General features: G+C 63.7%; 50 protein-coding genes and 1 pseudogene (2 of these 51 running past the window's edge). 30 read left to right on the top strand and 21 right to left on the bottom strand.

Features of this window, described 5'->3' with window-relative positions:
* The 7 genes and pseudogenes from fadD1 to BLV15_RS12310 form a co-directional block, all read left to right on the top strand.
* Positions 1–954 carry the 3' portion of a long-chain-fatty-acid--CoA ligase FadD1 gene (gene fadD1 / locus BLV15_RS12335; protein WP_090228548.1) on the top strand. The gene continues 735 nt to the left of window position 1, outside the view, so only the last 954 of its 1,689 coding nucleotides appear in the window; the start codon falls outside the window, past its left edge; the stop codon is at positions 952–954.
* Between the two features lie 29 nt (positions 955–983).
* Positions 984–1,964: pseudogene (locus BLV15_RS22525) on the top strand (cache domain-containing protein); the annotation flags it as partial.
* Positions 1,965–2,018: 54 nt separating this feature from the next.
* The gene (locus BLV15_RS22520) at positions 2,019–2,822 is read left to right on the top strand and encodes a methyl-accepting chemotaxis protein (protein ID WP_407072474.1); all 804 of its coding nucleotides are present in this window, start codon (positions 2,019–2,021) and stop codon (positions 2,820–2,822) included.
* Positions 2,823–3,061: 239 nt separating this feature from the next.
* Positions 3,062–3,841, top strand: a complete 780-nt coding sequence (locus BLV15_RS12325) for an SGNH/GDSL hydrolase family protein (protein WP_090228541.1) — start codon at positions 3,062–3,064, stop codon at positions 3,839–3,841.
* 99 nt (positions 3,842–3,940) lie between these two features.
* A complete protein-coding gene (hrpA, locus tag BLV15_RS12320; RefSeq protein WP_090229091.1) occupies positions 3,941–8,044 on the top strand; it encodes an ATP-dependent RNA helicase HrpA in 4,104 nt (1,367 codons plus the stop codon).
* Positions 8,045–8,917: 873 nt separating this feature from the next.
* On the top strand, positions 8,918–9,826 hold the full coding sequence (locus BLV15_RS12315; protein WP_245728178.1) for an AAA family ATPase: 909 nt from the start codon (positions 8,918–8,920) through the stop codon (positions 9,824–9,826).
* Positions 9,819–12,020, top strand: coding sequence for a S8 family peptidase (locus BLV15_RS12310; protein ID WP_090228535.1), 2,202 nt, complete (start codon positions 9,819–9,821; stop codon positions 12,018–12,020). The genes BLV15_RS12315 and BLV15_RS12310 overlap by 8 nt, the downstream gene beginning before the upstream one ends.
* A gap of 91 nt (positions 12,021–12,111) precedes the next feature.
* Here BLV15_RS12310 and BLV15_RS12305 read toward each other — a convergent pair whose 3' ends face one another.
* The 4 genes from BLV15_RS12305 to BLV15_RS12290 form a co-directional block, all read right to left on the bottom strand.
* Complete coding sequence (locus tag BLV15_RS12305) at positions 12,112–12,339, bottom strand: hypothetical protein (protein WP_090228531.1); 228 nt, start codon at positions 12,337–12,339, stop codon at positions 12,112–12,114.
* A gap of 64 nt (positions 12,340–12,403) precedes the next feature.
* Positions 12,404–13,786, bottom strand: a complete 1,383-nt coding sequence (locus tag BLV15_RS12300) for a hypothetical protein (RefSeq protein WP_090228528.1) — start codon at positions 13,784–13,786, stop codon at positions 12,404–12,406.
* 222 nt (positions 13,787–14,008) lie between these two features.
* Positions 14,009–14,875: an IS3 family transposase gene (locus BLV15_RS12295; protein ID WP_139210719.1), complete on the bottom strand. Its 867-nt coding sequence runs from the start codon at positions 14,873–14,875 to the stop codon at positions 14,009–14,011.
* The gene (locus tag BLV15_RS12290) at positions 14,872–15,165 is read right to left on the bottom strand and encodes a transposase (protein ID WP_090228524.1); all 294 of its coding nucleotides are present in this window, start codon (positions 15,163–15,165) and stop codon (positions 14,872–14,874) included. The genes BLV15_RS12295 and BLV15_RS12290 overlap by 4 nt, the downstream gene beginning before the upstream one ends.
* Before the next feature lie 598 nt (positions 15,166–15,763).
* Here BLV15_RS12290 and BLV15_RS12285 point away from each other — a divergent pair.
* Both BLV15_RS12285 and BLV15_RS12280 read left to right on the top strand, forming a co-directional pair.
* The gene (locus BLV15_RS12285) at positions 15,764–16,018 is read left to right on the top strand and encodes a hypothetical protein (RefSeq protein ID WP_090228522.1); all 255 of its coding nucleotides are present in this window, start codon (positions 15,764–15,766) and stop codon (positions 16,016–16,018) included.
* A complete protein-coding gene (locus tag BLV15_RS12280) occupies positions 16,018–16,281 on the top strand; it encodes a LasR-specific antiactivator QslA (protein WP_090228520.1) in 264 nt (87 codons plus the stop codon). Before BLV15_RS12285 ends, BLV15_RS12280 begins: the two co-directional genes overlap by 1 nt.
* Positions 16,282–16,636: 355 nt before the next feature.
* Here BLV15_RS12280 and BLV15_RS12275 read toward each other — a convergent pair whose 3' ends face one another.
* The gene (locus BLV15_RS12275) at positions 16,637–18,091 is read right to left on the bottom strand and encodes an efflux transporter outer membrane subunit (protein WP_090228517.1); all 1,455 of its coding nucleotides are present in this window, start codon (positions 18,089–18,091) and stop codon (positions 16,637–16,639) included.
* 101 nt (positions 18,092–18,192) lie between these two features.
* On the opposite strand from BLV15_RS12275, the gene BLV15_RS12270 reads away from it, so the two are divergent.
* The 4 genes from BLV15_RS12270 to BLV15_RS12255 all read left to right on the top strand — a co-directional run bounded on the left by BLV15_RS12270 (position 18,193) and on the right by BLV15_RS12255 (position 23,631).
* Entirely contained in the window at positions 18,193–18,810 is a 618-nt protein-coding gene (locus BLV15_RS12270; RefSeq protein ID WP_090228516.1) for a TetR/AcrR family transcriptional regulator, read from the top strand.
* 71 nt (positions 18,811–18,881) lie between these two features.
* The gene (locus BLV15_RS12265; protein ID WP_090228513.1) at positions 18,882–19,988 is read left to right on the top strand and encodes an efflux RND transporter periplasmic adaptor subunit; all 1,107 of its coding nucleotides are present in this window, start codon (positions 18,882–18,884) and stop codon (positions 19,986–19,988) included.
* The gene (locus BLV15_RS12260) at positions 19,985–23,074 is read left to right on the top strand and encodes an efflux RND transporter permease subunit (protein ID WP_090228510.1); all 3,090 of its coding nucleotides are present in this window, start codon (positions 19,985–19,987) and stop codon (positions 23,072–23,074) included. Before BLV15_RS12265 ends, BLV15_RS12260 begins: the two co-directional genes overlap by 4 nt.
* Positions 23,071–23,631, top strand: coding sequence for a TetR/AcrR family transcriptional regulator (locus tag BLV15_RS12255; RefSeq protein ID WP_090228508.1), 561 nt, complete (start codon positions 23,071–23,073; stop codon positions 23,629–23,631). The genes BLV15_RS12260 and BLV15_RS12255 overlap by 4 nt, the downstream gene beginning before the upstream one ends.
* Positions 23,632–23,688: 57 nt before the next feature.
* Here the strand turns inward: BLV15_RS12255 and BLV15_RS12250 are convergent, their stop codons facing one another.
* Positions 23,689–24,423 (bottom strand): Crp/Fnr family transcriptional regulator, encoded by a 735-nt coding sequence (locus BLV15_RS12250; protein WP_090228505.1) that lies wholly within the window; start codon positions 24,421–24,423, stop codon positions 23,689–23,691.
* Positions 24,424–24,527: 104 nt separating this feature from the next.
* Here BLV15_RS12250 and BLV15_RS12245 point away from each other — a divergent pair, with 104 nt between their 5' ends.
* From BLV15_RS12245 to BLV15_RS12230, 4 genes are all read left to right on the top strand, one after another.
* Positions 24,528–25,316, top strand: coding sequence for an SDR family oxidoreductase (locus BLV15_RS12245; RefSeq protein ID WP_090228503.1), 789 nt, complete (start codon positions 24,528–24,530; stop codon positions 25,314–25,316).
* Between the two features lie 46 nt (positions 25,317–25,362).
* Positions 25,363–26,970, top strand: a complete 1,608-nt coding sequence (locus BLV15_RS12240) for a phytoene desaturase family protein (RefSeq protein WP_090228500.1) — start codon at positions 25,363–25,365, stop codon at positions 26,968–26,970.
* A gap of 28 nt (positions 26,971–26,998) precedes the next feature.
* Positions 26,999–27,310, top strand: a complete 312-nt coding sequence (locus BLV15_RS12235; RefSeq protein WP_090228498.1) for an EthD family reductase — start codon at positions 26,999–27,001, stop codon at positions 27,308–27,310.
* A gap of 128 nt (positions 27,311–27,438) precedes the next feature.
* The gene (locus BLV15_RS12230) at positions 27,439–28,236 is read left to right on the top strand and encodes an alpha/beta fold hydrolase (RefSeq protein ID WP_090228496.1); all 798 of its coding nucleotides are present in this window, start codon (positions 27,439–27,441) and stop codon (positions 28,234–28,236) included.
* A gap of 28 nt (positions 28,237–28,264) precedes the next feature.
* Here the strand turns inward: BLV15_RS12230 and BLV15_RS12225 are convergent, their stop codons facing one another.
* Positions 28,265–29,146, bottom strand: coding sequence for a LysR family transcriptional regulator (locus tag BLV15_RS12225; protein ID WP_090228494.1), 882 nt, complete (start codon positions 29,144–29,146; stop codon positions 28,265–28,267).
* 191 nt (positions 29,147–29,337) lie between these two features.
* On the opposite strand from BLV15_RS12225, the gene BLV15_RS12220 reads away from it, so the two are divergent.
* Positions 29,338–30,483 (top strand): epoxide hydrolase family protein, encoded by a 1,146-nt coding sequence (locus tag BLV15_RS12220; RefSeq protein ID WP_090228492.1) that lies wholly within the window; start codon positions 29,338–29,340, stop codon positions 30,481–30,483.
* A gap of 40 nt (positions 30,484–30,523) precedes the next feature.
* On the opposite strand, the gene BLV15_RS12215 is transcribed toward BLV15_RS12220, so the two are convergent.
* Positions 30,524–31,429, bottom strand: a complete 906-nt coding sequence (locus BLV15_RS12215) for an AraC family transcriptional regulator (RefSeq protein ID WP_090228489.1) — start codon at positions 31,427–31,429, stop codon at positions 30,524–30,526.
* Positions 31,430–31,528: 99 nt separating this feature from the next.
* On the opposite strand from BLV15_RS12215, the gene BLV15_RS12210 reads away from it, so the two are divergent.
* Positions 31,529–32,284 carry an SDR family oxidoreductase gene (locus BLV15_RS12210; RefSeq protein WP_090228486.1) on the top strand — a complete coding sequence of 252 codons (756 nt, stop codon included), beginning with the start codon at positions 31,529–31,531 and terminating at the stop codon, positions 32,282–32,284.
* Between the two features lie 223 nt (positions 32,285–32,507).
* Here the strand turns inward: BLV15_RS12210 and BLV15_RS12205 are convergent, their stop codons facing one another.
* The 4 genes from BLV15_RS12205 to BLV15_RS12190 all read right to left on the bottom strand — a co-directional run bounded on the left by BLV15_RS12205 (position 32,508) and on the right by BLV15_RS12190 (position 35,542).
* On the bottom strand, positions 32,508–32,978 hold the full coding sequence (locus tag BLV15_RS12205; protein ID WP_090228484.1) for an arsenate reductase ArsC: 471 nt from the start codon (positions 32,976–32,978) through the stop codon (positions 32,508–32,510).
* Between the two features lie 14 nt (positions 32,979–32,992).
* A complete protein-coding gene (locus BLV15_RS12200) occupies positions 32,993–34,285 on the bottom strand; it encodes an arsenic transporter (RefSeq protein ID WP_090228481.1) in 1,293 nt (430 codons plus the stop codon).
* A 20-nt stretch (positions 34,286–34,305) separates the two neighbouring features.
* Positions 34,306–34,650, bottom strand: a complete 345-nt coding sequence (locus BLV15_RS12195) for a metalloregulator ArsR/SmtB family transcription factor (protein ID WP_090228478.1) — start codon at positions 34,648–34,650, stop codon at positions 34,306–34,308.
* Between the two features lie 127 nt (positions 34,651–34,777).
* Positions 34,778–35,542, bottom strand: a complete 765-nt coding sequence (locus BLV15_RS12190) for an AraC family transcriptional regulator (RefSeq protein ID WP_090228475.1) — start codon at positions 35,540–35,542, stop codon at positions 34,778–34,780.
* A 304-nt stretch (positions 35,543–35,846) separates the two neighbouring features.
* Between BLV15_RS12190 and BLV15_RS12185 the strand changes: the two genes are divergently transcribed.
* The 3 genes from BLV15_RS12185 (at position 35,847) to BLV15_RS12175 (ending at position 39,273) form a co-directional block, all read left to right on the top strand.
* Positions 35,847–37,541 carry a 2-isopropylmalate synthase gene (locus BLV15_RS12185; protein ID WP_090228473.1) on the top strand — a complete coding sequence of 565 codons (1,695 nt, stop codon included), beginning with the start codon at positions 35,847–35,849 and terminating at the stop codon, positions 37,539–37,541.
* A 252-nt stretch (positions 37,542–37,793) separates the two neighbouring features.
* Positions 37,794–38,657, top strand: a complete 864-nt coding sequence (locus tag BLV15_RS12180; protein WP_090228470.1) for an AraC family transcriptional regulator — start codon at positions 37,794–37,796, stop codon at positions 38,655–38,657.
* Between the two features lie 190 nt (positions 38,658–38,847).
* On the top strand, positions 38,848–39,273 hold the full coding sequence (locus BLV15_RS12175) for an anti-virulence regulator CigR family protein (RefSeq protein WP_090229087.1): 426 nt from the start codon (positions 38,848–38,850) through the stop codon (positions 39,271–39,273).
* A gap of 136 nt (positions 39,274–39,409) precedes the next feature.
* On the opposite strand, the gene BLV15_RS12170 is transcribed toward BLV15_RS12175, so the two are convergent.
* From BLV15_RS12170 to BLV15_RS12160, 3 genes are all read right to left on the bottom strand, one after another.
* Positions 39,410–39,820, bottom strand: a complete 411-nt coding sequence (locus tag BLV15_RS12170; RefSeq protein WP_090228468.1) for a VOC family protein — start codon at positions 39,818–39,820, stop codon at positions 39,410–39,412.
* 207 nt (positions 39,821–40,027) lie between these two features.
* The gene (locus BLV15_RS12165; protein WP_090228465.1) at positions 40,028–40,441 is read right to left on the bottom strand and encodes a VOC family protein; all 414 of its coding nucleotides are present in this window, start codon (positions 40,439–40,441) and stop codon (positions 40,028–40,030) included.
* An 18-nt stretch (positions 40,442–40,459) separates the two neighbouring features.
* Complete coding sequence (locus tag BLV15_RS12160) at positions 40,460–41,203, bottom strand: SDR family NAD(P)-dependent oxidoreductase (RefSeq protein ID WP_090228462.1); 744 nt, start codon at positions 41,201–41,203, stop codon at positions 40,460–40,462.
* A 136-nt stretch (positions 41,204–41,339) separates the two neighbouring features.
* Between BLV15_RS12160 and BLV15_RS12155 the strand changes: the two genes are divergently transcribed.
* A complete protein-coding gene (locus tag BLV15_RS12155; RefSeq protein ID WP_175534352.1) occupies positions 41,340–42,251 on the top strand; it encodes an AraC family transcriptional regulator in 912 nt (303 codons plus the stop codon).
* Between the two features lie 598 nt (positions 42,252–42,849).
* Here BLV15_RS12155 and BLV15_RS12150 read toward each other — a convergent pair.
* Positions 42,850–43,740 carry a LysR family transcriptional regulator gene (locus BLV15_RS12150; protein ID WP_175534351.1) on the bottom strand — a complete coding sequence of 297 codons (891 nt, stop codon included), beginning with the start codon at positions 43,738–43,740 and terminating at the stop codon, positions 42,850–42,852.
* 107 nt (positions 43,741–43,847) lie between these two features.
* Here BLV15_RS12150 and BLV15_RS12145 point away from each other — a divergent pair, with 107 nt between their 5' ends.
* The 6 genes from BLV15_RS12145 (at position 43,848) to BLV15_RS12120 (ending at position 49,088) form a co-directional block, all read left to right on the top strand.
* On the top strand, positions 43,848–44,636 hold the full coding sequence (locus tag BLV15_RS12145) for a class II aldolase/adducin family protein (RefSeq protein ID WP_090228456.1): 789 nt from the start codon (positions 43,848–43,850) through the stop codon (positions 44,634–44,636).
* A gap of 12 nt (positions 44,637–44,648) precedes the next feature.
* Positions 44,649–45,236, top strand: a complete 588-nt coding sequence (locus BLV15_RS12140; protein WP_090228453.1) for an HD domain-containing protein — start codon at positions 44,649–44,651, stop codon at positions 45,234–45,236.
* A gap of 105 nt (positions 45,237–45,341) precedes the next feature.
* Entirely contained in the window at positions 45,342–46,214 is an 873-nt protein-coding gene (locus BLV15_RS12135) for a bile acid:sodium symporter family protein (protein WP_139210718.1), read from the top strand.
* A 950-nt stretch (positions 46,215–47,164) separates the two neighbouring features.
* Complete coding sequence (locus BLV15_RS12130) at positions 47,165–47,986, top strand: amidohydrolase family protein (RefSeq protein WP_090228449.1); 822 nt, start codon at positions 47,165–47,167, stop codon at positions 47,984–47,986.
* A gap of 569 nt (positions 47,987–48,555) precedes the next feature.
* A complete protein-coding gene (locus BLV15_RS12125; protein WP_090228447.1) occupies positions 48,556–48,810 on the top strand; it encodes a hypothetical protein in 255 nt (84 codons plus the stop codon).
* Positions 48,810–49,088: a LasR-specific antiactivator QslA gene (locus BLV15_RS12120; protein ID WP_090228444.1), complete on the top strand. Its 279-nt coding sequence runs from the start codon at positions 48,810–48,812 to the stop codon at positions 49,086–49,088. The genes BLV15_RS12125 and BLV15_RS12120 overlap by 1 nt, the downstream gene beginning before the upstream one ends.
* Positions 49,089–49,568: 480 nt before the next feature.
* Here the strand turns inward: BLV15_RS12120 and nosR are convergent, their stop codons facing one another.
* From nosR to BLV15_RS12105, 3 genes are all read right to left on the bottom strand, one after another.
* Positions 49,569–50,903 carry a response regulator c-di-GMP phosphodiesterase, NosR family gene (gene nosR, locus BLV15_RS12115; RefSeq protein ID WP_090228441.1) on the bottom strand — a complete coding sequence of 445 codons (1,335 nt, stop codon included), beginning with the start codon at positions 50,901–50,903 and terminating at the stop codon, positions 49,569–49,571.
* Positions 50,900–52,177 (bottom strand): ATP-binding protein, encoded by a 1,278-nt coding sequence (locus BLV15_RS12110; RefSeq protein ID WP_090228439.1) that lies wholly within the window; start codon positions 52,175–52,177, stop codon positions 50,900–50,902. Before BLV15_RS12110 ends, nosR begins: the two co-directional genes overlap by 4 nt.
* Positions 52,178–52,579: 402 nt before the next feature.
* Entirely contained in the window at positions 52,580–53,395 is an 816-nt protein-coding gene (locus BLV15_RS12105) for an NAD(P)H-dependent oxidoreductase (RefSeq protein ID WP_090228436.1), read from the bottom strand.
* 84 nt (positions 53,396–53,479) lie between these two features.
* On the opposite strand from BLV15_RS12105, the gene BLV15_RS12100 reads away from it, so the two are divergent.
* Positions 53,480–54,391 carry a LysR family transcriptional regulator gene (locus BLV15_RS12100; protein WP_217632891.1) on the top strand — a complete coding sequence of 304 codons (912 nt, stop codon included), beginning with the start codon at positions 53,480–53,482 and terminating at the stop codon, positions 54,389–54,391.
* A 15-nt stretch (positions 54,392–54,406) separates the two neighbouring features.
* On the opposite strand, the gene BLV15_RS12095 is transcribed toward BLV15_RS12100, so the two are convergent.
* Both BLV15_RS12095 and BLV15_RS12090 read right to left on the bottom strand, forming a co-directional pair.
* Positions 54,407–54,829 carry a thiol-disulfide oxidoreductase DCC family protein gene (locus BLV15_RS12095; protein WP_090228431.1) on the bottom strand — a complete coding sequence of 141 codons (423 nt, stop codon included), beginning with the start codon at positions 54,827–54,829 and terminating at the stop codon, positions 54,407–54,409.
* Positions 54,830–54,925: 96 nt separating this feature from the next.
* Positions 54,926–56,879, bottom strand: partial view of a PAS domain-containing hybrid sensor histidine kinase/response regulator gene (locus BLV15_RS12090; RefSeq protein ID WP_407072460.1) — the 3' portion only. It continues 932 nt past the right edge of the window; the window shows 1,954 of its 2,886 coding nt (coding positions 933–2,886); its start codon lies beyond the right edge, outside the window; the stop codon is at positions 54,926–54,928.

The raw sequence follows: 56,879 nt of genomic DNA, 5'->3' as shown, positions 1-56,879 counted from the left end.
AACCTCAACGAGGGCTGCGAGATCCTCATCGCGCCGCTGCCGCTGTACCACATCTACGCCTTCACCTTTCACTGCATGGCGATGATGCTGATCGGCGGGCACAACATCCTCGTCACCAACCCGCGCGACCTGCCCGGCACGGTGAAGGAACTCGGCAAATGGAAGTTCACCGGCTTCGTCGGCCTGAACACCCTGTTCGTCGCGCTGTGCAACAGCGAAGACTTCCGCCGCCTCGATTTCAGCGCGCTGAAGGCGACCTTCTCCGGCGGCATGGCGCTGCAGCTGGCCACCGCCGAGCGCTGGAGAGAGGTCACCGGCTGTGGCATCTGCGAAGGCTACGGCATGACCGAGACCAGTCCGGTCGCCACGGTCAACCCGTTCCAGCACATCCAGGTCGGCACCATCGGCATCCCGGTGCCCTCGACCCTGTGCAAGGTCATCGACGACGAAGGCAACGACCTGCCGATCGGCTCCATCGGCGAGCTGTGCATCAAGGGCCCGCAGGTGATGAAGGGCTACTGGCAGCGCGAAGAAGCCACCGCCGAGGTGCTCGACGCCAATGGCTGGCTGAAGACCGGCGACATCGCGGTGATCCAGGAAGACGGTTACCTGCGCATCGTCGACCGCAAGAAGGACATGATCATCGTCTCCGGCTTCAACGTGTATCCGAACGAGCTGGAAGACGTGCTCGCCACCCTGCCGGGCGTGCTGCAGTGCGCCGCCATCGGCATCCCGGACGAGAAATCCGGCGAGGCGATCAAGGTCTTCGTGGTGGTCAAGCCGGGCGAGAGCCTGACCAAGGACCAGGTCATGCAGCACATGCACGACAACGTCACCGGCTACAAGCGACCGAAGTCCGTGGAATTCCGCGACGCGCTGCCGACCACCAACGTCGGCAAGATCCTGCGCCGCGAGCTGCGTGACGAAGAGCTGAAGAAGCTCGGCAAGAAGTAAGCGTACCACCGTTCGGAGAAGCCCCGCCCATGCGGGGCTTTTTCGTTGCTGCGCGGCGTCCGGACCTGCGGCAGTCTGGCGCAGATATTTCGCTCGTCGCCCCGCTGCTGCGCGCTTTTTGTCAGAATCACCGCCTCGGTGGCGACGCCGCCCGGCGTCCGTCACGCTCTATAAGGAAATGCTTCATGCTCAGCCTGAGATTGCGCCCCAAAGTGTTGCTGCTGGTCCTGGTGCCCTGCTTTCTGCTTTCCCTGACGCTCGGGGGGTTGTCGGTCTGGGTGCTTCAGGGGGTTGCCGCGCAGCAGGAGGCCGAGGCCCGCACCAGCCTGATCGAGGCCCGGCGTATTGAGATCGAGCATTACGTGCAGGTCGCGCGCAAGGCGATCGCGCCGCTGTACGAGGCCTCCGCGGAAGGCGACCTGGAAGCCCGGGCGCGCGCCGTCGAGCTGCTGCAGAACCTCGGCTATGGCAAGGACGGCTACTACTGGGGGTATGACGAGAGCGCCGTGCGGCTGTTCCAGGGCAGCACCGGCGACAAGATCGGGCAGAGCTTCCAGGACTACCGCGATCCGCAGGGCGTCTACGCGATCCGCGAGCTGGTGCGAGCCGGGCGTGACGGCAGCCATTACGTCGACTACAGCTTCGTCCTCGGCGATGGCACCACCCTGGTGCCGAAGATCGGCTATTCCGAGTACCTGCCGAAGTGGCACATGGTGTTCGGCACCTCGGTCAACCTGGACGGTATCGAGCGGGAAGTTCAGACCATTCGCGCGCACTTCGGCAAACGCATCGACCAGCTGACCTGGCTGATGATCGGCAGCGCCGTGGGCCTGCTGCTGGTGATCGGCGCCGTTGCGATGTACCTCTCCGGCACGCTGCTGCGGCCGCTGCTGCGGATCAAGGCGAGTCTCGACGAGGTGGCCCGCGGCGATGGCGATCTCACCCAGCGGCTGCCGGTGACCGGCGCCGACGAGCTGGGCGAGCTGGCCAGCGCCTTCAATCGCTTCGTCGAGAAGATCCAGGCGCTGGTGCGCCAGGTCAGCAATACGTCCTCCGAGCTGTCGATGCTGGTGGAGGCCGTGGCCAGCCAGGCGCATCGCTCGGAACAGGCGATGGATCGCCAGCGCCAGGAGACCGATCAGGTCGCCACGGCGATCAACGAGATGTCCGCGGCTGCCCAGGAAGTCGCCAGCAGCGCGCAGCGCGCCTCGGAAGCGGCGCAGGAAACCGACGAGCAGGGACGCAAGGCGCGCGAGGTGGTGGAGCAGAGCATCGTGCAGATCCACAGCCTGGTGGAGGACGTGCACGCCAGCGGCGCCGTGATCGACGGTCTGCACGGCGACGTGCAGGGCATCGTCGGGGTACTCGAAGTGATCCGCTCGATCGCCGACCAGACCAACCTGCTGGCGCTCAACGCGGCCATCGAAGCCGCCCGCGCCGGCGAGGCCGGGCGCGGGTTCGCCGTGGTCGCCGACGAGGTGCGCGCGCTGGCCAGCCGCACCCAGCAGAGCACCGGCGAGATCCAGGCGATGATCAACCGCCTGCAGAGCGCCACCGCCCAGTCGCTGACCGCCATGCAGCGCAGCGGCGAGAAGGGCCAGGCCACCAGCAGCCAGGCCAACCAGACCGGGCTTTCGCTGGAGGCCATCACCACGCTGGTCGGCACCATCAACCTGATGAACGCGCAGATCGCCTCCGCCGCCGAAGAGCAGACGGCGGTGGCCGAGGAGATCAACCGCAGCGTTCACCAGATCGCTTCGGCGGTGGACAGCGTCGCCTCGGACGCGGCCCAGAGCGCGCGCACCGCCGCCGAGCTGAACGCGCTCAGCGGTCGGTTGCAGGCGCTGGTGCAACAGTTCCGCGTGTGAGTCCCGGCGCCCCGCGCAACGCGGGGCGCCAGCAGCTTCCGGGCGTGAAGGCGCCGCCGTTCACGCCGCTTCGCTTGCCTGTCCCTGAGCGTTCCACCGTTGCCGGAGGGCTTCTACCTCTCGTCGCCGAACCCTCGGAATTGAGCGTTTTTTGCACAGATATCGCATATAAGCGTGCTGTCACATGGGCGCGTCAGAATCTCCACGCCCGTTCTCTTCACGTTCACCGAGTGATCTCCATGCGAACTCAGCTGCGCCAGCTCTTCCTGACGTCCTTTCTTTTCGTCACCGCCGTTTTCGGCCAGGCCCAGGCCGGGGAGCCGCTGCAGGTGCTCTTCGTCGGCAACAGCTACACCTTCTACAACCAGCTGCCGCTGATGGTCCGGCAGATGTCGGTCGAGGCCAGGCAGCCGCGCGCGTTGGAGGTCAAGGACGTCACCGTCGCCGGTTCCAGCCTGAAGCAGCACTGGGCCCGCGGCGAGGTGCAGAAGGTGCTCGCCAGCCAGCACTGGGATTACGTGGTGATCCAGGATTTCAGCCTGATGCCGCTGCAGGACGCCGAATCCACCCGCAAGTACGCCGGCCTGGTCGCCCAGGCCGCGCGCCAGGCCGGCGCCCAGCCGATCTTCTACCTGACTTGGGCGCGGCAGAACGACCCCTCGATGCAGTCCACGCTGGACGCCGTCTACACCCAGGTGGCGAAGGAAAACCACGGCCTGCTGGCGCCGGTCGGCGATGCCTGGAAAGTCGCCCTGGCCAGCCAGCCGCAGCCGACGCTGTTCATCGCCGACGGTAGCCATCCGACCTACACCGGCTCCTACCTCGCCGCCTCGGTGTTCTACTCGCTGATCTACGGCAACCCGCCGCCGGCGCCGCAGGCCGCGCAGAGCAGCCGTTTCGAGCATGCCACCGCCGCCGAGCTGCAGCAGGACGCCTGGGCCGCGCTGCAATCGGTGGACATCGCCCTGCGCACGGTGCCCGCCGGGCTCGGCGGCGCGACGGTGCAGGCGACGCGCTGAATCGCGCGCCCGGGATCGGCATGCCGGTCCCGTGTTCGTTGCGGGGTGCGGAAATCTGCGACAATCCGCCCTCCGCCGTAGATGCCAGCCAAGCGCCTGATGACCGATTCGAACGCCACCGCCGATGCCCTGCTGAAAAACCTCGACCAGACCCTGATCGCCGACCGTCACCGCCTGCGCCGGCAGTTGCACGAGCTGCGCAAGAACGCCGGGGGCGACGACGCCAGGCTGGCGCAGTGGATCGAGCGTTTCCAGGCGTCGGTGGCCAAGGTCGAGGCCCGGCGCGCCAGCGTGCCGACCATGCGCTACGACGACCAGTTGCCGATCGCCGCCAAGCGCGACGAGATCAAGGCGGCGCTACAGAAGCACCAGGTGCTGGTGATCGCCGGCGAAACCGGCTCGGGCAAGACCACCCAGTTGCCGAAGATCTGCCTGGAGATCGGCCGGGGCGTGCACGGCCTGATCGGCCATACCCAGCCGCGCCGCCTGGCCGCGCGTAGCGTCGCCACGCGGGTCGCCGAGGAGATCGGCACGCCGCTCGGTGAGCGGGTCGGCTACCAGGTGCGCTTCGAGGACCAGAGCACGGACGGCACGCTGATCAAGCTGATGACCGACGGCATCCTGCTCGCCGAAACCCAGCACGACCGCTACCTGGAGAAGTACGACACGATCATCGTCGACGAGGCCCACGAGCGTTCGCTGAACATCGACTTCCTCCTCGGCTACCTGAAGATCCTGCTGCCGCGGCGCCCGGACCTGAAGGTGATCATCACCTCGGCGACCATCGACCTCGAGCGCTTCAGCCAGCACTTCAATGGCGCGCCCATCGTCGAAGTGTCCGGGCGCACCTATCCGGTGGAAACCTGGTACCGGCCGCTCGCCGCCGAGAACGACGAGGACGGCAACCGCGTCGAGGATGACCTCTCGGTGGACCAGGGCATCCTCGCCGCGCTGGACGAGATCGCCGCGCACGAGAAGAACGTCGGCAAGCGCCCCGGCGATGTGCTGGTGTTTCTCCCCGGCGAGCGGGAAATCCGCGATGCCGCCGAGATGCTGCGCAAGGCCAACCTGCGCCTCACCGAGGTGCTGCCGCTGTACGCGCGACTGACCCCCGCCGAGCAGCAGAAGATTTTCAAGCCGGCGGCCGGGCGCAAGATCGTGCTCGCCACCAACGTCGCGGAAACCTCGCTCACCGTGCCCGGCATCCGCTACGTGATCGACTCCGGCACCGCGCGCATCAGCCGCTACAGCTACCGTGCCAAGGTCCAGCGCCTGCCCATCGAGGCGGTCTCGCAGGCCAGCGCCAACCAGCGCAAGGGCCGCTGCGGACGGGTCGAACCGGGCATCTGCGTGCGCCTGTACAGCGAGGAGGATTTCCTCGCCCGGCCGGCGTTCACCGATCCGGAGATCCTGCGTACCAACCTCGCCGCGGTGATCCTGCAGATGCTTCATCTGCGCCTCGGCCAGATCGAGGATTTCCCCTTCATCGAGCCGCCGGACGGCAAGGCCATCAGCGACGGTTTCAACCTGTTGCAGGAGCTTTCCGCAGTCAGCCGTGAGAACCAGCTGACCCCGCTCGGCCGCCAGTTGGCGCGCCTGCCGGTGGACCCGCGCCTGGGCCGCATGCTGCTGGAAGCCGCGCAGCAGGGCAGCCTGGAAGAAGTGCTGATCGTCGCCAGCGCGCTGTCCGTGCAGGACGTGCGCGAGCGTCCGGCCGACCGCCAGCAGGCCGCCGACCAAGCGCACGCGCAGTGGAAGGACGTGGATTCCGATTTCGCCGCGCTGATCAACCTCTGGCGCGGCTTCGAGGAAAAACGCCAGGAGCTGGGCGCCAACCCGCTGCGCACCTGGTGCCGGAAGAACTTCCTCAACTACCTGCGCCTGCGCGAGTGGCGCGACGCCCATCGCCAACTGACGCTGATCTGCCGCGAGCTGCAGCTGTCACCCGATGGGTATCGCTCCGCTCAACGCCATCCCACGAAAAACGTGCCGCAATCCGCCCCACCCGCAGGAGGGATCGAGCGAAGCGATACCCATGCCGCCGCCTTGTCCTCCGGCAACGTCGCGCCGACGCCGACCACCGACACCAGGGTCAACGTCGTCGCCCGCCAGCAGGCCGAAGCCAGCGAGGCCGCGCAGCGCGCGCGCAGCTACGCCGCCGTGCACAAGGCGATCCTTTCCGGCCTGCTCAGCCAGGTCGGCCAGAAGACCGAGGACGGCGACTACCTGGGCGCACGCCAGCGGCGCTTCTGGGTGCACCCTTCCAGCGTGATCGGGCGCAAGAAGCCGAACTGGATCATGGCCGCCGAGCTGGTGGAAACCACCAAGCTGTTCGCCCGCATGGTGGCGAAGATCGAGCCGGACTGGATCGAGCCGCTGGCCGCGCACCTGATCAAGACCAACCACTTCGAGCCGCACTGGGAGAAGAAGCGCGGCCAGGTGGTGGCCTACGAGCAGGTCACCCTCTACGGCATGATCGTGGTCGGCCGCAGGCCGGTGCATTACGGCCCCATCGACCCGCCGGTGGCGCGCGAGTTGTTCATCCGCGAGGGTCTGGTGCGCGGCGAGATCAACAGCCGCGCGCGCTGTCTGTCGGCGAACCGAGAACTGCTCGAACGCCTCGACGAACTCGAAGCCAAGGCGCGCCGCCGCGACATCCTCGCCGACGAGGAAACCCTGTTCGGCTACTACGACGCGCGTATCCCGCAGGACATCTACCAGGCCGCCAGTTTCGAGAACTGGTACAAGCGCGAGAGCGCGAAGAATGCCGGGTTGCTGATCATGCGCGAGGAAGACGTGCTCGCCCGCGAGGCCAGCGAGGTCACCGCCGCGCAGTACCCGGACAGCCTGCACATCGGCGAGCTGGAGCTGTCGCTGGAATACCACTTCGAGCCCAATCACCCGCGCGACGGCGTGACCCTGCGCGTGCCGGCGCCGCTGCTGCCGCAACTGCGCAGCGAACGCCTCGACTGGCTGGTTCCCGGCCTGCTGGAAGCCAAGGCGGTGGCGCTGGTGCGCAACCTGCCCAAGGCGATCCGCAAGAACTTCGTGCCGGTGCCGGACTTCGTCAGGGCGGCGCTGGCCAAGGTCGCCTTCGCCGAGGGCTCGCTGCCCGAATCCCTCGGCCGCGAGCTGCAACGCATGACCGGCGCGCGGGTGAGCGAGGACGCCTGGGCGGAAGCCGCGGCGCAGCTCGACGGCCACCTGAAGATGAACATCGAAGTGGTCGATGCGCGCGGCAAGTTCCTCGGCGAAGGCCGCGACCTGGCCGAGCTCACCGCGCGTTTCGCCGAGGCCAGCCAGGCCGCCCTGGCGATCCCGCAGACACAGAAGCAACAGGGCCCCGTGGAAGCCAGGGCATTCGCCGAAGTCGCCGAGAAAACCCAGCAGAAGGTCGCCGGACTGTCGATGACCGTCTACCCGGCGCTGGTGGAGGAGGGTGGCACCGTCAAGGAAGGCCGCTTCCCGACCCAGGCCGAGGCCGAATACCAGCACCGCCGCGCGCTGCAACGGCTGCTGCTTCAGCAACTCGCCGAGCCCGCCAAGTTCCTGCGCAACAAATTGCCGGGGCTGACCGAACTGGGCCTGCTCTACCGCGAAATGGGCCGGGTCGATGCGCTGGTCGAGGACATCCTGCTCGCCAGCCTAGACAGCTGCGTGCTCGACGGCGAAGCCACGCTCCCGCGCGACGGCGCCGCCCTGGCCGCCCTGGCCGAGAAGAAGCGCGGCGCCTGGACCGAACACGCCGAGCGCCTGGCCAAGCTCGTGCTGGACATCCTCAAGCTCTGGCACGGCCTGCAGAAACGCTTCAAGGGCAAGATCGACCTGGCCCAGGCCGTGGCGCTGAACGACATCAAGGCGCAGCTCGGCCGGCTCATCTACCCCGGCTTCGTCCGCGAAACCCCGGCCGAATGGCTGCGCGAATACCCGCGCTACCTCAAGGCCGTGGAACAGCGCTTCGAGAAGATCGGCGCGCAACTGCAACGCGACCGCGTGTGGTCTGGCGAACTTGCCGGCTACTGGGACCAGTACCAGACCCGCCTGGCCAAGCACGCCCAGGAAGGCAAGCGCGACGCCAACCTGCAGCTGTACCGCTGGATGCTGGAGGAATACCGCGTATCCCTGTTCGCCCAGCAGTTGGGCACGCGGGTGGCGGTCTCGGACAAGCGGCTGAGCAAGCAGTGGGCGGCGGTGGAGGGCTGAGGGTGTTGCTTTCGTAGGGTGGACAACGCTTTGTTTGTCCACCGGGTTTTGCCGGTGGGGCTGTCGAATGTCCGGCCTTCCAGTTGCTTCGGACGTTTGATCTTGCTGGTGGAAAACGCTTCGCTGTTTTCCACCCCACTCGTTTACCGAGTACGGCAGATGACGCTCGTTTCGTTCGCAAGGTGCCGACACGGTGGACGGGTGAGGTGTCGTCCACCCTACTTGCTGCTGCGCGAGAACACCTGCGATGAGTGCAGCTATCTGGCACGGATGCGGTGAACTCCCATGCCTAGCAGGCAGCGATATTCCGCATAGCGCTCAGCGTGGCCCTCAGAGGTCGATGTGTCCGAGAACTGCTTGCTGCCGCAGCGATACCCGCTTACGACTTATGGCTTCCCCTCCTTTGTATCTCTTCGTGCCAAAGCCAAGCACAAGGAAGCCACCGCGCCGCCTCTGGCCGATAGCCCATGCGCAGTGTGCAGACTCCTTAGCGCTCCGTAGGTACATAGTGCCCCCACTCTCCGCTTGGGATGACCGCTCAGTGGCCGATCGAGCAAACTCTAGAAAGGAGCGGCATGTCTCGTCACTCCTTCTCCCTAGAGATGGGAGTGGAAAGCTTGGTAAATTAGTGGTAAATTTTTAATAGTAAATTTACCGATCTGCCAGGATGCAGAAATAAGTGGGCTTATTATGGTAACGCTAGCCGAAAAAGACCTTGAGTCTCTTTACCAGCAAGGGGTTAGAGGCAACGCCGCAGCCTTTGCTCTCATAGGCCGTCAGATCGTAAGCAAGCTCAAGAAGACGCAGCCAGAACTTGCCTCTCGCCTAGCCGAGCTCCTCGCATCCGATAGTGGGCTGCGAGGAGCTCCACGCTTGGCGGCCCCGGTAGATCCAGACTCTCGACGCAGCCTTTTAAAAGAAGGCGTAGGCGCCTTCATTGAATTCGAGCCCAAGTGGGAAATCGCCGTCGAGCAGCAGCTGCTAGAGATCATTCAAGAGCGAAAAAGCCACAAAGAGCTCTTAACCGCAGGACTGGAGCCGATTCGCTCCATGATCTTTACCGGCCCACCAGGAGTCGGCAAAACACTGGCTGCACACTGGATTGCCAGCAAGCTCCAGCTCCCAATTTTTACTCTGGACCTTGCATCGGTAATGTCCAGCTTGCTGGGTAAGACCGGCACGAATATCAAGGCCGTAATCGAGCATGCCAAGAGCCTTCCTTGCATTCTGTTCTTGGACGAATTTGATGCGATCGCCAAAAGACGAGACGACGAGAAAGACGTAGGGGAGCTCAAGCGGCTGGTTAACGTTCTGCTGCAAGCCATCGATGAGTGGCCATCCACCTCCATCTTGATCGCTGCAACAAACCATCCAGACATACTGGATCCGGCTGCATGGCGGCGATTTGAAGCGACGGTTCGCTTTGAGAACCCTCCCATCCAGTTAATTGAGGGGCTTCTAACCGAAGCAGAGGTATCTCCCCAAATCGCCCAGCAACTGGCTACCCACCTGCAGGGAAGTTCGTTCTCGGACATAAACAGAATCGTCCTCACGGCAAGAAAACGGGCAGTTCTGGAGCAGCGCTCACTTAACGACACCATCATCGATATCTCGCTCAAGAACCTCGCTTCTGGAAAGTCGGCTCATAGCACCAGAGATATGAGGATTATTCAGCTCTCCTTGCAGGGTTTATCCCAGCGAAAAATCGCAAGCGAGCTGAATGTTTCCCACCCAACTGTTGGAAAAGTCATAAAGGAATTCAAGGAGGGTACGAATGGCTGAGAGGAACCTGCTTTTAGGGAAAGGGGAAGCGCTGGCAACCGCCAAAGAGATCAAGCGTAATTCTGGGCCAAAGAAATACCCGTACACGCTTGAGGAGATCCGTGCCGAGATTTCCTCATCTCTGGAGCAGGTTCAACTCTCTCTCTCAGCTCTTCCGAAAGCAGCCAAGCCACGCGGGGAAGGTGTTTTTGAGCTGACGCTGCATCCTGCTTTTCTGGCCAAATCCTACTTCCCCAAGCGCATCCTCAAAAAAGCAGGGCTGCGCGATGTAGGGAGCAAAGAGACTTCGATTGTTCCGAGGCAAGTTACGGATATCCGAGATGCCGGAAAGCTCCAAGCCACAGCGACCTTGTTTATCGCAGGCACCGAAAGCGCCGTTGCCAACCTTCGTGGTCTGCTCAAATCGAGCGACATCCCCGCCACACTGGAAAAAGAGCTCAAGGAGATCGAGTCGATCCGCTGGATCCAAAACGACAACAAGATTCGGGGCCCGCTTCCACAGGGAGACGGCCCGCACGCCTTCGAAGTTGCCCTGCATGCAGGGTCCGATGAAGAAGACATCGTTGCCTCTTTCTCTGACTTTGTGAAAGTAAATTCGGGCAAAGCTGACCTGAAGCGGCGGATCAAGGTTGGGGGGCTAACTTTCATCCCGGTATACGCGTCGTCGGAAGCTATGGTGGCAATCGCCAGTCATACGTTCCTGCGCGTAGCTCGACCTATGCCCGAGCTGCGAATCGCACATCCCAGCCTTGCTCGCTCAACGCTAGCCAACTACAGCACGATGCTGCCCAGTCACGCCGCAATTGCCCCAGACAAAGCTGCAGCAATCTTTGATGGCGGCCTGGGGACAACGGACCTCGCCGTCTGGGCGACTGAGTACTACTACGAGGACACTGGTGATACAAACGGCCAGCTACTTATGCATGGCAACGAAGTCACATCGACCTTTCTGTTTGGCAGGCTTGCCTCAGAAGTTGACGAGCTCAAACGCCCCTACATGAATGTCCACCACTATCGTGTGCTCTCGCCTATCTCTGGCCGTGACCCAGACCTCTTCGACGTACTGATCAAGATCCGGGATGCACTCGACTCTGGAGAATACAAGTTCGCCAACCTGAGCCTTGGCCCGCGAATACCGATTAATGACGAAGAGGTGCACGCCTGGACTGCAACACTTGACCAGGTTTGCTCGCGTCACGGCATCCTGGCCACCGTCGCAGTCGGCAATGATGGCGACGTAGAAGGAGCGAGCAGGATTCAGCCACCAGGGGACATGGTCAACGCGCTGGCGATTGGCGCTGCAGATACCAGTGGTACGAAATGGAAGCGTGCTGAATACAGCTGCGTAGGCCCCGGAAGAAGCCCGGGCTACGTAAAGCCCGACGGCGTTGCTTTTGGCGGCTCCAATGTTGAACCCTTTAAGGTGTTTAACCCTATTCTCGGGAGCACCGTCGGCGTCCAAGGGACCAGTTACTCCGCACCGCTGATACTGAGAACTGCGGCTGGCGTTGCTTGCTCTACGTCCTATGAGATGACGGCGATCGCCCTGAAAGCCCTGCTCGTCCATCATGCCGAGCACAAGCGCGCAATCAGCCGTAACGAGGTGGGCTGGGGCCGCTTCAAAGAGGACGCGATGACTCTTCTTGAATGTCCGGACGGTAGCGCCACCATCATCTTTCAGGGTCAACTTGAGAAAGGTCAGTACCTGCGCTGCCCGATTCCCTTCCCAGACATCCCCATCACCGGCAAAGCGCAGATCAAAGCCACGTTCTGCATCCAGGCGCACACCGATCCAGAGCACGCGATCAACTACACCCGCTCAGGGATGGGCGTAGTTTTCCGCCCCAAGGCGGGCGCAGGCATCGAGACAAGCAAAGACTTCTTTGCTCGTAGCTCCCAGTACAAGATGACTGAGAGACAGTTTCGAGATGACGCCCATAAATGGGAAACCTGCCTGCATCGTGATCGGAGCTTTGATGGCGAAGATTCTCTGGTTGGTCCGGTTTTCGACATTGAATACCACGCACGCGAAAGCAGCCGGGGCGTCTCTCCGGGCTCGGCACCAGACGTCAATTACGCGTTGATTGTGACCGTGCAAGCTGACGATATCCCGGACATCTACAACTTGATCAGACAGAGGTATCAGATCCTCCAGCCTGTCGAAGTAACTGTAGAAACCACAATTAACACATAGAAATGACTGCCAGAAACCTTAAGGCGAGGACTCTGATAAAAGCGACTCAATACGACATCGATTCTCTCAAGATCGCGTACTGCGATCCCGTTTATCCTTTGGCAGAGACGGTGGCGCGCGACTCAACGAACTGCAGGAGTGGGGCGGCCAGGCCAAGGAGGGCCAGGCCGAAGAACGCACCCTGCAGCGTCTGGCCAGCCCAGGTGGCGCGAATCAGGAGGTAACCAGCAGCGATGGCCGGGACGCCCAGGGCTGAGAGGGCGAAGAGCCCGACCATGCCGGCGATCAGCAATAGTGCACCGATTGCGACTTGAAGCATGGTGGACTCTCCCGAAAATGAAGAGCTCACATTACCAGTGGGTCCAAGGGGGCGCGAGGGCTTCTTAGAACAGCTCGTTGTCGTCCGGCTGAGGTGGCAACTCCTCGACTTCGATGTGTGTGTACGACTGGGTGGGGAGCCAGTTGGGCAGTCGACTTCTCATTAGCCCGTCGTCAGGCATGAAGTGATGAGCCGCATCCGGCAGCATCTCCATGGGTAAGGGATGAACGGCCCGGGGATTGTGGAAAACCTCGAGTCCTTCAGACCATGTTTCTACCATTGCATCCTCCGACACGTAGTGTGCGTACTCAGTAATGTGCGGATTACCATTCTCGGTTTTGCAAACTGTGCCAAAGCGAAACAGCCTGACACGGTCGGAGCCGAAGCTAGCTTGCAGGCCGATTCTATTAAACTTGGAAATGGTAGCGCTGGAGTTGAATATTACAGCGCTGATGTATTCAGCTCCTTCGAAACTGAAGAAATTTGAGTTAATAGTTTTGTTGCCCCACTGATGAGTCTCCACGCGCTCGACCTTTGGGTTTTCCATGCTCCAATCATCAGCTTGCCGGTAGCCATACAAGTAGATTGGTAGTGCATCCCGGGTCATGGTCATCGCTGTTGGGGACTGAAAATCCTGTATCGCAAGAATGAATGGCTTGCCTTGTACATTCTCCCGCTCCCAGTAGCGCTTCCTGAGCTTCTCGGTAAGCGGGCCAGCGAACTTGATAGGGAAGTAGTCACGGATAGCTGCTTCCATCTCTTCTTCCGCCTCGATTGGCGGAGGAGGAAGAATTTTACCTTTCTTGTCGCGGGAAGGGTTGACGGTGGTGGCTTCCGCACAGAACTCGCCACGTAACCCAGAACAGGAAAAGTCAGGGATTGCGCTGGACTTATCAATAATGAAACCGGCCTCAGTAAACAAGGAGAATAGGTATAGCTCCCAGATTCGAGAGTCAAACCCAGTGGTCTGGAATTGTTCGACGAAGTTTCCATCGGCGTCCTCGTGCCAGCGCATCATCGGTTCGATGATTTCCTTTGCTGGCGAGAATCCTTCGAGACTAGTTAGGTTCAGAAACGATTGGTGAAGCGGCTGCTTGGTTTTCTTTAGCGGCGTAAAGAAGTCTACGGGCTTTTTGTCGTTGTCGCCTTGCTTCCGGTGCTGCTCGAGGATTGGGATTATTTCCTCGATTTTTGCTCTGAGAGCCGCCCTAGCCTGGATTTTTGATTTAAAGAATTCAGTTGCGTTGATCCAGCGATATCGTTCTTTTTCGTCGCGCCCCAAAATGATTCCAGCGAACTCGCTGTCAGGTCTGTCCCTGATAATTGTCGCAACAATGCGTGAGTCGTCCGCCTCGAACCAAAGAATTTCCTCCGCGATAGCCAGCGCCTGGGGGCTCCTGCAGTACGCTGCAAAGGCATTGAATCGTTGGTTTGAGATAGGGCGCACGACAACCTCCTGCAGGTGCAACAGATCAGGAGAGGATCGTAAGCAGTAGCCAACCTAAGGAGAAGTGCTAAATCGGTCCAGACGCTGCTTCAGTTGCCTGAACTGGCCCTAGATTAGCCAGATTGTCGCCATGACGTCAGCATGGGAATAGCAGAATCCTCCGCCACTGCCATTGGCCTGCAGCATTGCGATTGGTCTGTCCCGGAACTGGTGGACAGGTAGTTAAGAGCTACTGCTCGCGTTTCGCCGCTCAAACTCCATCGGACTGAGATAGCCCAACGTCGAGTGGCGACGGCGGTGATTGTAAAAGCGGATGTAGTCGAACAGGTCGGTTTTCGCCTCTTGGTAGCTGGCGTAATGCGTCAGGTACACCCGCTCGGTCTTCAGCGAACGGAAGAAGCTCTCCATCGCAGCGTTGTCCCAGCAGCTCCCCGGACGTGAATGGCTGGGCACAACCCGATGGCGCCGCAGCAAGGCCTGGTAGTCGTAGGCGCAGTATTGGCTGCCACGATCCGAGTGCAGCAGTACCTCTGCCTGTGGTTGGCGGCGTGCCACAGCCATCTCCAGCGCAGCATGCACTAGGGCTTGCTGCATGCGATGGTGCATCGCCCAACCGACGACGGCGCGTGAATAGAGATCGAGCACCACGGCCAGATACAGCCAGCCTTGGGCCGTCCGCACGTAGGTCATGTCCGAGACCCAGTGCCGGTTGGCGCGATCCGAGGCGAACTGGCGATCCAGGTGATTCGGCGCAATCGGCAGAGCGTGACGACTGCTGGAAACCAGCCGCCAGCGCTTGCGCGAGCGAACGCGCAAACCAGCTTCGCGCATCAGTCGGGCAACCCGGTGCCGACCACACGCATGCCCCATGGCCGCCAGTTCGGCCTTGATTCGGCGATGGCCATAGATCCCATTCACCTCATGGTGGATGGTGCGGATCTCCTTGCTCAAGCGTCGGTTCGCCATCTCTCTCGCCGAAGGAGGCCGCTGCTGCCAGGCATAGAAACCGCTGCGCGATACCCGCAGCAGCCGGCACATTGGCGCTACGGGGTAGCGACCGGCCAACGCCTCGATGGCGCGGAACCTCACTTCGTGGGCCGCGAGAAGATGGCGAGCGCCTTTTTTAAAACATCGCGCTCCATGGTGACCTGGGCCAGTTGCTGGCGTAGCCGACGCAGTTCCGCGTTCTCGCCACGCTGCTTGCCATTGCCTGGAAAGGCATCGTCACCCTGCTGTTCGTACTGGCGCTTCCATTTGCCCAGCAGGCTTTCAGCAATGCCCAGCGTCTCGGCTACATGCCGAAGCGGCGTGCCGGAAAGCACCTGGCCTACCGCCTCGAGTTTGAAGGATTCAGGAAAACGTCGTCTGGTCTGGCTCATGAACACTCCTTGCGGCGGACATTATCCACCTTAAGTCAGTGTCCACTCAGCCCGGGACAGACCAGATCGAACAAGAAAGGGGGGCAGATTTTCCCTGTTCTAAACGTCTGCTTCTGGCCGCTTTTTGCCTGTGTCATTATCAACTCGGACCGAAAGTTAGCCTCTTCACAGCCCCGGCAGGTGGCTGAAAAGCCGCCGCAATCCGCATCGAAACCACCCCCAATTTCCACTTCCTTGTCCTACCCCCACCCCGCGCGCTAGAGTGCGCCGGTCACGGTCAATCCCGTGGCCTGGGTGTGGTAACCCGGAATTGTCTGAGGCGCGACAGCGCCATAGCCGAGAACAGGCGCTTTTTTTATGCCTGCTGTTTTCTCGTGCATTTATGGCGGGCCGTGTGAGGCGAGCTTCGGCTCGGCCGGTTCCCTCGGACGCCGGTTTACCACCCTTGCACGGTCCGCCTCCATCCGTGTGGTAACGGCTGGAAAGCGGCTCCTTAACCGTTCGAGGAGCATAAGGAAAATGCGCTATCCCCCTTTTACGCACGGGCACCTCCCTGCTGTTTGCGTGGTATCGATCACCTTCGTTCTGGAGGTGTGCCGTGGCTGAGTCGAACCACATCGCCTTCCCTTCACTGCAAGCACCAGCCGCGGGCGCGCGTGAAAAGAACTATCCCTACCGGATCGAGGCCGAGTTGCAGCTGGCGTTGCTGCTGCGCCAGTTCGGCTCCGCCGAGCCTGAAAACGACCAGATGATGTACCTGGACGCCAGGGAGATCCGGCAGGTACGGGCGCGTATTCGCGAGTTGGCGGCGCTGCTGGTCAATGCCATCGAACAGGCCAGGGAGGGCGGCTGATGAGCCGCCGTGGCGTGTGCCGGCTGGCCGCCCACGACGATCATCCCGGCGTTGAAATCAGCCTCCCGGCCAGGCACCAAGCCGCGTTCGACCTCGGCGTGAACTGCGCGCAGGCGTGGTTGGAGAACCCCAACCCCGGCTGGTTGTGGGCAGGGATGTTGGTCGAGCGCGATCTGTTGAAAAGCGAGCCCGCGCGCCGGACGTTCGATGTCGGCTTTCTCAGCCGCTTGCATCAGCGATTACGTTCGCCGGGGGAGGGTTGACCCTAGGCAGGTAGCCTGTTTATCCATTCGCCGATGGTTGATGGGTCGCGCTTTATCTATCCAGTGGGCGCTGTAGATGAATGGAAAAGAAGTCATTCATCCTGCGAAGCCATGACGCCGCGGGTCGACTCTGGGATGGAAACGCTGGCTTTTTCCGTACGGCCACTCCGAGACGGTGGACAACGCTCTGTTTGTCTACCGGCTTTTTTCAACCGACGGCATCGGATACCTGGCCCTCAAACCGCTCCGGGCATTCGATCATCGCCGATGAAAAATGCTTCGCGGTTCTGCGCGTTCATCGAGTATCGGCGGTGTGCGCCTGTCGTCCAGCTCTGTTGCTGGCTCAGGACGACGATCAGTTGCGCGCCAGCGACTCGGCGGCGTTCCAACCGCCGCCCAGCGCCTTGAACGCCGCGACGGCGGCGCGGGTCGACTCCGTTCGTGCCTGGACCCTGGCGTCGGAGGCGCGCAGCAGGCTCTCGTCCGCCTGCAGCACTTCGATCAGGCTGACCACGCCTTGCTGGTAGGCCTCGAAGGACGCCTGCCGCGCGCGGCTGAGCGAATCCACCCCCTGCTCCAGCAGCTTGGCCTGGTCCTCGCGCCTGACCAACGCCGAGAAGGCATTCTCCACATCTTCGGTCGCGCGCAGCGCCGCGAGGCGATAGGCCGCCAGTTGCTCGGCTTCCTGGCCCTTGGCGAGATCGATCTGGGCGTCGATGCGGCCGAAGTCGAACAGGCGCCAGCGCAGGCCCAGCACGCCGCTCATCTGGCTGGCGCCGCTGCTGAACAGGTTGCCGCCGGACACCGAGGTGGCACTGCCAATCAGCCCGCTCAGCGAGAACTTCGGGTAGTACTCGGCGACGGCCGCGCCGATGCGCGCGTTCGAGGCGGCCAGGCGGCGCTCCGCCACGATCAGGTCGGGGCGGCGCCTGAGCAGGTCGCCCGGCGATCCGCTGGCGGCAATCCGCGGGGCCTGCGGCAGGTCCACGGCTTCGGCCAGCTCGGCACGGTGGGTGCCCGGCTGCGCGCCGAGCAGCACGTCGAGCGCGTTCATCGCCGCGTCCAGCCCCGTTTCCAGTACCGGCACGCTGGCGCGCACCTGGGCGAGCGCACCGCTGGCCTGATGCACCTGCATGTCGGCCGCCAGGCCCTGTCCCTGCAGCAGTTGGATGGTCGCCAGCAGGTCCTCCTGCGTCCGCACTTGCTGGCGGGCCACGGCGATCCGGCCCTGCAACCCGCGAATCGCGAGGTAGGTATCGGCGGTCTGCGCCGCGACGGCCAACCGGGTGGCGGCGGCGCCAGCTTGCGAGGCCTGGTACTCCGCCAACGCCGCTTCGCGACCGCGGCGCAGGCCGCCGAAAACGTCCAGCTCCCAGCTGGCGCCCAGGTTGGCTTCGTAGCTGTTGCCGTAGCGATCGAAGTCCGGCGTGGCGTTCAGCACCTGACCCAGGGGCGTCTCGATCGACTGGTAGGCCCGCGCGGCCTGGCCGTTGACGGTGCCGGAGGGCAGCAGCGCCGCGTTGGCGGCGCCCAAGCCGGAGCGGGCCTGGGCGATGCGCGCACTGGCCTGGGCCAGGTCCAGGTTCTGCTCCAACGCCAGGCTCACGAAGCGGGTCAGTTGCGGGTCGCCGAAGCCGCTCCACCAGGTGCTGAATTCGGCATCGGCGCGGGCAGGGCGGGCATCGACGGCGGCCTGGCCGAGGAAGCCTTCGGACAGCGAAAGCGCGGGGCGTTGGTAATCGGGGCCGACCGCGCAGCCTGCCATGAGGCCGGCGCTGACCAGTACGACGAGGGGGCGCTTCGATGGCATGCCAGGTCCTTCGGGAGTAGGGTGAATACGCTGATTTGTGACCATAATACATATTGGTCACTCATTGTCCATCACCCAGCCGCTCTGTAGGCTATGCCTCCATGAACAAGACTCCCGCTCCAAAAGTATCGGCGCGTGGCCCGGTGGATCACGAGGTGCGTGATCAGATCGTGGCGGCGGCGACCGAGCACTTCCGTTTCTACGGCTACGAGAAGACCACGGTTTCCGATCTGGCCAGGGCCGTCGGCTTCTCCAAGGCCTACATCTACAAGTTCTTCGAGTCCAAGCAGGCCATCGGCGAGATGATCTGCGCGAACTGTCTGGACGAGATACAGACCGAGGTGAAGGCGGCCATCGACGCGGTCGACAGCCCGCCGGAGAAGCTACGGCGCATGCTCAAGGCACTGGTGGAGTCATGCCTGCGGCTGTTCTTCCAGGATCGCCGGCTCTACGAGATCGTCTCTTCCGCCGCGTCCGGGCGCTGGCCGGCGACCCTCGTCTACGAAGACTTCATCGAGCAGAGCATCCGCGAAATCCTGCAGCTGGGTCGGCAAAGCGGGGACTTCGAGCGCAAGACACCGCTGGATGAAACCACCCGGGCGATCCACCTGATCATGCGGCCCTGTTTCAACCCGCTGCTGCTGCAGCATGGGCTCGACACCACCGACGAAGCCCCGGTCCTGCTCTCCAGCCTGATACTCCGAAGCCTGTCGCCCTGATCTGTGACTATTGACTAAATTGGTCACTAGAATCAAAGTGAAGTCTCCTACGACTTCGCAACGGATTCCCCATGCGCCGGCGCAATCTCCTTCTGTCCACCCTCATCGGCGTGATGCCGTTTGCGCTGGTCTCCTGCGGCGATCAGGTGTCCTCCGATCCACGCACTGGTGCGCCGCTGGTGCGGGTCGCCACGCTCGAGTCGGCGACGTCCGCGCCGCGTTCCTTCACCGGCATCGTGGCGGCCAGGGTCCAGAGTGATCTGGGCTTTCGCGTTTCCGGCAAGGTGTTGCAGCGGCTGGTGGACACCGGCCAGCCGGTCAGGCGCGGGCAGGTGCTGCTGCGCCTCGATCCCGTCGACCTGCAGCTCGCCGCCCATGCGCAGCGCGAGGCGGTGACCGCCGCCCGTGCGCGGGCTCGGCAGGCGATCGACGACGAAGTGCGCTACCGCACCCTGCGCGGCACCGGCGCGGTATCGGTGTCGGCCTACGACCAGTACAAGGCGGCGGCAGACGCGGCGCGCGCCCAGCTCAGTGCGGCCGAGGCCCAGGCCGAGGTGGCCGGCAACGCGATGCGCTACGCCGAGCTTCTGGCCGATGCCGACGGCGTCGTCATGGAAACCCTGGCCGAGCCCGGCCAGGTGGTGAGTGCCGGCCAGGCCGTGGTGCGGCTGGCGCATGCCGGCCCCCGGGAGGCGCTGGTGCAGTTGCCGGAAACCCTTCGCCCGGCGGTCGGCTCCGCCGCCCAGGCCACGCTGTTCGGCCGGCACGACGTCAGCGTCGCGACCCACCTGCGCCAGCTTTCCGATGTCGCCGACCGCCAGACCCGCACCTTCGAAGCCCGCTACGTGCTCGAAGGCGAACTGGCCAGTGCTCCGCTGGGCACCACGATTACCGTGCGGATAGCCGCGGAGCAGGCCGAGCGCGGGGTTCGGGTGCCCGTGGGCGCACTCCACGACGCCGGCAAAGGCCCCGGCGTGTGGGTCGTCCAGGGCGATCCGGCAACGGTTGCCTGGACGCCGGTCAGCGTCGAGTTGCTGGACGACGAGGACGCGCGGGTCAGCGGGGCGTTGAAGCCGGGCATGCGGATCGTCGCGCTCGGTGCCCATTTGTTGCGTGACGGCCAGCCGGTGCGCCTTGCCGCCCCGACGTCCGTCGCGGCAGCCGGGGAACGCCCATGAGCGCAGGTCGTTTCAACCTCTCCGCGCTCGCCGTGCGCGAGCGCTCGGTCACCCTGTTCCTGGTCTGCCTGATCTCCCTCGCGGGGCTCATCGCCTTCTTCAAGCTGGGGCGGGCCGAAGACCCGGCCTTTACCGTCAAGGTCATGACCATCATCACCGCCTGGCCGGGCGCCACCGCCCAGGAAATGCAGGACCAGGTCGCCGAGAAACTGGAGAAGCGCCTGCAGGAACTTCGCTGGTACGACCGCAGCGAGACCTACACCCGGCCGGGCCTGGCCTTCACCTCGCTGTCGCTGCTCGACAGCACGCCGCCCGCGGAGGTGCCGGAGGAGTTCTACCAGGCGCGCAAGAAGATCAGCGACGAGGCCAAGACGCTGCCCGCCGGCGTGATCGGGCCGCTGGTGAACGACGAATACTCCGACGTCACCTTCGCCCTGTTCGCGCTCAAGGCCAAAGGCGAGCCGCAGCGCCGTCTGGTGCGCGATGCCGAGACGCTGCGCCAGCGGCTCCTGCACGTTCCCGGCGTGAAGAAGGTCAACATCATCGGCGAGCAGGCCGAGCGGATCTTCGTCGAGTTCTCCCACGAGCGCCTGGCGACGCTGGGCATCGGCCCGCAGGAGGTGTTCGCCGCGCTCAACGGACAGAACGTCCTGACCCCGGCCGGCTCCGTCGAAACCCGTGGGCCGGAGGTGTTCATCCGGCTCGACGGCGCCTTCGATGAGTTGCAAAAGATCCGCGACACGCCGGTGATCGCCCAGGGCCGCACCCTGAAGCTGTCGGACGTCGCGACGGTGACACGCGGCTACGAGGACCCGGCCACCTTCCTGATCCGCAACGGCGGCGAACCGGCGCTGCTGCTGGGCATCGTCATGCGCGAAGGCTGGAACGGGCTCGACCTGGGCCAGGCGCTGAACGACGAGGTGGGCGCCATCAACGGCGAACTGCCCCTGGGCATGAGCCTGACCAAGGTCACCGACCAGGCGGTCAACATCAGTGCCTCGGTCGACGAGTTCATGGTCAAGTTCTTCGTCGCCCTGCTGGTGGTCATGCTGGTGAGCTTCATCAGCATGGGCTGGCGAGTCGGCATCGTGGTCGCCGTGGCGGTGCCGCTGACGCTGGCGGTGGTCTTCGTGGTGATGGCCGCCACCGGCAAGAACTTCGACCGCATCACCCTGGGCTCGCTGATCCTCGCGCTGGGCCTGCTGGTGGACGATGCGATCATCGCCATCGAGATGATGGTGGTGAAGATGGAGGAGGGCTACAGCCGTGTGCAGGCTTCCGCCTACGCCTGGAGCAGCACGGCGGCGCCGATGCTCTCGGGGACCCTGGTGACGGCCGTCGGCTTCATGCCCAACGGTTTCGCCCGCTCCACCGCTGGCGAGTACACCAGCAACATGTTCTGGATCGTCGGTATCGCCCTGATCGCCTCTTGGCTGGTCGCGGTGATCTTCACGCCGTACTTCGGCGTCAAGCTGCTTCCCGATATCAGGAAGGCCGAGGGCCAACACGGCGACCTCTACGACACCCCGCGCTACAACCGTTTTCGCCGGCTGCTGGGCCGCGTCATCGGCCACAAATGGCTGGTCGCCGGCTCGGTGGTCGGGCTGTTCGTGACCGCCGTGCTCGGCATGGCGCTGGTCAAGAAGCAGTTCTTCCCGATCTCCGACCGACCCGAAGTGCTGGTCGAAGTGCAGATGCCCTACGGCACGTCCATCGCACAGACCAGCGCCGCCGCCGGCAAGGTCGAGGACTGGCTGGCGCGGCAGGAGGAAGCCAGGATCGTCACCGCCTACATCGGCCAGGGCGCGCCGCGCTTCTTCATGGCCATGGGGCCGGAGTTGCCCGATCCGTCATTCGCCAAGATCGTCGTGCGCACGGACAACCCGGAAGAGCGCGAGGCGCTCAAGCAGCGGCTGCGCCAGGCGATTGCCGACGGCCTGGCCAGCGAGGCGCGGGTGCGCGTCACGCAACTGGTGTTCGGCCCGTACTCGCCGTACCCGGTGGCCTACCGGGTCATGGGGCCGGACCCGGACCGGCTGCGCGAAATCGCCGCCGAGGTGCAGCGGACGATGGATGCCAGCCCGCTGATGCGCACGGTGAACACCGACTGGGGCAGCCGCGTGCCGACGCTGCACTTCACCCTGCAGCAGGATCGTCTGCAGGCGGTGGGCCTCACCTCCAGCGCCGTGGCGCAGCAGCTGCAGTTCCTGCTCAGCGGCGTGTCCGTCACCGCCGTGCGCGAGGACATCCGCACGGTGCAGGTGATGGCCCGCGCCGCCGGCGGTATCCGCCTCGATCCGGCGCGAGTCATGGACTTCACCCTCGCGGGTGCCAGCGGCCAGCGCATTCCGCTGTCGCAGGTCGGCGAGGTGGAGGTGCGCACGGAAGAGCCGATCATGCGCTGGCGCGACCGTGTGCCGACCATCACCGTGCGCGGCGACATCGCCGAAGGGCTGCAACCGCCGGATGTGTCGACGGCCATCAGCCAGCAACTGCAACCCCTCATCGACAAGCTGCCGAGCGGCTATCGCCTCGAGGAGGCGGGCTCCATCGAGGAATCGGGCAAGGCGAGCAAGGCCATGCTGCCGCTGTTTCCGATCATGCTCGCCGTCACGCTGATCATCATCATCCTGCAAGTGCGCTCGATCTCTGCGATGGCGATGGTCTTCCTCACCAGCCCGCTGGGGCTGATCGGCGTCGTGCCGACGCTGATCCTGTTCCAGCAGCCCTTCGGTATCAACGCGCTGGTCGGCCTGATTGCCCTGTCCGGCATCCTGATGCGCAACACGCTGATCCTGATCGGGCAGATCCGCCAGAACCAGGAGGCCGGCCTTGAGCCGTTCCGGGCGGTGGTCGAGGCCACCGTTCATCGGGCGCGACCGGTGATCCTTACCGCGCTGGCGGCGATCCTGGCGTTCATTCCGCTGACCCATTCGGTGTTCTGGGGAACGCTCGCCTACACCCTGATCGGCGGCACCTTCGCCGGCACCGTCCTGACCCTGGTGTTCCTGCCGGCGATGTACGCCATCTGGTTTGGCATCAAGCCCGCACGCGATGACCGGCTCGAGGGAGCGCAGCCCGCATGAGCCCCCTCGCGCAGAAGGAAGCACGCCGGGATAGCCGAAGACGCAAGATGCTGTGGGCGGCGAGCAACGTGTTTTCCGCGGTGGGTTTTGCCCAGGCGAACATGCAGGCCATCGCGGACGCCGCGGACGTGACCAAGGCCACCCTGTACATGTACTTCGGGGACAAGGAGCAGCTTTTCCGCACCGTCTGCGAATGCTGGCTGGACGAGATGCCCGAGCCGGCGCTGCCCTGCCCGGCGCAGGGCGAGCTGCGCGCCTGCCTGGGACGGGCTGCCGCCGAGCTGCTGCGGCAAAGCGAGCACCCGGCCTTCGTCGCCCTGACGTACATCGAGCTGCGCTCCAACCGGACGCTGCAGAAGCGCTGGCGACAGCGCTATCGGCCGTATCGGACGTATCTGGAAGAGGCGCTGTCCCGCTCCGTTCGTTGCGCCGATCCCGAGCATGCCGCGCTGCAGTTCCTGCTGCTGGTGGCGGGCGGCCTGGACAGCCATCCCGCGCAGGTGACCGAGTCGCGAATCGGCGCCGCCGTGGAACTGTTCGTTCAGGCCTACGGGTGAGGCGCGGCGGGCCCGATGTAAGCGCACGACGCTGCGGCAGCGGCGGTTCTTCGCGCTTCAGCCGCCGGAGCGCTCGGGCGCGTCGTCCACGTCTTGGCGGTTCGCGTGGTTCAGCAGCTGTGTCAGGTTACACAGCTCGATGGATTTGTAGCCCTGGGTAAGCAGCCCGAGCCCCTCCAGCCTGGCCAGCGCCGCGTTGATGCTCTGCCGGGTGCTGCCCATCATCTGCGCCAGGTGCTCCTGGGAAACGCTCAGGTGCAGGGACGGGTTCTGCGTGCGCGAGCCGAACCCCTGCGCCATCAGCCACAGGCGCCTGGCGAGCCGGTGGTGGAGCGCGCCCGGCTCGCCGATCACCTGGTAGGCGACGCGCAGCTTGTTGATGCTCAGACGGGCGATGTCCCGCCAGTACCTGGGGTGCTCGTCCAGCCATTGGGTGAAGGCGTGCATGGGAACGCAGAGGATCTGTGAATCCATGTCGGCGATTGCATCGCGAATGTACGGTCGCCCGTCGATCAGGGAGATGTCGCCGAACCAGTGGCAGGGCTCCAGATAAACCAGCAATGAGGGTGTGCCGTCACGCAGGGCGCTGCTGAGGCGGATGGCGCCCTCGATTACGCAGAACAGCGCGTACCTGGCCTGTTCGCCGTCGCGGTACATCGCCTCTCCCGCGAGCAGCCCATGCATCCTGGCGTCGCGAATCAGGGCCTGCTTGAGCTCGACCGCGCAGGAGGAAAACCACTCGTCCCTGTCCAGTACGGTCAGTAGGAAATCGCTGTCTGCGGGTACGTCCATGGCGTGGGTTCAAAATTCAAATTTTTGACAGACTGCCACCTTGGCTGCCCCTAGCCTAGTCCTCGCTCACAACAACAAGCGATTTACAGGCAGGAGTGGCGGCAATGCTGGATCAGAGCGAGTTCATCGGAAAAACTGTATTCGTAGCCGGCGGCACCAGCGGCATCAACCTCGGCATAGCCAAGGCGTTCGCCGCCGCAGGCGCACGCGTGGCGGTGTTCAGCCGGTCGGCGGAACGCGTGGACAGCGCGCTCGCCAGCCTGCGCGCGCTGGGCGGCGAAGCCATGGGTTTCACCGGCGACGTCCGGGAATTGAGCAGCGTCCAGGACGCGCTTTCCAGGACTCATGAAGCCTGGGGCAGCATCGATGTGCTGTGCTCCGGGGCGGCCGGCAACTTCGTCGCACCGGCGGCGGTGATGTCGTCGAACGGCTTCAAGAGCGTCATGGATATCGACCTGCTTGGCAGCTTCCATGTGCTGCGCGCGGCCTATCCGTTCCTGACCAAGCCTGGCGCGTCGATCATCAACATCTCCGCCCCGCAGGCATCCATTGCCACGCCGCTGCAGGCACATGTCTGCGCGGCCAAGGCTGGCGTGGACATGCTTACCCGCGTGCTCGCCATGGAATGGGGCCCGGAGGGTATCAGGGTCAACTCCATCGTTCCCGGCCCCATCGACGGTACGGAAGGGATGGCGCGCCTGACGCCCACCGCCGAGGCGCGCGAGGCGGTCATTCGCAATCTTCCGCTGCGTCGCTACGGCGATCTCAACTCGGTGGCCAAGGTCGCCGTCATGCTCAGTTCCTCGGTCTGCGATTACGTGACTGGCGTGGTGCTGCCCGTCGATGGCGGTGCCTCGCTGGCCGGCCCCGGGTTGTTCGGCCCCTCTGCCTGAGCGTGCGACCGCACCGGGCATGCTCCACTTCATCAGGAAAACAACAATGAAAAACGACGCTAATTCGAGCTACAAGCGCGCGCTCGCGCGGGGCGACCTGGGAACGAAACCGGACGTAATCGTCGTCGGTTCTGGAGCCGGCGGGCTCACGGCCGCCGCCTTGCTGGCGCTCGAAGGCAAGAAGGTGCTGGTGCTCGAACGCCACGCGGTCATCGGTGGCTGCCTGCAGGTGTTCAAGCGGCCCGGATTCGAGTGGGACGTGGGCCTTCATTACGTCGGCGAGGTTCATCGCGCCGGCACCCTGTCGAGCCTGTTCGACAAGGTGACGCGCGGGGCACTGAAATGGCAGAAGATGCCCGACATCTACAACAGGATCGCGGTCGGCGACGAGGTGTTCGATTACCACGCGGGCAGCGCGGCCTTCCGCGAGCGGATGAAGGACTACTTCCCCGAAGAGGCGGACGCCATCGACCGCTACATCGAGCTGGTCAACGAAGCCAGCCGCCCGGCGGGCGAGTTCCTCGCGGTACGGGCCATGCCGGAACAACTCGCGGACAAGGCATTCGATCAGGTCGCGCCGCGCTTCATGCCGCTGGCCGGGAAAACCGCGCGGGAAGTGCTGCAGTCGATCACCCGCAACGAGAAGCTGATCGCCGTGCTCTGTGGTCATTTCGGCGATTACGCGAGCCTGCCGAGCGTGGCCTCGTTCTCGGTGCACGCGGCCGTCATCCGCCATTACCTCGAGGGTGCGAGCTATCCCATCGGCGGTGCGCAGGTCATCGCGGACCTGATTTCGCAGACCATTCGCAGTGCCGGCGGGATGGTGCTGGCAGGGGCCGACGTCGTCGCGGTCGTCGAGCACGGCGGCCGTGTCGTCGGCGTGCGCATGGCTGGCGGCGAGGTGCTCGAAGCGCCGCAGGTCATCAGCGGTATCGGCATCCGCCAGACGCTGGGCATGCTCGCCAGCGAGAGCCCGGACGTTGCGCAGATCAACGCCAAGGCCCAGGCCATGCCGAGCACGCTGCCGGCGGTCGTACTCAACGTCGGGCTGGATGCAGGCAACGCGGAGCTGGAGGTTGGCCCGGCCAATATCTGGATTCACAGGAGCGCCAGGCAGACCGAAGACTGGCAGCACTACGTTCAGGATTCGGCCAACCGCCCGATGCCGCTGCACTTCATCTCGCAACCCTCGGCCAAGGACCCGACCTGGGAACAGCGCTATCCCGGCCGCACCACCATGGACATCTGCAGCTTCACCGACTGGAACCTGTGGAAGCCGTTCAGCGATACGCGGTGGAAGCGTCGCGGCGACGAATACGAAGGCCTCAAGGTTCGCCTCGCCGAGGAGATGCTCGAACAGGTCTACCGCTTCTATCCGAAGGCGCGCGGCCATGTCGTCCATGCCGAGTTGGCCACGCCGGTGAGCTTCAACGATTTCCTCGGCCGAACGCGTGGCGACTTCATGTCGTTCGCCCCGACGCCGGAGCGCTATGAGCAGCGCTGGACCCGCGCCTTCAGCCCGGTGAAGGGCTTGCTCTTCGCCGGCCAGGACGTCGGCATGGGGGGCGTCAGCGGCGCCATGGTTGGCGGGCTGCTGGCGGCATCCGCGGCGCTGGGCCGTGACCTGTTCAGGGAGCTGCGAGAGCACGCTTGACCCTCTACCCCTTTCATCGGTGAACACCATGATCAGAGTGACCGTTTCATACCCGCCCCATGAGGGCTACCGGTTCGACCACAGCTACTACCAGGGCGCGCATGCGCGGCTGATCCGTGAGCGCCTGGGCGCTCATGGGCTGTTGAAGCTGGAGATCGACCAGACGTTGCATGAGCGCGGCGACACCTTGCCTGCGAGCGTCGCGGCGGCGCACCTGTTCTTCGACGACCTCGACACCTTCAAGGCGGCGATGGGAGCCGAAGGCAAGGCGCTCGGCGCAGATTGTCCCCACTACACGGACATCGCCCCGGTCGTGCTCGTCAGCCAGGTCGTTGGCTAGTTCCAGCGCCCTGCCGTGAACGCATCGAGGCCGGAGCGCACAGGCGCTTGCAGCCAAGGTCGAAGCGCCAGGGCAGCCGGGTGCCTGCCGGATGAACGGCCCTTGACGGGCTTTGCGGAGAGACAAGCGTGCACAGTGAACTGATCGTTTCCGGCATTCGGGTACACATCGACGGCGACGGCCCCGACACCTTCGTGATGCTGCACGGCTGGCCGGACACCCATGAGATATGGGAAGGGCAGGTGCGGCATTTCAAGCGCACGCACCGGTGCGTGAGGTTCACCCTGCCAGGCTTCGACGATCCCGCCACGCGCGGCTTCTCCGTCCGCGAACTGATGGCGCTGATGCTCGCCGTGGTGAACGAGGTCAGCCCGAACGGCCCGGTCACGCTGATGCTTCACGACTGGGGCTGCCTGTTCGGCTTTCATTTCGCCGCGCTCCACCCGAACAAGGTGGCGCGAGTGGTTGCCGTCGACGTGGGCGATGCAACTTCGCCGGCGTTTGCCCGCGCGCTGAGCCTGCGTGCCAAGTTGATGATCTTCGCGTACCAGATGCCGCTGGCACTGACCTGGTACATCAAGGGCGCGCTGGGCAACCGCGTGGCCCGCGCGATCGCAAGATTCCTGCGCTGCAAGGCCGATGAAGCCAGCGTTCATGCCGGCATGAGCTATCCCTACGCCATGCGCTGGATGGGTGCCCTCGGCGGGTTGAAGGCCCTGATCGGACCCACTGAACTGGCGTGCCCGATCTTCTACGCATACGGGCGGCACAAGCCGTTCCAGTTCCATTCCGAAGAATGGTTGCGGCGCCTGAGCGCCACGGCGGGCTGCGAGGCCGAGTCCTTCAAGGCTTCCCATTGGGTGATGGTGGACTGCACCGAGCAGTTCAACAGCGCCGTTTCGCAGTGGCTTGCGCTGAAAGCCTGACCCGCGCGGGCGCCCGGCCAACGAGCGCCTACCGGAAGCTCTCCACGAGGTAATCGACGAAGCAGCGTACCCGGGCCGGGACGTGCGCGCCGCCCATGAACACCACGTGAATCTCTTCACCGTCACCGGGGTTGAAGGCCTCCAGCAGCGGCACCAGTTCGCCCGACCTGATCGCGTGTTCCACCGTCTCGGCGCATACCCGGGCGATGCCGATGCCTTGCGCGGCGAGCTGGCCCTGGGTGTCGCCGTTGTTGGTTTCGACGCTGCCTTTGACCGTCAGCGAGTAATCGCGGCCGTCCTTGCGAAACGGCCAGTCGGGCGCGGCGCGCCTGAAGTTGAAGTTGATGCAATCGTGGTCGAGCAAATCCTCCGGCACCTGCGGCGTTCCGCGGCGGGCCAGGTAGCGGGGCGATGCCACGATCACCTTGTGCGTCTTGCCCAGTGCGCGTGCCGTGAGGGGGCTATCGGGCAGGGTGCCCAGCCGCAGGGCCACGTCCGCCTGGCCGGCGGCGATGTCCACCACCGTGTCGGTGAGGTTGATGTCCACCAGCACGCCCGGATGCCGCTCGATGAATGCGCCCAGGAGCGGCACGAGGAAGGTCTTTCCGTAGAGGATCGACGCACTCACCCGCAGCCGTCCGCGCGGCGAACTCTGCTCGGAGATGAGGTGTTCGGTTTCCCTGAGGTCCGCCAGAATCCGCCGGGCCGAGGACAGGTAGGTCGCGCCTTCTGCCGTCAGGGTCAGCGAGCGGGTCGTCCGGAGCAGCAGGCGCACGCCGAGTCGCGCCTCGAGGCGATCGACGACGCGTGCGACGGAGGAGGGGGCGAGGCCAAGGCGTCGGCCCGCCGCGGAAAAGCTGCCGGTTTCGGCCACCAGGGTGAAGGTTTCCAGATCGCCAGCCACATCCATAAATGAGCACCTGTGCGCCATCTGCAAAGGTCTTTGGCGCAATTACCGGGTTAACATGGGGATTATCGGGAGGCATTGTTGCGTCTGGAGGCGCAATGCGCCAGATCCTTTCCAGAGGCCTGGGCGTGATCCGTTGGCGGGCACGCCGATGGCGCGTCCACGTCAGGCCGCTACCTCACAAGGACACACTCATGATTTCACCCTACGAGATCCATATACCGTCTGAACGTCTCGCCACCCTCGGCGCCAAGGTGGCCGCCTATGACTGGAGCCAGATGCCCGATACCGGTGGGTGGTCGTCGGGTGTCGGCATCGCCGATCTCAAGCGCCTGGTCGCCTACTGGCAAGACACCTACGACTGGCGACGGGTGGAGCGCAGCCTCAATCAGCGGCCGCACTTCACCGCCGACGTCGAGGGCGAGCGGATTCACTTCATCCATGTGCGAGGCGACGGTTCCAAGCCGCCGCTGCTGTTGCTCCACGGCTGGCCGGGCTCCTTTCTCGAGTTCGAAGCACTCCTCGATCCACTCGCCCAGGACGGGCACGACGTGATCGTTCCGTCGCTCCCGGGCTTCGCCTTCTCCCGGCCGATCACCGGCGTCATCGGCCCACGCCGCGCCGCCGCGCTCATGCACGGGCTGATGAGCCAGCTGTTCGGGACGGCCCGCTACATCGTTCAGGGCGGCGACTGGGGCTCCGGCATCGCCGGCTGGATGGCGCACGATCGCCCCGAAGCCCTGCTCGGCATTCACCTGAACATGGCCGATCTCATCGCCGAGGGCATCACCCCGTCCACCGCCGAGGAAGAAGCCTTCGTGGCCAGGCGCGACGCGCTGCTCGACCGGGAGACCGGCTACAGCCACGAGCAGGAAACCCGACCCCAGAGCCTCGGCGTAGCGATGGCGGACAGCCCGGTCGGAGCCGCCGCCTGGATACTCGAAAAGTTCGGTAACTGGGCGGACCTGCCCCGCAACGCGCACGGCGATCCGGATATCTGGAGCCGGTTCTCCGAGGAGCAACTGCTCACCAACATCATGCTCTACGTGGCGACATCCTCGGTGGTGACGGCCACCTGGATCTACCAGGGCAAGCGACTCGAAGGATCGGGCAGGTTCACGGCGGGTACGCACATCGGCGTGCCGACCGGGTTCGCAGCCTTTCGCGACCCGGTGTTCATACCGCCACCGCGTTCGTTCGCCGAGAAGACCTTCAACATCGTGCACTGGACCGACATGCCCGCGGGCGGCCACTTCGCGGCATGGGAAGAGCCGGAACTGATGCTGACGGACTTGCGCGCGTTCATCGCTGCCGTCTCGGATCGAAACGTGGCGGGGTAGGCGTGGGATAGCCAGGTCCAGGCAGAGCTGGGTGAGGCATCTATATGGCGATTTCTTTCCGTGAGTAACGCCCGGGCGCAAGCCCTGTATAGCGCGTAAAGGCAACGCTGAATGCGCTCACGGAGCTGTAACCGATACGCTGTGCAATCTCGCTGATACTGGCGTCCCGGCCACGCAGCAGTTTCTTTGCCAGCGCCATTCGCCAGGTAAGCAGATACGCCATCGGCGCCATGCCCAGCGCCTGTTTGAAACGTTCGAAAAAGGTGGAGCGGGAGAGCGCCGCTTCCCGTGCGAGCTGCGCCACCGTCCAGGGCTGGTCCGGATATTCGTGCATCCGGCGTATCGCCACGGCCAGGCGTTCATCGCCGAGTCCGCGCAGCAGGCCGGCCGGCGCGGTTTCGGTTGCAGTGGAGCGCAGCGCTTCGATGAACAGTACTTCCAGCAGGTGCGCAAGGATGAAATCCCGTGCCGGGCGCTGGCCGCGCGCCTCCTCGGTAACGAGTTCCAGCAGCGTTGCCAGTCGGCGTTCGCCGCGAACGTGTATCAGCTGGGGTAACAGCGTCACCAGCAGCGCGGCATCCGGAGAGCCGAAGGTGCAGTGTCCTATCAACAATTGAACATCGACCGGGATGTCCTGCCTGCCCACGCGAATGTCACGTGGCCGTACCTCGACGGGGAGGGTGTCGGGGTCTCCTTCTGCCATCGCCTGGCGGCTCATCATCGTGAAGTCGTAGGCGGCTGGAATGAGCACGAAGTCGCCCGCGTGCAACGTTATCGCGGGCTGGCCGGCGACTGACAGCCGACTGCCTCCCTCGAGGATCGCGCAGTAGAACGGCTCGCCATCGACCGAGCGGTTTACGCGCCAGGCCCCCGCGCCACTGACAATCTTGGAAAACGAGGCGCCCGGTTGCAGAAGGGTGACTACCTCTGCGAGTGGATCAGACATATCGGACTCCTGCGAAATATTGATGGACTTCCAATGATATTAAGTCCTGTTACAGCAGCCTATCGTTGTGGCTCTGTCAACCACGCAAGGGTATTACCGATGAAAACCGTGCTGATTACGGGATGCTCCTCCGGCTTCGGTCTGGCCACCGCCCACTATTTTCTGGAGCGCGGCTGGAAGGTCACCGCGACGATGCGCTCGCCAAACGAGGGGCTTTTTCCGGCGTCTGAACACCTCCGCGTACTTGCGCTGGACGTGACCGATCCAGGCAGCATCCAGCGGATGCTGGAGGATGCGGGGCCAATCGACGTGCTGGTCAACAATGCCGGCATTGGTTTGCTGGGCGCCCTCGAAGGCGTCTCGATGCAGGCAATCCGTGACACCTTCGAGACCAACACCTTTGGTCTGATGGCGATGATTCAGGCGATATTGCCGCAGTTCAGGCAGCGTAAAGCCGGAGTGGTCATCAATGTCACTTCGAGCGTAACGATGAAGTCATTGCCGCTGCTGAGCGTCTATACCGCGAGCAAAGCGGCGGTGAATGCGTTCACCGAGTCGCTTGCACTTGAACTCGCAGCGTTCAATGTCCGGGTGAATCTGGTGCTGCCGGGGCGAGCCCCGACGACCGACTTCGGGAAGAACGCACAGTCCCGCGTGCAAGGCAGCATTCCGGAGCCATACACCGAGCTGGCGCAGAAGATGTTCGCGGAGTGGTCTCAATCATCCCAGGTCACTGAAGCCAAGGAAGTCGCCGAAGCGGTATGGCGCGTAGCGAACGATCCCGCCTCGCCCATGCGCACCGCCGCTGGCGCTGATGCCGTCGCTCTGGAAACTGAGCAGCGCGCCTCTGCGTGACGGCGTGTTTGGCGAAACGCTCGTCCTCTCACGCCGCAATAGCCGTGTGGGCAACGCGCTTTCCAGGTGCTGCACGGCGTTGCAGCGGGGCTGAGGACACCTTTGAATGTCCGTCCGCCTGTGGCTGAAGGCGCGCGTGCCGCCGCAGGATGCGCGGCTTGTGCTCGCGGATTGGCGCTTCGCTGGCGGGGCAGCGAAGGTTGGTCGGAGAGGTGCTTCCTGCTCAGAGCGCGCCGATGCGATCCAGCTCGCGTTTGAGTTCGTCGCGGCCGAGGCTGTCGAAGGGAAGGGCGAAGAAGGCCCGGCAGCGCTGCTCGATGCGGGCCAGCGTGGCGCGGAAGGCGGCGTCGATGGTTGCCTCGTCACCGACCACATCCGAAGGGTCCGCCAGCCCCCAGTGGGATTTCAGCGCAGGGCCGAAGTACGCCGGGCAGGTCTCGCCGGCGGCCTTGTCGCAGACGGTGATGACAATCTCCGGCGGGTTGTCCTCGAATGCCTCGTTACCCTTGCTGCTCAGGCCTTCGGTGGAGATGCCGGCCTGCTGCAGCGTGGTGAGGCTGCGTGGCAGTATCTGGCCCCTGGGGAAGCTGCCGGAACTGATGGCCTCGAAGCCTTGCGGCGCCCAGTGGTTGAACAGCGCTTCGCAGAGGATGCTGCGGCAGCTGTTGGCCGTGCACATGAACAGGACTCGCATGTAAGGCTCCTGAGCTAGGGGGCGGACAGGCCCAGGCGCAGTGCCAGGGCCGAAAGGGTGATCAGCAGAACGGGCAGGGTCAGGAGGATGCCGACCTTGAAGTAGTAACCCCAGGTGATGCGCATGCCTTTGCGTTCCAGCACGTGCAGCCAGAGCAGCGTGGCGAGGCTGCCAATCGGGGTGATCTTCGGGCCGAGGTCGCAGCCGATGACGTTGGCGTAGATCATCGCCTCGCGTACCAGCCCCTCCGCGCCGCTGGCCTGGATCGACAGGGCGCCGACCAGCACGGCGGGCATGTTGTTCATCACCGAGGACAGCAACGCCGAGAGCAGGCCGGTGCCGATGGCGGCGCTCCACAGGCCCTGTTCGGCAAGGCTGTCGAGCAGGTGGGTAAGGGTGTCGGTGAGGCCTGCGTTCTTCAGGCCGTAAACCACCAGGTACATGCCGAGGGAGAAGACCACTACCTGCCAGGGCGCGTCACGCAGCACCCTGCGGGTGGAAATGCGATGCCCACGCGCGGCAACGGCCAACAGGAGCGCGGCGCAGACCGAAGCGACGACACTGACCGGAACGCCCATCGGCTCCAGGGCAAACAGGCCGACCAGCAGCACCAGCAATGTCCACCAGCCGACGACGAAGGTGGCCCGGTCGTGGATCGCCGCCTTCGGCTCCTTCAGCGCATCGAGCGCGTACTGTCGCGGGATATCGCGGCGGAAGAACAGGAACAGCACCAGCAGGGTGGCCGCGACGCTGGCGAGGTTGACCGGCACCATCACCGAAGCGTACTCGGCGAAGCCCAGGCTGAAGTAGTCGGCCGAGACGATGTTCACCAGGTTGGAGACCACCAGCGGCAGGCTCGCGGTATCGGCGATAAAGCCGGCAGCCATCACGAAGGCCAGGGTCGCCGCGGGCGAAAAGCGCAGGGCAAGCAGCATCGACATGACGATGGGCGTGAGGATGAGGGCCGCGCCATCGTTGGCGAACAGCGCCGAAACGGCAGCGCCCAGCAGCACGCAGAAGGCGAACAGGCGATAGCCGCTGCCGTTCGCCCAGCGTGCCACGTGTAACGCCGCCCACTCGAAAAAACCGGCCTCGTCCAGCAGGAGGCTGATGATGATCACGGCGATGAAGGTGGCGGTGGCATTCCAGACGATGGCCCACACGGCCGGGATGTCGTGCAGCGATACAGCGCCTGCGGCCAGGGCGATGATCGCCCCCAGCGTGGCACTCCAGCCGACACCCAGGCCCCTGGGCTGCCAGATGACCAGGACGAGAGTAAAGACGAATACGGCAAGGGCGACCAGCATGGAGGACTCGCTCGAAGGGGTCAGCAGCAGGCGTCACGGACGGGGCGGCCGTCCATGTTCTGCAGGCGGAGGGTGTTGTCGGCCAGCCACTGTGCATTCGCCTGCAGGATGACCTGCAGCATCTCCTGCACCCAGGCGGGCAGTTCGGGATTGAGGCGGTAATAGACCCACTGGCCCTGGCGGCGATCCCGCAGCAGGCCGCTGCTGCGTAGCTGCGCCAGGTGGCGGCTGATCTTCGGCTGGCTGTCGTCCAGGGCGCAGACCAGCTCACAGACGCAAAGCTCGCCCTGGCTGGCGATGAGCAACGTGGCGCGAGCACGGGTCTCGTCGGCCAGGTTCCTGAAGACTTCGGGCGGAGTGATCATGGCGTCACCTCACATACGGGAAAGCGAATATACGGATTTCCATATGTGAAGGACAGGCTCATCGGTCACGACCGTCGTCGCCCGGCCGCTCAGGCTCGCTCGTCATCCGCCAACGCATTTGTCGGATTCATGTGTAGAAGCTCGACGGCGCGACGCCGAACTGCCGGCGGAACGCGGCGGCAAAGGCGCTCTGGCTCTCGTAGCCATGCTGCAGCGCCACGTGCAACACCGGCTGGCCTTCGGCCAGGGCTTCGAGCGATAGCAGCAGGCGCGCCTGCTGGCGCCAGCGGCCGAAGGTGATGCCGGTGCTGGCCAGAAAGCGGCGGTGAAAGGTCTTCGGGCTCATGGCCAGTCGGTCTGCCCAATGCTCGGCGCCACCGGCCAGCGCCGGGTGTTGCGTCAGGGCCACGCAGACGCGCGCGATGCGCTCGTCCTCCGGCCAGGGCAGGTGGAAGGGCAGCACTGGCAGGCTGCAGAGTTCGTCGAGAAGAAAGCGCATCAGGCGCCCGTCCCGGCTGTCGGCTGTGTACTGCGCCGGCACCTGGGTGGCCGCCAGGATGAGTTCGCGCAGCAGGGGTGACACATCGATCACGCAGTTGCCCGTGGGCAGGCCGTCGATGGCGTCGGGGCTGACGAACAGGCTGCGCATGCAGGCCTTGCCGCGGATGCGCAGGGCATGCTCGACGCCCGCCTGCACCCACACCCCGCGGGTTGGCGGTATGACCCAGCGACCGGCCGCGGTCTCCACCAGCAACACTCCGGAGGTCGCATAGATCAGCTGCGCGCGCGGATGGCTGTGGGCGGGCACCTGATGACCGTTGGGGTAGTCGACCGACACGCCGGTGACCGGCATCGCCAGGGCTTCGTGGGGCAGTTGGCTGTGGTCGACCATGGGGTGGGGCCAAGATGCGTGGCCCGCCAGCTTAGCGGCAGGAATGACCATTTGGCGACAACAATGGACCATTTGTCGTGAGTGGCCGGCGTTCCGGCTGCCTAAGCTGGGCACCTCTTTCACCGGAACCGCGCCATGAACCTCCTGCCGCCCTCGCTAACGCTACTGCCCTGAGCTTCGGCCGGGGTCTGTCGCCGCGTGTGCGGCGCCGACTTGCGATCTCCTCCAGATCCCGGCCTTGAACAGCCCGCCATGGCGGGCAGGGGAGGTCGGCACTGTTCGCTCTCCCGTTCGAGGTCCGCCCATGCTGCGCAATCCGCAAACCAAGTACCGTGCTTCTCCCTCCATCGACCTGCCCAACCGCCGCTGGCCATCGCGCCGTATCGCCCAGGCGCCGGTGTGGCTGTCCACCGACCTGCGCGACGGCAACCAGGCGCTGTTCGAGCCGATGAACCGGCAACGCAAGCTGCACCTGTTCGGCGAGCTGGTGCGCCTCGGTTTCAAGGAGATCGAGATGGGCTTTCCAGCCGCCTCGCGCACCGATTTCGAGATCATCCGCCAGCTGATCGACGAGGGCGGCATCCCCGACGACGTCACGCCCATGGTCATGACCCAGCTGCGCGAGGACCTGATCGACGAGACCGTGCGCGCCGTGGCCGGCGCGCGGCGGGTGATCGTGCACCTGTACAACGCCATCGCGCCGGTGTGGCGGCGCGTGGTGTTCGGCCTGTCGGTGGACGAAGTGGAGCAACTGGTAGCGCGCCACGTGCAATTGCTCAAGGAAAAGGTGGCGGCGCACCCCGAGACCGAATGGGTGTTGCAGTACTCCCCGGAGACCTTCTGCATGGCCGAACTGGAGGTATCGCTGCGCATGTGCAACGCCGCCATTCGCACCTGGGATGCCGGCCCCGAGCGGCCCATCATCATCAACCTGCCGACCACGGTAGAGGTCGCGACGCCCAACGTGTTCGCGGACCAGATCGAATGGATGCACGAGCGCCTGGCGCGCCGAGAGCACGTGGTGCTCTCGGTTCATCCGCACAACGACCGCGGCACCGGCGTGGCCTGCGCCGAGCAGGCGTTGCTGGCTGGCGCCCAGCGGGTGGAAGGCTACCTGTTCGGCAATGGCGAGCGCAGCGGCAATCTCGATCTGGTCACCCTGGCGCTGAATCTCTACACCCAGGGCGTCGACCCGCACCTGGACTTCTCCGACATCGCCGGCGTGGCGCGGGTCGCCGAGACCTGCACCGGGCTGCCGATCCACCCGCGCCATCCCTATGTCGGCGATCTGGTGTTCACCGCCTTCTCCGGCTCGCACCAGGACGCCATCGCCAAGGGCTTCGCCGCGCAGGACCCGAATGGCATCTGGGAAGTGCCCTACCTGCCGATCGACCCGAAGGACCTGGGGCGCACCTACGACAGCATCGTGCGGGTCAACAGCCAGTCGGGCAAAGGCGGCATCGCCTACCTGTTGCAGCGCGACCACGGCGTGTCGATGCCGCGGCGCATGCAGGTCGAGTTCAGCGCCATCGCGCAGAAGATGGCCGACAGCAGCGAAACGGAATTGACCAGCGCCGAACTCTGGGAGCTGTTCCAGCGCCACTATCTGGCACCCGCGCGTGCCGGTGGCGAACTGGTCTATGTCGGTCACCAGTTGTTCGAAGACGAAGCCGGCCAGGGCGTGATACTGGAGATCATGCTGCCGAACGGGCGCCGGCAGACGCTGCGGGGTATCGGCACCGGCCCCATCGACGCTGCCGTGGCGGCGATGGGCCTGCCGATCCGTGTCGACAGCTACGAGGAACGCAGCCTGGGGGGCGGTGCCGCCGCCAATGCCCTGGCGCTGGTCGAGGTGGCCTGGCCAGGTGTGGCCGGCTCGCGCTTCGGCGCGGGCAGCCATGCGAACATCGTCGTCGCCTCGATCCAGGCGTTGCTGGTCGCGGTGTCCCGCTTCGACGACGGCCCGGCGCAGTTGCTCAAGGTTGAAAGGCTGAACTAGTCGCACGTCAGTGGCCACAAGAGGCCTCGGCAGCACAGGTGGGCACTGCGAAGTGCTCGCCGTCCAATGCCCGCCCTCGGCCGATGGCAATACAAGCCGACGCCTCCCCATGGCGGCCACCGCCGTGCTAACAGATAGCCGCGGCTGACCGGCGGAGGCGGCCGCCATGGGCGTAACCTGAGCAAGTCCGGCTAGGCGGGCCCGTTGCGGATCGGGAGATGCTGTCGCCGACCGCATAACCAGGAGCGTCCAGTGCCCGAAATTCCGACTGCCTACGGCAAACGCTTCGACGCCGTGCTCGCCTACATCGATGATTACCTGGAGGGTGACCTTTCGCTGAAGACCTTGAGCGAGGTGGCGCATTTCTCGGCGTTTCACTTCCACCGGCAATTCACCGCCCATGTGGGCGTGCCGGTTGCGCGCTATGTGCAGCTGATGCGTCTCCGGCGCGCGGCGCATCGGCTGGCGTCCGGCGCGGAATACTCGGTGCTGGACGCCTCGCTCGACGCCGCCTTCGACAGCCCCGAGGCATTCAGTCGGGCCTTTCGACGGGACTTCGGCATGGCGCCCAGTGCGTTCCGGCAGGCGCCGAACTGGCAGACCTGGCATGCGGTTTTCGCCATTCCCCATTTTTCCAGGAGCATCAGCATGCAGGTACGTATCGTCGATTTCGCCGAAGTCCGGGTCGCCGCGCTCGACCACTGCGGCCCTCCCGCACAGCTGGACGAGAGCGTGCGTCGATTCATCCAGTGGCGTAAGAGCAGCGGGCAGTCGCCGGTAGGCACCCAGCGCACCTTCGGCATTCCCTACGGCAACCCCGACACGACGCCGGCGGAAGAATTTCGCTTCGCCATCTGCGGCGAACTCGACGGGGCCGTGCTGCCGAACGATTACGGCGTCCGCGAGATGATCATTCCCGGCGGCCGCTGCGCGGTCGTTCGCCATATCGGCTCGCCCGATCACATCGGCGAGAGCATCTATCCGATCTATCGCGACTGGCTGCCTGGCAGCAACGAAGAGCTCCGCGACCACCCGCTGTTCTTCCACTACCTGAGCGTCTTCCCCGAGACACCGCCGGAGGCGTGCCAGACGGACATCTATGTCCCGCTGCAATAGCCTGGAGCGTTCGTACTTTGCAGCCGGGCGTCCGCCATCGGCTTTCCTGGCTGCTTGCTCCAGCGTCTACCTTCGCCCGGCCACGGCTGCCGGCGGTTGCGTAGCACGGAACCGAAAGTGCTTTTCGCCGTCAGCTATCCAGGCAAATCGCGAGCCTGGGAAACGAGGCGAATCACTGGAGAATATGCAGATGCCTGAATTCAAGACGCTGTTGTCGGTCCTTCTTAGCGTCTCTTTGATCGGTGCTACGCCTGCGCTGCTTGCCGATCCGGGTGGCGGTAAAGGCAATAAGCATGGCAAGGGAGCCCACAACGAGCAGGGCGCTGGAGGCGGTTGGCAAGGTAGCCCGGACATAGATTCAGGCGGGGTGCGCGTCATCCTCAATGACAATCGCGACTATTGGAGTCCAGGCGCCTCATTACCCCCGGGAATCCAGAAGAACCTTGCCCGAGGCAAACCTCTTCCTCCTGGAATCGCGAAGAAGCTGGATAGCCGCCTTCTCGGTCGTCTCCCGCACTACGAGGGGTATGAGTGGCAGCAGGTGGGCACGGATCTGCTTCTGGTGACCATCGCTACCGGTGTGATCTACGAAGTCCTGCGTGGCGTTCTGGATTAGCGAATGACGGCGAGCTACCGGGGCGAAGCCATCGTCCATTCGGTCCGCCACCCAGACCTCACAGCGCCTTGCCGTCATCGCTGAGCCAGGCAGCCTGGAAAGGTCAGGCGTCAGGGTTGGACAACGCCCTGCCTGCTCAAGTCGCGCGCTGGCAAACAGCCTCCAGATTCACGCCGTCAGGGCCCAGTACATAGGCTGCGTAATAGTCGGCGTGGTATCGGGGCCGGAGCCCGGGCGCACCGTTGTCGCTGCCGCCAGCGGCCATGGCCGCCGCATGGAACGCGTCGACAGCCTCTCGACTGTCGGCGATCAGCGCGATGTGCGCTCCGGAACTGGGGATGGGCGCCTCGTGCAGCCAGAGGAAGGGCTTGTCTGCAGAACCGAACCCCAGCCGCCGAGGCTTCGATTGAGGCGGATCGGCGTCGATGCTCATCATCAAGGTGATCCCCAGCGGCGCGAGCGCCTGCTTGTAGAAGCGGCGCGCCAGCAGAATGTCCGAAACACCAATGCCCAGATGATCGATTGCAGATCCAACGAATTGACTCATCAGGTTATTCCTAGAAACGCCGATCATTCGGCAGGTTTGAATTCAGCCGCTACAGCGAGCGGGGCAGGGGCGAACGTGGCCGTATGAACGTCGCCACGCATCCCTGGAGTTCAATGAAAACCGCGTGGGTGACGCCGTGTCTCTACACCCGATCAGCCAACCGGTAGCGGTACAGAGAGGGGGCGATGCGCGTGGTTACGCCGTGGATCACTGAGTTCTTCCCCGAGGGTGCTGCCAGTTCTTGTAGACGAACTCCAGGCTGTACCCGTCCGGGTCCAGAACATTCGCGGCGTAGTAGTTCGGGTCGTAGTGCAGGCGCGCGCCGGGCGGGCCCTTGTCGAACCCACCATTGGCCAGTGCGGCCGCGTAGGCACGTTCAACCTGGGCTTTGCTGCTCGCTACGAACCCGACATGCACCGAGCGACTATCGACCTCACCCGCGCGTAACCAGAAGAACATGCGGCCGTGGGCGCCGAAGCCCTTGAGGTCCGGATGCCCGGGCGGGCCATCCTTGCCGTCGTAGTCCAGGCGCGTGGCAATGCCCAGCGGCGCCAGGGCCGCTTCGTAGAAGCGGATAGAGCGCTCGATATCGCTCACGGACAGAAAAATGTGGTCCAGCATGGCGTGCCTCCCGCTCGTTCAGATGATGTAGCCGCCCGCGACCTCGAGGGTCTGGGCATTGATCCAGGCCCCGTCCTCGGACAGCAGCATGGCGATGACACGGGCCACATCGTCTGGCTCACCGACCCGGCCTAGCGCCGTTTGTGCCGCCAGCATCGCCTCGAACTCGTCATTGAGCCCGCCGCCCAACTCGGTTCGGATCGCCCCGGGAGATACCGCGTTGGCGCGGATACGCCGATCGCCGAACTCCTTGGCCATGTAACGCGTCAGCACCTCCAATCCGCCCTTGAACGCGGCGTAAGGTGCCACTCCTGTGGTGGCGACACGGGTGGTGGCACTGGTCAGGTTGACGATGCTGGCGCCTTCTTCCAGGTGAGGCAGCAGGGTCTGCGTCAGGAAGAAAGGCCCCTTGAGATGAACGTCGAACAGACCATCGAACTGCGCCTCGCTGACTGAAGCCAGCGGGTTGAACAGGCCGTAACCGGCATTGTTCACCACACCTGCAAGGGTGGTCGTATCCCAGGTTTGCCGCAGCGCAGCGAGAACGGCTGCACGGAATGCTTCGAAACTTCCGACATCCGCCACGTCGAGCTTGAGTGCAACGGCCTTGCCTCCCGCTTCTGTGATGCGTCGCACCACCTCATCCGCGGCATCCGGATGTTGGTTGTACGTCAGAATGACGCCCATTCCGCGCTGGGCGACCTGTTCCGCTGTACGGGCACCGATCCCTCGACTGCCTCCGGTTATGACGATGACGCCCATGGCGTGCTCCTGTTGATCGCATGAGCCTCCACATTAGGAGTCCTGGTCATCGCGCTCGCAGCCGTTCCTGCTCGAAACCTGCCTGTTTCTGCTTTTTGCTTGCGCCGTTCCCGCTGCTCCATTCAGCATGGCCGGCATGAACGATCAGTTGAAAGAACTCCGCACCCTGGCTGCCATGGCCGAGAACCGCCGCACGGAAACGGGTATCCCGCGCGTCGCCATGGTTCAGGGCAAGGTTCCCGAGCATATGCTGGCGGCGGTCTATGACCCGATGATCAACCTGATCCTGCAGGGCAGCAAAACCATGAGCGTGGGTGATCGCACGCTGCGCTATGACCCGGCGACCTATTTCGTCATGTCCATCGAGCTGCCCGCGGTGGGCACGGTGCACCCCGCGCCCTCGGGCGAACCCTACCTGGCCATCAGCCTGACGCTCGATCCCGCCGTGCTGGCCACACTCCTGGCAGACTTGCCCAAACCTGCCGACCGGCATGAAGGCGACCCGGGCTTCTCGGTAGCGGCCGTCACGCCCGAGCTGATGGATGCCTGGGTGCGCATGATGCGATTGATGGGCAACCCGGACGCCATCGCAGCCCTCGCGCCCGCTTACGAGCGAGAAATACTGTTTCGCGTCCTGCAAGGTCCCCATGGCTGGATGCTTCGGGAAATCGCCGCACCGGATACCGCCATGGCCCGCGTGAATACGGCCATCCAGTGGATTCGTCGGGATTTCGCCGAGCCGATCAGGGTAGAGCGCCTGGCTCAGAAGGCGGCAATGAGCGTTTCGGCCTTTCACCGGCACTTCAAGGCGGTGACGACCTTGAGCCCCTTGCAGTATCAAAAGCGCGTGCGCTTGCTCCAGGCACGGATGCTGATGGTCGCCAGCGGCAGGAACGTCACCCAGGCCGCCTTCGAGGTGGGCTACGAAAGCCCAACGCAATTCAGCCGGGACTACGTGAAGGTGTTCGGCCTCCCGCCTGCCAGGGATGCAGGAAGAATTCTTGGCGAAACCCGCGCACCCAGAAAGCCGATTCCCCTCCAGGGTTAGCTGGCCCGGGACGGCTAGTCCGGCTGGGCATTCGTGCTGTTCGGCCGTATGTCGGTTCGATCATCCCGCCGCTGAAATCAACCTTCCGGCCAGGCGGCAAGGCGCATTCGATCTGGTGTGGACCACTCAGCGGCCGCGGAGGGAACCTGCTTTCGTAGGGTGGACAACGCCTTGTTTGTCCACCGGCTTTTGCGGCCCCTTGAATATCTGGCCCACCAATTACTTCAGGCTTCGATCTTGCCGGTGGAAAAACGCTTCGCGGTTTAGACGCCATTTGCTGATTTCGGCCAGAAGCGGGTTCGCAGGAAGGTTTCCATCGACCAGAACCCGTCTCTCCGAGCCAGCCTTCACCCCGCGCTGCCTGTCAATGAATCGGGTGGACAAAAAAACGTTGTCCACCCTTGTATCTCGAAGTCGCGTAGGGCAGAAAACTGCACGGCGTTCTCCGGCGTCCGGATAACCGGGCTACTTGCTGAAAAGAGTTTTTCTCCTGCGCCGGGAACCTTACCGGCCGCGACGCTTATAAGCGTGCGGCAGCAAAGGATCAGGCCCTGTTCGCCGCGGGCCGATTGCCGTAACTGCCGCGACCCCGAAGGCGCTATGTCCGTGCCGCTGCCTGTAAAAGCGCCTTCGCCCGCAGCGCGATGGATGACATGTAACCGCGCCGCCAGACGATACCGATGGGACAACGGATCTGTTCCGAACGGATCGGCAGCATCACGACATTGGGTGGCAGGCTTTCCGCTGACACGGCATGGGAATTGACCATGCTTACCAGCGGCATGCGTGACACCGCCAACAGCAGCGCTGGCAGGTTGTTCGCCTCCAGCACCAGGTTCGGCAACGGAATCGCTTCCGACGCCAGGGCTCGCTCGAGTTGCACGCGCGCAAACTCATGCTTGCTAGAGCCGGCCCATTGGCAACCGGCCAGATCACTCAACGAGACACTCTGTAAGGCTGCCAAAGGATGCTGATTGTTGACGACGACGTAATAGTCGTCCTCCAGCAGATGAAGCATTTCCAAGCTCGGATCCATCCGTTCGGGTAAGGGCAACAACGCCAGTTCGACATCGCCGTTGGCCACCGCATCGAGCAAGGCGTCACTGAATCCTGAAACGAAATTAACCCGCGCGGCTGGCCGCTCCTCGATCAATCGGGGCAGCAGTGTACTCAGGGCAAAATTCGCCGCCGCCGGTGTTGCGCCGATTCGCAGTAATCCGGCTTGGCCACCGGCAACGTCACGCGCCTCCTGCAAGGCGACTTCCAACTCGCGCGAGATGGCACGACTGCGTAGCAGAAACGCCGCGCCGGCGTCGGTCACCTCAATCCCGCGAGAAGAGCGCAAGAGCAATTTGACGCCCAACCGACGTTCCAGCCGCTGCATCGATTTTGTCAGCGCCGGTTGTGACACGCCCAGGCGTTCGGCAGCCCGGGCGAGGCTGCCAGCAGTGGCCACGGTGGAAAAATAAACCAGGTCGTCCTCAAGCATCGCCATCCCATCTGGTTATTGAAAATCGACCCGTATGTTATTTCAGTTTATAGCGTGGCGCGCTGAAGATTATTTCCTGTGTGCCTTAACTAATCGGAGTCAGCACCATGAGCAGCCAAAGTCTTCTCGCCACGCCTCAACCCACAACCAGCCTGCGCGGCCTCGTCAGTGATGCCGAGTGGGCAGCACGGGTGGAGTTGGCGGCGGCCTATCGGCTCTACGCTCACTTCGGTTGGGATGACCTTGTCTTCACCCATATCTCCTGTCGGGTGCCCGGCGAAGCCGGCCATTTCCTGATCAACCCCTACGGCTATCTGTTCGACGAAATCACGGCCAGCAGCCTGGTCAAGGTCGATTACCAAGGGCGCAAGGTGGCTGAAACCCCTCATGACGTAAACCCCGCAGGCTTCACCATTCATAGCGCCGTGCACGCTGCGCGGCCGGACGCCCACTGCGTGATGCATGCTCATTCCATCAACGGTTGCGCCGTCTCAACGCAGACGGGTGGCCTGCTGCCGTTGTCGCAGCAATCGCTCTTCGTCCTCGCCTCGCTGGCCTACCACGACTACGAAGGCGTGGCGCTGAACGACGAGGAAAAGCCCCGGTTGGTGGAGCACTTCGGCGATCGCATCTTCCTGATGCTGCGCAATCACGGCTTGCTGACGGTGGGCGCCAGCGTGGCTGATGCCTTCCTCGCAATGTACGTGTTCGAGGCCGCCTGCATGATCCAGGTACGGGCGCTGTCGGGCGGCGTGCCCGTGGCGCCAATCGGGGGTGATGTATTGGCGGGCATTGCCGCTCAGGCCAAGCAAGTCACCCATGGGCTGGGCGGAGCACTGGCATGGCCGGGTCTGTTGCGTCGGCTTGACCGCATCGATCCCGGTTTTCGCCTTTGACAGGAGCGCCGCATGAAACCGACTCTGCAAGCCGCTTTTCACCATATGCGCGACGGTACGCTGGACGACTGGCGCGTGATCGCAGACGAGCAAAAACTGCATGCGCTCAAACTGCCTGACCGCTTGCTCGACCACCTGCGTTTGCTCAGTGGTGACTATGGTGGTTTCGCCGTAGACCGGCTGACCCACAGCCTGCAAACCGCAACCCTGGCGCACCTCGATGGGAAAGATGAGGAGTACGTGGTGTGCGCGTTGCTCCACGATATTGGCGACACGCTGGCCAGCTACAACCACGCGGACATGGCGGCGGTCATCCTGCAGCCATTTGTCAGCACGGAAAACCACTGGATGATCGCCAACCACGGGTTGTTCCAGGGCTATTACTTTTTCGAGCACCTGGGCCTTGATCGGCATTCACGCGATCGCTTTTCGCACCTGCCTGACCTGTACCTGCGTACTGTCGAGTTCTGCGAAAAATATGATGCAGCGGCGTTCGACCCGACTGCACAGACACTACCGCTGGAGTTTTTTGAGCCCATGCTGCGCCGCGTAATGGCTACTCCCAAGCGCAGCATCTATATGGCATCGAACCGCACCTGAGTGCGCAGTGTTGGGCCCACGCTAAACATCTTAATTACAACAATCGCGTCGCAACGACGGCGCTGGGAGACTGCCTTGTCTGGTGACCAACTCTCGACGGTACTGATGCCGTTGCTGCTGGCATTGATCATGTTTTCACTCGGGCTGGGCCTGTTGCCCGCCGACTTCCGGCGGATCGCTGCACAGCCACGCGCCTTCCTGCTCGGTTTTGCCTGCCATTTCGTTCTGCTGCCCTTGGTGTGTTTTGGCTTGCTCTCGGTGTTTCCATTGCCAGGGGCCATTGCCGTCGGTTTTATGCTGATCGCGGCATGCCCGACCGGCACAACGTCCAACCTGCTGACCTATATCGCACGCGGCGATGTGGCCTTGGCGCTCAGCTTTACCGCCGCCGCCAGCCTGATGACCATCATCACCTTGCCGGTGATCGTGACCCTGGCCATGGGGCACTTTCTCGGCGCGCACCAGCAGATCGACTTCCCGGTTGGCTTCATGATGATTCAAATCTTCGCCATGCTCGGTTTGCCCGTCTCGCTGGGCATGCTTGCTCACCGTGCCTGGCCGCGTTCTGTACAGCGATTCGAGCCGCTGGCCACAAGGCTTTCGACCTTGGCGTTCGCGATCATCGTGATTGGCGCACTGGTGAAGAACTGGGCCCTGTTCGAACAGAACTTCAGCGTCGTGGCGCCACTGGCCCTGGCACTTAACGTGTTGATGTTGATCCTCGGTTTTGCAGTGGCCAGACTGGGCCGCCTGGAACGCCGTCAGGCCGTCACCATTGCCATAGAAACCGCCATGCAGAACGCCACACTGGCTATCGTCATTGGCAGCACAGTGTTGCGAGACGATGCGCTGGTGGTGCCAGCCGCCATCTACGGCGTATTGATGTATGTGGGCGGTCTGGTTTTCGCATTTACCGTGCGCAGAAGTGCCCCGCCTGTTGTGCCAGAACGACCGGATGAGTTAATCGCTCCACGCTAAATGTCCATCCGCTACATGTGCGAGTCTGCATCCGGTGCGTAAAGCCAGCGCTGCCTGCCGATGAATCTGGTGGACAAAAAGCGTTGTCCACCTACGGCGTTTTCAAAATCGCGTAGGACGGGAAACTGCACGGCGTTTTCCGGCGCCCGGATCACCAGGCTACTTGCTGAAATCAACCTTCCGGCCAGGCGGCAAGGCACATTCGATCTGGTGTGAACCACTCAGCGGCCGCGGAGGGAACCTGCTTTCGTAGGGTGGACAACGCTTTGTTTGTCCACCGGCTTTTGCGGCCCCTTGAATATCTGGCCCACCAATTACTTCGGGCTTCGATCTTGCCGGTGGAAAAACGCTTCGCGGTTTAGACGCCATTTGCTGATTTCGGTCAGAAGCGGGTTTGCAGGAAGGTTTCCATCGACCAGAACCCGTCTCTCGCCGAGCCAGCCCTCACCCCGCGCTGCCTGTCGATAAATCCGGTGGACAAAAAAACGTTGTCCACCCTACGGCTTCGTAGGGTGGGGAACGATTTTGTTGTTCATCAGCGCTGCCGAATATCTTAATAAAATTCTAATCATCCGGCGTTCTTCAACTCCGCTGGGTGGAAAGCACTTCGCGATTTCCACGCAGCGCTGCTGGGACCTGGGAGCGGTGGACAGATAAAGCACTGTCCACCCTACTTGCTATTTGCTTCGCGGATTTCCACACCTAGTGTTTACCGCGACTTCGCGATTTCCACCCAGCGGTGCTGGGACCTTGGAGCGGTGGACAGATAAAGCGCTGTCCACCCTACTTGCTACTTGGTTTCGACCGCAGGAGAGATACCCTGGCATTAGAACAGCAGGAATGGTCATTGCTCGTCGCTTAGGTCAACTCATCTGGGCACTTAGGTCATTGAGACACTGATAGCTCATGCTTAGTCTTCAGCGACCACTATTTCTGCAAGGAGCTATGCCATGAAAGCAATCGATGCATGGGCACAACCTGCTAATGGTTGCCTGCGCGAGAAGATGCCTGAGGTTGCATGCCTGTTTGAGAAATCAGGAAGTGGTCATTTGCTTGACCAAGCAATGAGCCCATTCGAAACCGTGGCGCACATGGACGAAGCTGGCGTAGAAAAACTAATGCTAGCGGCTTGGTGCCGCCCGGAAGGTTGGGTGACCAGTAACGATCAGATCGCTAATTACACCCGTGCATACCCAGATCGCTTTATTGGCGTAGCTACCGTCGACCTAAGCAAGCCCGTTGCTGCGGTACGTGAACTTGAGCGGGCGGTATTGGAACTGGGCTGCAAGGCGCTTCGCATCGTTCCATGGCTGTGGAAGCTGGCCCCCAACCACCGTCTTTATTACCCACTTTATGTAAAGTGTATTGAGCTGGACATTCCATTCTGCACTCAGGTCGGACATACAGGTCCATTGATGCCGTCGGAAACGGGTCGTCCAGTTCCATATTTAGATGAGGTTGCGTTGGACTTCCCTGAGTTACGCATAGTTGCTGGGCACATAGGTCACCCTTGGACTGATGAGATGATTGGCTTGGCCTGGAAGCACGACAACGTTTTTATCGACACATCAGCCTATCTGCCGCGCTACTACCCTGCACAGTTGCTGCAATTCCTACAAAGCTACGGCAGCCAAAAGGTATTGTTCGGAAGCAATTTTCCTCAGCTCTCCCTATCGCGCTGCATGAAACAGGTTCAGGAGTTAGGGTTGAGCCCTGAAGTCGAAGCACAATTCCTTTATGAAAATGCACGACGCATTTTCAAGCTTCCATAAGTCGACAATTAGGTGGTTACTGTTCGACTGGTTTTTTAAGGGCTGATAGCTCTGCCGTTCAGCCCTTGTTCTCAGCAGCAAATGTCCGCTCCTGGCCGTTTTCCACCATGCCAGTCGAGTGACTGTCAGACTCTTCAAGAGCCGGCAGACTGCTAACCAGGCATCACCCTTCACGTCAAAGTCACCTCTCAACTCCCGCTCCTTGTCCTACCCCCACCCCCCGCGCTAGAGTGCGCCGGTCACGGTCAATCCCGTGGCCTGGGTGTGGTAACCCGGAAATACACGAAGGCGCGGTAGCGCTATAGCCGAGAGCAGGCGCTTTTTTTATGCCTGTTGTTTTCTCGTGCACTTATGGCGGGCCGTGTGAGGCGGGCTTCGGCTCGGCCGGCATTCCTTCGTGAGCCGGTTTACCACCCTTGCACGGTCCGCCTCCATCCGTGTGGTAACGGCTGGAACGCGGCTCCTTAAATCACGAAGGAGCATAAGGAAAATGCGCTATCCCCCTTTTACGCACGGGCACCTCCCTGCTGTTTGCGTCGTATCGATCACCTTCGTTCTGGAGGTGTGCCGTGGCTGAGTCGAACCGCATCGCCTTCCCTTCACTGCAAGCACCTGCCGCGGGTGCGCGTGAGAAGAACTATCCCTACCGGATCGAGGCCGAGCTGCAGTTGGCGTTGCTGCTGCGCCAGTTCGGCTCCGCCGAGCCGGAAAACGACCAGATGATGTACCTGGACGCGAGGGACATCCGCCAGGTACGGGCGCGTATTCGCGAGTTGGCGGCGCTGCTGGTCAATGCCATCGAGCAGGCCACGGAGGGCGGCTGATGAGCCGCCGTGGTGTGTGCCGGCTGGCCGCCCACGACGAGCATCCCGGCGTCGAAATCAACCTCCCGGCCAGGCAGCAGGCTGCCTTCGATCTGGGCGCGAACTGCGCGCAGGCCTGGTTGGAGACCCCCAATCCCGGCTGGTTGTGGGCCGGGATGCTGGCCGAGCGTGACCTGCTGAGGAGCGAGGCCGCGCGCCGGGCGTTCGATATCGGTTTTCTCAGCCGCTTGCACCAGCGCTTGCGTTCGCCGGGCGACGGCGGCCGCCCGTCGGGCTAGCAGGGCGGCCGCGCGGATCGGCCCTCTATCTGCATTCGCCGCTATCGCCGCGCGTTTCGTCCGGCCCCTGGATGTGCGCGGCGAAGCCGGTCCGCTGCGGCGCGATCTCCGGGCGCGGGGGCAGCGCGGGAATCTCGTAGGCGCCGCCGTTCTGCTGGCGGAAGGCGATGGGCGCGGTGCTGAACAGTGCGTAGGGTGGACAACGCTTTGTTTGTCCACCGGCTCTGCGGCCGCTTGAGCATCTGGCCCACCAATCACTTCGGGCTTCGATCTTGCCGGTAGAAAACGCTTCGCGGTTTCGACGCTACTTGCTGATTTCGGCCAGGAGTGGGCTCGCAAGAAGGGCTCCATCGACCAGAACCCGTCTCTTGCCGAGCCAGCCTTCACACTGCGCTGCCTGTCGATGAATCGGGTGGACGGATGAAGCCTCGTTCACCCTGCTTGCTGATATCAGTGGCAAGCGGTTTCAGCAGGCGTTGCTCACCCGGCGAGAGGGTCTCGGACGAAAACGGTGTAATGACCACTTTCAACCGCTTCGAAAGCGATCAGCTTTTCAATCAGCTGGCTGCTGAGTTGCTTGCCCTCGTTTAATAGCAGCATTCCATTCTCAGCATGAAGATTGCGCGCCAGGATCATTCCTTCCACCAGCTTTCGCGTGGATACGGCGCGTACTGCAGGGTCGCCTATCTTGACGTCGGTTAGATAGTTGACGCAGGTCGAGATAAAGGACTCCGCCAGGTTCGGGTCATACAGCTTGCCGCTGTTGTTGCGGATGAATAACAGCGCCTCATCGCGATTCAGATACCGTTCCAGATAGAGTCCAACCTGCAACTCGACGAAGTCCACGGCGAGTTTCAGCAGTCGCGAGCCGAAAGGAATGGCTTCTCCTTTCAAATTGTCGGGGAACCCACTGCCATCCCACCGCTCCTGGTGAAAGCGAATCAACCTGGCGGCGTCCTGCAGGGGCTCCAGTGTCATCAGTAGCGATTCGCTTTGGGTTGGATAGCTCCGGTAGGTCGCACGATTTTTCTGGTAGAGCAGGTCAGCCGGGGCGACGATCAGGTTATCGCTCCAGCTCAACTTGCCGATGTTGTACAGGGCCGCCGCCATGGTCATGTCGCGTGAAAGTTGTATGTCGATGGCCTGGTCTTCGCAGAATGCTCGAACCAGGGAGATGACGTCCTGATTGGTTTGCTTACCCTTCGGCAGGCGTTGATTGATGAGCAGGGAGAACACTTCCGTGCTGGTCACATAGCTGCGCCGCAACTCTTCGAACGACAGATCGAGCATGTCGGAAGTTTGCTGCAGTTCTGCGGTGCGCGCCTTGACCCGGCTGTCCAGGGATTCGTTGAGCAGGCGTAGTTGGGTGTTCTGTTCCAGCGCCAGCCTCTCAAGTCGCGAGCGCTCACGCTCCGTTGCCTGATGGTCAAGGGCCTTGCTCAGGGTGAGTACGAGATGCTCGTCGTTCCAGGGTTTGGTCAGGTATTGATAGATCTGCCCGTTGTTGATGGCCGACATGATCGTCGCCATCTCGGCATAACCGGTCAGCATGATGCGCATGCAGTCCGGATGAACTTCTCTTACCTGGGACAGGAGGGCGGCGCCGTCCATGCCGGGCATCCGCGCGTCCGAAACGATCAGGTCGACCGTCTCGCGCTCGAGGATGGCCAGGGCCTCCGCTCCACTTGTCGCGGTGAGTATTCGCCAGGGCTGATGACGCAACAGCCTGCGCAGGCTGCTCAGGATGTTTTCCTCGTCGTCCACCAGCAGCACGGTAGTCAGCTCGGCCGTGGGGATTCCCGCTTGCTCCGTCATGCTGAGCGACCCTCGATTTGAGGCTGGCGGAGGGGTAACCAGACCCGAAACCGGGTTCCCTCTCCGACCCGGCTATCGACCGTGAGCCGACCCGAATGCTTCTGCACGATGTTGTAGGAAAGAGACAGTCCAAGCCCCGTACCCTTGCCTACGGGTTTCGTGGTGAAGAACGGCTCGAATATTCGCCGGACCGTATCGGCAGACATGCCACAGCCATTGTCCTCTACCTCCACCCAGACGCCCTCGGCGTCGTGTCCGGATCTAAGCGTTATGCGTCCCCTGTCCGCGATGGCCTGTGCCGCATTGATGAGCAGGTTCATGAAGACTTGATTGAGCTGGGAGGGAATGCACTCTATGAGCGGCAGCGGAGCGAGTTCGTTGCAGATGTGAGCTTTGTACTTTATTTCGTTGTTGACGACATTCAGTGTGCTATCGATGCCCGGGCCAATATCGGCAAGCACGAAGTGTTCGTCGTCGACATGGGAGAAGTCGCGCAAGGAGCTGATTATCTTCTTTATCCTGCCGACGCCGTCAGCGGATTCCGCCAGCAAGACATTGATGTCCTCGCGAATATAGTGGTAGTCGAACTCGCGCTTGAGCAGGTCGAGTTCCGCCGTGTTCGGCAGTGCATCGACCAGGGCCAACAGTTGCTTGACGTAGTCCCCCAGGCTATTGAGGTTCGACGCTACGAAACTGGTCGGGTTGTTTATCTCGTGTGCAATACCGGCGGAAAGCTGGCCAATGGCTGCGAGTTTTTCCGACTGCAGTAGCTGGCTGTTGGCTTGCTGGAGCTGGTTGTTCACGGCATCGAGTTTGTCGCGATTGCGGCTCAACGCATGCAGGGCCTGATTCAGTTCGAGGCTCGCCTGAGCCGTACGATCACTGTCGAATATCGCAAGTCCGAAGTGTTCGCACTTCGCGTTATCGCAGAACCTGAAAAGCTGAACCGTTTGCAGCATCGGCTTCTTTTGCTCGGGGTTCTGCGCGGGATAACTGAATAGCGGCAGTAAATGAGGTGTTTCATGCCACAGGGAGATGAGGGGCTGCTCCTGCATGCATGCCTGGCTGATCAGTCGACGCCAGAGCGCCGGATCGAGCTGCGGAAAAGCATCGGTGATGACTGTACCGATCAGTTGCTCCTTCGACTGCAACGAGTGCCTTACGATGAACGTATTGCAGTATTCGATACGCTCGTCGGCATCCAGGATAAGCAGTCCGGACCCGATGTGTTCGACGGCCAGTACCAGGGTCGTCGCAGTACTAAGTTTGATCATGCTCGGTTCCCATGCCCGGGTCGGTAGTTGTTCATGCGTCGCTAGCTCACCCAGCGCCCGGCGGGCCTGGTTACAGGATGACGTGCTCCGGCGCGGCGGGGTGGTCGCTTTGCCGAAGGGGTCCCGTACTGCACGCCGACGAGCGTTTAACCGCCTGGGAGGTAGTCGGCGGTCCACATGGAAAGTGAAGGAGGTTTATATAAATGGCGCCAACAATCCGACAGGCGTGACGAAGCAGCGTGTTCTCATACCGCAGCCCGATTCCCTTCCCTTGTTCCGTTGCCCGGCGCTGGAGCGCGCCGGGTCACGGTCAACCCCTTGCCCTGGTGTAGTCGCCCAGAAATTCACGAAGGCGCGGTAGCGCCATAGCCGAGAGCAGGCTTTTTAGCGGATTGGCTCTCGCTATCTCCGTTCGCCGCTATCGCCGCGCGCTTCGTCCGGCCGTTGGATGTGCGCCGCGAAGCCGGTCCGCTGCGGCGCGATCTCCGGGCGCAGGGTCAGCGCGGGGATCTCGTAGGCGCCGCCGTTCTGCCGGCGGAAGGCGATGGGCGCGGTGCTGAACAGGGTGTCCAGGCGCTCGCCGAGTTGCTCGCACAGCGCGGCGTAGCGGGCCGCGTCGGTGCGGCCGGTGCGGTAGGCGACGAAGGGCGGCAGCACGTCGAAGCCGGGGTAGTAGAGGATGCCGTGCTGGATCGGGAACAGCAGGTCGTCGATCGGCCCGTTGATCCCGCGCGGGCCGTAGTGGCTGTCCCAGCCACCGGTGGTCACCACCAGCATCGCGCGCTTGCCGGCCAGCGTGCCTTCGCCGTAGCGCTCGCCCCAGCGGGCGTCGGAATGCTCGCCCACGCCATAGGCGAAGCCGCAGGCGTACACGCGGTCCACCCAGCCCTTGAGGATCGCCGGCAGGCTGAACCACCACAGCGGAAACTGCAGGATCACCGCGTCGGCCCACAGCAGCTTGGCCTGTTCGGCGGCGATGTCCGGGCTTTGCAGGCCGTTGTCGAAGGCGTGTTTCGAGTCCGCGGAGGGGTCGAAGCGTTCCGCACCTCGCGGCGCCAGGCTGTCGTCCGCATCCAGCGTGGGTTTCCAGCGCATGGCATAGAGGTCGGAGACCTGCACGTGGTGCCCGGAGGCTTCGAGGTGGCGGACGGCGAAGTCCTTCAGCGAGCCATTGAGGGATTGGGGTTCGGGGTGCGCGTATACCAGAAGGATGTTCATCGGAAAGCTCCACGGTCGGATGCGCGCAGGATGAACGTGCGTCCGGTATTGTGGAAATGAATATCCGAAATCCCTGGTATAGCCGTGAACAATCTCAGAAAGCTCGATCTGAACCTGCTGCTCACGCTCGACGTGCTGCTCACCGAGCACAACGTCACCCGTGCGGCGGAGCGTCTCAACCTCGCGCAGCCTTCGGTCAGCGTGCACCTGGCCAAGCTGCGTGAGTTCTTCGGCGATCCGTTGCTGATGCCAGGCCCGCGCGGCATGCGCCCGACGGCGAAGGCCGACGAGCTGCGTGAGCCGCTGCGCCAGGCGCTCGAAGCGCTGGGCCGCGCGGTGGCACCCTCGGCGCCGTTCGATCCGCTGACCGCGCAGCAGACCTGGCGCCTCGCCGCCACCGACTACGGCGAGACCACGCTCGTCCTGCCGGCGCTGGCGGGGTTCGCCGCGCAGGCGCCGGAGTCGCGCCTGGCGGTGGTGGAGCTGGTGCCGCCGCGTATCGCCAAACAGCTGGAGCAGGGGCTCGTCGACCTGGCGTTCCACACCCTGGAAGGCGCGCCGCCCGGACTGCACGGGCGCACCTTGTTCGCCGAGCGCTACGTGCTGGCGGGGCGCGCCGGGCATCCGGCGTTGCAGACGGCGCCGTCGCTGGAGCGCTTCTGCCAGCTCGATCAGGTGATCGTCTCCCCGGACGGCGGCGGCTTTCGCGGCGTCACCGACGAGGCGCTGGCCGCGGCCGGGCTGTCGCGCCGGGTGGCGCTGTCCGTCCCGCATTTCCTCTTCGTCATCGCGGCGCTGGGCGGCACCGATCTGGTGGCGATGCTGCCGTGGCGCCTGGTGCGCGGTAATCCCGCGTTGCGCGTGGTCGAGGCGCCGGTGGCGGTGCCGGGTTACCAGATGACCATGCTCTGGCACGAACGCTCGCACCGCGACCCGGCGCACCGCTGGCTGCGCGAACACATCGTGGGGAGCATCGAGGCGGACACCGCCGTGTAGGGGAAAACCGCTGTCTCAGCGGCCGGGCGGCTCGTCCGTCGGGCAGGCATCCCGGCAGCGCCGGCTGGCGTCGGGATGCGGCAACCAGGCCAGGTGCGGGCGGGCGCGGGCGAACAGCCGGTAGCCCGCCAGGAACAGCGGTCGCAGCGGCCTCCAGGCCAGCGGCGCGACCCAGCGGCCAACTCCGGCTGCGCGCCAGCTCCAGAGCGTGGCGTCGATACCGGTCAGCCATTCGCCGCTGGCGCTGCGCGCATGCAGGCACTCGCTCAACTGCTGGAGGCTGCGCCCACTGGCCGCGGCATCGAAGTCCGGCGCGCTGATGTCCCGCATGACCAGCCGTTCGGGGCGGGCATGGCGGGCCAGCCAGCGCACCTCGCGTGCACACAGCGGGCAGGCCAGGTCGACATACAGCGTCAGCGGAAATTCCGGGGTCTTCATCGGCTCTCCAGGTGTGCGCGGTGGATCATGGGCGGTAGACCACGGGCGCGCGGCGGACGTCGCGACCGTACGGCAGGTCGCGAGTGGCCGGGCAACCTACACGGCCAGCAGTTCGCGTACCCGGGCGCTGAGCGCTTCGATGGAGAAGGGTTTGGTCAGCACCTGCATCCGCGGCCCGAGCTGGGTGTTGCCGACCGCGGCGTTTTCCGCATACCCGGTGATGAACAGCGTCTTCAGGTCGGGACGGGTTTCGCGTCCGGCGTCGGCCATCTGCCGGCCATTCATCCCGCCGGGCAGGCCGACATCGGTGATCAGCAGGTCGATGTGCACATCCGACTGCAGCACCTTGAGCCCGGAAAGGCTGTCCGCCGCCTCGATCAGCGTGTAGCCGAGATCGCCCAGCACTTCGGTCAGCAGCAGGCGCACCGTCGGCTCGTCGTCGACGATCAGGATCGTCTCGCCGGCGTCGGCGAACTCCGTTGGCAGCGCGTCCGTGTCGTCCTCGTCCTCCCCCGCGTCGCCGTGGAAGCGCGGCAGGTAGAGGGATATCGTGGTGCCCTGGCCCACTTCGGAATGCAGGCGCACCTGGCCGCCGGACTGCTTGGCGAAGCCGTAGATCATCGACAGGCCGAGCCCGGTGCCCTGGCCGATGGGCTTGGTGGTGAAGAACGGGTCGAAGGCCTTGGCCATGACATCCGCCGTCATCCCGGTGCCGTTGTCGGTGACGGACAGCGCCAGGTACTGGCCGCCGGGCATGTCCAGCACGCCCGCGGTCTGGTGATCCAGCCAGCGGTTGGCCGTCTCGATGACGATGCGGCCACCGCCCGGCATGGCATCGCGGGCATTGAGGCACAGGTTCAGCAGCGCGTTTTCCAGCTGGCTGGCATCCACCAGCGTTGGCCAGAGGTCCCGCGTGGCCAGCGTATCGACCACGATGGCGGGGCCGACCGTGCGCTGGATCAGCTCGGTCATGCCCCGTATCAGGCCGTTCACGTCGGTCGGCCGCGGGTCCAGGGTCTGGCGCCGGGAAAACGCCAGCAGGCGATGCGTCAGGGCGGCGGCGCGTTTGGCCGCGCCCTGGGCGGTGACGATGTACTTGTCGAGGTCGTTCCAGCGGCCCTGGGCGATCCGCGCGCTCATCAGGTCGAGTGCGCCGGAGATGCCCGCCAGCAGGTTGTTGAAATCGTGGGCGAGGCCGCCGGTCAGCTGGCCGACCGCTTCCATCTTCTGTGACTGGCGCAGCTTCTCCTCGGCCTGCATCAGCTCGGTCGTGCGTTCGGACACGCGCTGCTCGAGGGTGTCGTTGAGCACGCGCAGGTCGGCGTTGGCGCGGTCGCGCTCGGCCTCCACGTTGCGGCGTTCCTCCACGTCAATGAGTACGCCGGGGAAGCGCAGCGGGGTGCCGTCGTCGGCGCGATCGACACGCCCGTTCGCCTCGATCCAGTAGTAGTTGCCGTCTGCGCGGCGCACCCGGTACTGGTGGGCGTAGCTGCTGCCACCGCTGATGACCTGGCTGATCGCGGCGGTCAGGCCGTTCCGATCCTCGGGGTGGACGGTGGCGATCACCTGTTCGAGGCTGAGGCCTTCGCGACCGAGCACCGGGTCGATGCCGAAGGCGAGGGCGAAGCCTTCGTCGACGCTGAAACTGTCGTTGGGCAGGTCCCAGTGCCAGGTGCCGATGATCGCGCCGGCGGCGAGCGCCAGTTGCACGCGTTCGACGTTCTGCCGCGCCACGGCCTCGCTGGCGCGCAGGCGTTCCTCGGCATCGCGGCGCGCGGTGACGTCGCTGAAGATGATCGCGATCTGCCGGTCGGCCGGATCGCCGACGCGCACCGCGCGCACGTCGAACCAGCGCTCGAAGGCCTTCGCGTAGTTCTCGAAGGAGGCTGGCTCGCCGGTGCTGGCGACGTGCCCGTAGGTCTCGAACCAGAAGCGCTCCAGGTCCGGGGCGAACTCGGTGACCCATTTGCCGCGCAGGTTCACGCCGGCCTGGCGCTCGAAAGCCGGGTTGGCCTCGACGAAGCGGTAATCCACCGGATGGTCGTCGGCA

Source organism: Pseudomonas kuykendallii, from assembly GCF_900106975.1.
GTDB classification, from domain to species: domain Bacteria; phylum Pseudomonadota; class Gammaproteobacteria; order Pseudomonadales; family Pseudomonadaceae; genus Pseudomonas_O; species Pseudomonas_O kuykendallii.
Note: the sequence above shows the minus strand (reverse complement) of the source record. Positions and strands in the feature narration are given on the sequence as shown.

What these genes read in the sequence shown, in the direction of transcription:
- BLV15_RS12105 (WP_090228436.1), bottom strand. Translation starts at nt 53,395, where the DNA reads ATGAACATCCTTCTGGTATACGCGCACCCCGAACCCCAATCCCTCAAT.
- BLV15_RS12210 (WP_090228486.1), top strand. Translation starts at nt 31,529, where the DNA reads ATGAAAACCGTGCTGATTACGGGATGCTCCTCCGGCTTCGGTCTGGCC.
- BLV15_RS12095 (WP_090228431.1), bottom strand. Translation starts at nt 54,829, where the DNA reads ATGAAGACCCCGGAATTTCCGCTGACGCTGTATGTCGACCTGGCCTGC.
- BLV15_RS12310 (WP_090228535.1), top strand. Translation starts at nt 9,819, where the DNA reads ATGGCTGAGAGGAACCTGCTTTTAGGGAAAGGGGAAGCGCTGGCAACC.
- BLV15_RS22520 (WP_407072474.1), top strand. Translation starts at nt 2,019, where the DNA reads ATGCTGGTGGAGGCCGTGGCCAGCCAGGCGCATCGCTCGGAACAGGCG.
- BLV15_RS12255 (WP_090228508.1), top strand. Translation starts at nt 23,071, where the DNA reads ATGAGCCCCCTCGCGCAGAAGGAAGCACGCCGGGATAGCCGAAGACGC.
- BLV15_RS12120 (WP_090228444.1), top strand. Translation starts at nt 48,810, where the DNA reads ATGAGCCGCCGTGGTGTGTGCCGGCTGGCCGCCCACGACGAGCATCCC.
- BLV15_RS12220 (WP_090228492.1), top strand. Translation starts at nt 29,338, where the DNA reads ATGATTTCACCCTACGAGATCCATATACCGTCTGAACGTCTCGCCACC.
- BLV15_RS12145 (WP_090228456.1), top strand. Translation starts at nt 43,848, where the DNA reads ATGAGCAGCCAAAGTCTTCTCGCCACGCCTCAACCCACAACCAGCCTG.
- BLV15_RS12270 (WP_090228516.1), top strand. Translation starts at nt 18,193, where the DNA reads ATGAACAAGACTCCCGCTCCAAAAGTATCGGCGCGTGGCCCGGTGGAT.
- BLV15_RS12215 (WP_090228489.1), bottom strand. Translation starts at nt 31,429, where the DNA reads ATGTCTGATCCACTCGCAGAGGTAGTCACCCTTCTGCAACCGGGCGCC.
- BLV15_RS12155 (WP_175534352.1), top strand. Translation starts at nt 41,340, where the DNA reads ATGAACGATCAGTTGAAAGAACTCCGCACCCTGGCTGCCATGGCCGAG.
- BLV15_RS12205 (WP_090228484.1), bottom strand. Translation starts at nt 32,978, where the DNA reads ATGCGAGTCCTGTTCATGTGCACGGCCAACAGCTGCCGCAGCATCCTC.
- BLV15_RS12305 (WP_090228531.1), bottom strand. Translation starts at nt 12,339, where the DNA reads ATGCTTCAAGTCGCAATCGGTGCACTATTGCTGATCGCCGGCATGGTC.
- BLV15_RS12225 (WP_090228494.1), bottom strand. Translation starts at nt 29,146, where the DNA reads ATGGATGTGGCTGGCGATCTGGAAACCTTCACCCTGGTGGCCGAAACC.
- BLV15_RS12135 (WP_139210718.1), top strand. Translation starts at nt 45,342, where the DNA reads ATGCCGTTGCTGCTGGCATTGATCATGTTTTCACTCGGGCTGGGCCTG.
- BLV15_RS12260 (WP_090228510.1), top strand. Translation starts at nt 19,985, where the DNA reads ATGAGCGCAGGTCGTTTCAACCTCTCCGCGCTCGCCGTGCGCGAGCGC.
- BLV15_RS12165 (WP_090228465.1), bottom strand. Translation starts at nt 40,441, where the DNA reads ATGCTGGACCACATTTTTCTGTCCGTGAGCGATATCGAGCGCTCTATC.
- BLV15_RS12170 (WP_090228468.1), bottom strand. Translation starts at nt 39,820, where the DNA reads ATGAGTCAATTCGTTGGATCTGCAATCGATCATCTGGGCATTGGTGTT.
- BLV15_RS12245 (WP_090228503.1), top strand. Translation starts at nt 24,528, where the DNA reads ATGCTGGATCAGAGCGAGTTCATCGGAAAAACTGTATTCGTAGCCGGC.
- BLV15_RS12290 (WP_090228524.1), bottom strand. Translation starts at nt 15,165, where the DNA reads ATGAGCCAGACCAGACGACGTTTTCCTGAATCCTTCAAACTCGAGGCG.
- BLV15_RS12195 (WP_090228478.1), bottom strand. Translation starts at nt 34,650, where the DNA reads ATGATCACTCCGCCCGAAGTCTTCAGGAACCTGGCCGACGAGACCCGT.
- BLV15_RS12175 (WP_090229087.1), top strand. Translation starts at nt 38,848, where the DNA reads ATGCCTGAATTCAAGACGCTGTTGTCGGTCCTTCTTAGCGTCTCTTTG.
- BLV15_RS12325 (WP_090228541.1), top strand. Translation starts at nt 3,062, where the DNA reads ATGCGAACTCAGCTGCGCCAGCTCTTCCTGACGTCCTTTCTTTTCGTC.
- BLV15_RS12250 (WP_090228505.1), bottom strand. Translation starts at nt 24,423, where the DNA reads ATGGACGTACCCGCAGACAGCGATTTCCTACTGACCGTACTGGACAGG.
- BLV15_RS12240 (WP_090228500.1), top strand. Translation starts at nt 25,363, where the DNA reads ATGAAAAACGACGCTAATTCGAGCTACAAGCGCGCGCTCGCGCGGGGC.
- hrpA (WP_090229091.1), top strand. Translation starts at nt 3,941, where the DNA reads ATGACCGATTCGAACGCCACCGCCGATGCCCTGCTGAAAAACCTCGAC.
- nosR (WP_090228441.1), bottom strand. Translation starts at nt 50,903, where the DNA reads ATGACGGAGCAAGCGGGAATCCCCACGGCCGAGCTGACTACCGTGCTG.
- BLV15_RS12185 (WP_090228473.1), top strand. Translation starts at nt 35,847, where the DNA reads ATGCTGCGCAATCCGCAAACCAAGTACCGTGCTTCTCCCTCCATCGAC.
- BLV15_RS12160 (WP_090228462.1), bottom strand. Translation starts at nt 41,203, where the DNA reads ATGGGCGTCATCGTCATAACCGGAGGCAGTCGAGGGATCGGTGCCCGT.
- BLV15_RS12200 (WP_090228481.1), bottom strand. Translation starts at nt 34,285, where the DNA reads ATGCTGGTCGCCCTTGCCGTATTCGTCTTTACTCTCGTCCTGGTCATC.
- BLV15_RS12280 (WP_090228520.1), top strand. Translation starts at nt 16,018, where the DNA reads ATGAGCCGCCGTGGCGTGTGCCGGCTGGCCGCCCACGACGATCATCCC.
- BLV15_RS12130 (WP_090228449.1), top strand. Translation starts at nt 47,165, where the DNA reads ATGAAAGCAATCGATGCATGGGCACAACCTGCTAATGGTTGCCTGCGC.
- BLV15_RS12265 (WP_090228513.1), top strand. Translation starts at nt 18,882, where the DNA reads ATGCGCCGGCGCAATCTCCTTCTGTCCACCCTCATCGGCGTGATGCCG.
- BLV15_RS12275 (WP_090228517.1), bottom strand. Translation starts at nt 18,091, where the DNA reads ATGCCATCGAAGCGCCCCCTCGTCGTACTGGTCAGCGCCGGCCTCATG.
- BLV15_RS12150 (WP_175534351.1), bottom strand. Translation starts at nt 43,740, where the DNA reads ATGCTTGAGGACGACCTGGTTTATTTTTCCACCGTGGCCACTGCTGGC.
- BLV15_RS12140 (WP_090228453.1), top strand. Translation starts at nt 44,649, where the DNA reads ATGAAACCGACTCTGCAAGCCGCTTTTCACCATATGCGCGACGGTACG.
- BLV15_RS12190 (WP_090228475.1), bottom strand. Translation starts at nt 35,542, where the DNA reads ATGGTCGACCACAGCCAACTGCCCCACGAAGCCCTGGCGATGCCGGTC.
- BLV15_RS12110 (WP_090228439.1), bottom strand. Translation starts at nt 52,177, where the DNA reads ATGATCAAACTTAGTACTGCGACGACCCTGGTACTGGCCGTCGAACAC.
- BLV15_RS12235 (WP_090228498.1), top strand. Translation starts at nt 26,999, where the DNA reads ATGATCAGAGTGACCGTTTCATACCCGCCCCATGAGGGCTACCGGTTC.